This is a genomic window from Oceanobacter sp. 3_MG-2023 (assembly GCF_030688925.1).
In the GTDB taxonomy this organism is placed as follows: Bacteria; Pseudomonadota; Gammaproteobacteria; order Pseudomonadales; family Oceanobacteraceae; genus Oceanobacter.
This window is the reverse complement of the sequence record NZ_JAUYVX010000011.1, coordinates 1-57,671: the sequence shown is the minus strand read 5'-3', so window position 1 is coordinate 57,671 and position 57,671 is coordinate 1. Positions and strand designations below refer to the sequence as shown.

At 52.8% G+C, this 57,671-nt stretch carries 52 protein-coding genes and 1 pseudogene (1 of these 53 running past the window's edge); 25 read left to right on the top strand and 28 right to left on the bottom strand.

From position 1 onward, the window contains the following. Positions 1-3,177, bottom strand: the 5' portion of a protein-coding gene (locus Q8W32_RS11095; RefSeq protein ID WP_305414955.1) for an ATP-binding protein. It extends 426 nt beyond the left edge of the window; only the first 3,177 of its 3,603 coding nucleotides appear in the window; it begins with the start codon at positions 3,175-3,177; the stop codon falls past the left edge of the window. A gap of 206 nt (positions 3,178-3,383) precedes the next feature. On the opposite strand from Q8W32_RS11095, the gene Q8W32_RS11090 reads away from it, so the two are divergent. Next, positions 3,384-3,824: a group II truncated hemoglobin gene (locus Q8W32_RS11090; protein WP_305414954.1), complete on the top strand. Its 441-nt coding sequence runs from the start codon at positions 3,384-3,386 to the stop codon at positions 3,822-3,824. Between the two features lie 55 nt (positions 3,825-3,879). Here Q8W32_RS11090 and Q8W32_RS11085 read toward each other — a convergent pair whose 3' ends face one another. Together Q8W32_RS11085 and Q8W32_RS11080 are read right to left on the bottom strand one after the other, a co-directional pair. Further along, a complete protein-coding gene (locus Q8W32_RS11085) occupies positions 3,880-4,269 on the bottom strand; it encodes a hypothetical protein (RefSeq protein ID WP_303434866.1) in 390 nt (129 codons plus the stop codon). A gap of 96 nt (positions 4,270-4,365) precedes the next feature. Next, on the bottom strand, positions 4,366-5,283 hold the full coding sequence (locus tag Q8W32_RS11080; RefSeq protein ID WP_305414953.1) for a glutaminase: 918 nt from the start codon (positions 5,281-5,283) through the stop codon (positions 4,366-4,368). 346 nt (positions 5,284-5,629) lie between these two features. Between Q8W32_RS11080 and Q8W32_RS11075 the strand changes: the two genes are divergently transcribed. Next, positions 5,630-7,351, top strand: a complete 1,722-nt coding sequence (locus tag Q8W32_RS11075) for a sensor domain-containing diguanylate cyclase (RefSeq protein WP_303434868.1) — start codon at positions 5,630-5,632, stop codon at positions 7,349-7,351. Positions 7,352-7,514: 163 nt separating this feature from the next. Beyond that, the gene (locus Q8W32_RS11070; protein WP_305414951.1) at positions 7,515-8,153 is read left to right on the top strand and encodes an NAD(P)H-dependent oxidoreductase; all 639 of its coding nucleotides are present in this window, start codon (positions 7,515-7,517) and stop codon (positions 8,151-8,153) included. A gap of 52 nt (positions 8,154-8,205) precedes the next feature. Here the strand turns inward: Q8W32_RS11070 and Q8W32_RS11065 are convergent, their stop codons facing one another. From Q8W32_RS11065 to Q8W32_RS11040, 6 genes are all read right to left on the bottom strand, one after another. Further along, the gene (locus Q8W32_RS11065) at positions 8,206-8,994 is read right to left on the bottom strand and encodes a hypothetical protein (protein ID WP_305414950.1); all 789 of its coding nucleotides are present in this window, start codon (positions 8,992-8,994) and stop codon (positions 8,206-8,208) included. 41 nt (positions 8,995-9,035) lie between these two features. Further along, the gene (locus tag Q8W32_RS11060; RefSeq protein ID WP_305414949.1) at positions 9,036-9,425 is read right to left on the bottom strand and encodes a GFA family protein; all 390 of its coding nucleotides are present in this window, start codon (positions 9,423-9,425) and stop codon (positions 9,036-9,038) included. A 220-nt stretch (positions 9,426-9,645) separates the two neighbouring features. Next, positions 9,646-10,014, bottom strand: a complete 369-nt coding sequence (locus tag Q8W32_RS11055) for a NirD/YgiW/YdeI family stress tolerance protein (protein WP_305414948.1) — start codon at positions 10,012-10,014, stop codon at positions 9,646-9,648. A gap of 443 nt (positions 10,015-10,457) precedes the next feature. After that, positions 10,458-12,098 carry a chaperonin GroEL gene (gene groL / locus Q8W32_RS11050; RefSeq protein WP_303434759.1) on the bottom strand — a complete coding sequence of 547 codons (1,641 nt, stop codon included), beginning with the start codon at positions 12,096-12,098 and terminating at the stop codon, positions 10,458-10,460. 57 nt (positions 12,099-12,155) lie between these two features. Further along, complete coding sequence (locus Q8W32_RS11045) at positions 12,156-12,449, bottom strand: co-chaperone GroES (RefSeq protein WP_303434760.1); 294 nt, start codon at positions 12,447-12,449, stop codon at positions 12,156-12,158. Between the two features lie 165 nt (positions 12,450-12,614). Beyond that, positions 12,615-13,094, bottom strand: a complete 480-nt coding sequence (locus Q8W32_RS11040) for an FxsA family protein (RefSeq protein WP_303434762.1) — start codon at positions 13,092-13,094, stop codon at positions 12,615-12,617. Positions 13,095-13,433: 339 nt separating this feature from the next. On the opposite strand from Q8W32_RS11040, the gene Q8W32_RS11035 reads away from it, so the two are divergent. From Q8W32_RS11035 to Q8W32_RS11025, 3 genes are all read left to right on the top strand, one after another. Then, the gene (locus tag Q8W32_RS11035; RefSeq protein ID WP_303434763.1) at positions 13,434-13,769 is read left to right on the top strand and encodes an MGMT family protein; all 336 of its coding nucleotides are present in this window, start codon (positions 13,434-13,436) and stop codon (positions 13,767-13,769) included. Between the two features lie 82 nt (positions 13,770-13,851). Then, positions 13,852-14,421 (top strand): NUDIX hydrolase, encoded by a 570-nt coding sequence (locus Q8W32_RS11030; RefSeq protein WP_305414947.1) that lies wholly within the window; start codon positions 13,852-13,854, stop codon positions 14,419-14,421. 250 nt (positions 14,422-14,671) lie between these two features. Continuing rightward, positions 14,672-15,487 (top strand): hypothetical protein, encoded by an 816-nt coding sequence (locus Q8W32_RS11025; RefSeq protein ID WP_303434765.1) that lies wholly within the window; start codon positions 14,672-14,674, stop codon positions 15,485-15,487. Between the two features lie 54 nt (positions 15,488-15,541). Here Q8W32_RS11025 and Q8W32_RS11020 read toward each other — a convergent pair whose 3' ends face one another. The 6 genes from Q8W32_RS11020 to Q8W32_RS10995 all read right to left on the bottom strand — a co-directional run bounded on the left by Q8W32_RS11020 (position 15,542) and on the right by Q8W32_RS10995 (position 26,300). Then, positions 15,542-16,996, bottom strand: a complete 1,455-nt coding sequence (locus Q8W32_RS11020) for a sigma-54 dependent transcriptional regulator (protein ID WP_303434767.1) — start codon at positions 16,994-16,996, stop codon at positions 15,542-15,544. 374 nt (positions 16,997-17,370) lie between these two features. Then, positions 17,371-19,926, bottom strand: a complete 2,556-nt coding sequence (locus Q8W32_RS11015) for a cellulose synthase subunit BcsC-related outer membrane protein (protein WP_305414946.1) — start codon at positions 19,924-19,926, stop codon at positions 17,371-17,373. Next, positions 19,923-20,984, bottom strand: coding sequence for a glycosyl hydrolase family 8 (locus Q8W32_RS11010; RefSeq protein ID WP_305414945.1), 1,062 nt, complete (start codon positions 20,982-20,984; stop codon positions 19,923-19,925). The genes Q8W32_RS11015 and Q8W32_RS11010 overlap by 4 nt, the downstream gene beginning before the upstream one ends. Next, entirely contained in the window at positions 20,984-23,245 is a 2,262-nt protein-coding gene (locus tag Q8W32_RS11005; protein ID WP_305414944.1) for a cellulose biosynthesis cyclic di-GMP-binding regulatory protein BcsB, read from the bottom strand. The genes Q8W32_RS11010 and Q8W32_RS11005 overlap by 1 nt, the downstream gene beginning before the upstream one ends. A 101-nt stretch (positions 23,246-23,346) precedes the next feature. Continuing rightward, positions 23,347-25,593 carry a UDP-forming cellulose synthase catalytic subunit gene (gene bcsA / locus Q8W32_RS11000; protein WP_303434774.1) on the bottom strand — a complete coding sequence of 749 codons (2,247 nt, stop codon included), beginning with the start codon at positions 25,591-25,593 and terminating at the stop codon, positions 23,347-23,349. Between the two features lie 350 nt (positions 25,594-25,943). After that, complete coding sequence (locus tag Q8W32_RS10995; RefSeq protein WP_305414942.1) at positions 25,944-26,300, bottom strand: hypothetical protein; 357 nt, start codon at positions 26,298-26,300, stop codon at positions 25,944-25,946. A 586-nt stretch (positions 26,301-26,886) separates the two neighbouring features. Between Q8W32_RS10995 and mqo the strand changes: the two genes are divergently transcribed. From mqo to Q8W32_RS10960, 8 genes and pseudogenes are all read left to right on the top strand, one after another. Next, positions 26,887-28,371 carry a malate dehydrogenase (quinone) gene (gene mqo / locus Q8W32_RS10990; RefSeq protein ID WP_305414941.1) on the top strand — a complete coding sequence of 495 codons (1,485 nt, stop codon included), beginning with the start codon at positions 26,887-26,889 and terminating at the stop codon, positions 28,369-28,371. A gap of 551 nt (positions 28,372-28,922) precedes the next feature. Continuing rightward, on the top strand, positions 28,923-29,492 hold the full coding sequence (locus Q8W32_RS10985; RefSeq protein ID WP_303434823.1) for a GspH/FimT family pseudopilin: 570 nt from the start codon (positions 28,923-28,925) through the stop codon (positions 29,490-29,492). Between the two features lie 11 nt (positions 29,493-29,503). After that, a complete protein-coding gene (gene pilV, locus Q8W32_RS10980; protein WP_303434824.1) occupies positions 29,504-29,998 on the top strand; it encodes a type IV pilus modification protein PilV in 495 nt (164 codons plus the stop codon). Further along, positions 29,995-30,087 (top strand): annotated as a pseudogene (locus Q8W32_RS16620) (prepilin-type N-terminal cleavage/methylation domain-containing protein); the annotation flags it as partial. The gene pilV and the pseudogene Q8W32_RS16620, both read left to right, overlap by 4 nt. Positions 30,088-30,141: 54 nt before the next feature. Beyond that, positions 30,142-31,047 (top strand): PilW family protein, encoded by a 906-nt coding sequence (locus tag Q8W32_RS10975; protein ID WP_305414939.1) that lies wholly within the window; start codon positions 30,142-30,144, stop codon positions 31,045-31,047. 37 nt (positions 31,048-31,084) lie between these two features. Beyond that, positions 31,085-31,750: a PilX N-terminal domain-containing pilus assembly protein gene (locus tag Q8W32_RS10970; protein ID WP_305414937.1), complete on the top strand. Its 666-nt coding sequence runs from the start codon at positions 31,085-31,087 to the stop codon at positions 31,748-31,750. A gap of 11 nt (positions 31,751-31,761) precedes the next feature. Continuing rightward, entirely contained in the window at positions 31,762-34,539 is a 2,778-nt protein-coding gene (locus Q8W32_RS10965) for a hypothetical protein (protein WP_305414935.1), read from the top strand. Continuing rightward, the gene (locus Q8W32_RS10960; protein WP_305414934.1) at positions 34,532-34,948 is read left to right on the top strand and encodes a type IV pilin protein; all 417 of its coding nucleotides are present in this window, start codon (positions 34,532-34,534) and stop codon (positions 34,946-34,948) included. The genes Q8W32_RS10965 and Q8W32_RS10960 overlap by 8 nt, the downstream gene beginning before the upstream one ends. A 74-nt stretch (positions 34,949-35,022) precedes the next feature. On the opposite strand, the gene Q8W32_RS10955 is transcribed toward Q8W32_RS10960, so the two are convergent. From Q8W32_RS10955 to Q8W32_RS10945, 3 genes are read right to left on the bottom strand one after another with little or no spacing between them, the layout of a single operon-like run. Then, a complete protein-coding gene (locus Q8W32_RS10955) occupies positions 35,023-36,198 on the bottom strand; it encodes a sodium ion-translocating decarboxylase subunit beta (protein ID WP_303434830.1) in 1,176 nt (391 codons plus the stop codon). Between the two features lie 11 nt (positions 36,199-36,209). Beyond that, positions 36,210-37,976, bottom strand: coding sequence for a sodium-extruding oxaloacetate decarboxylase subunit alpha (gene oadA, locus Q8W32_RS10950; RefSeq protein WP_305414933.1), 1,767 nt, complete (start codon positions 37,974-37,976; stop codon positions 36,210-36,212). A 59-nt stretch (positions 37,977-38,035) separates the two neighbouring features. Further along, the gene (locus Q8W32_RS10945) at positions 38,036-38,284 is read right to left on the bottom strand and encodes an OadG family protein (protein WP_305414932.1); all 249 of its coding nucleotides are present in this window, start codon (positions 38,282-38,284) and stop codon (positions 38,036-38,038) included. 366 nt (positions 38,285-38,650) lie between these two features. On the opposite strand from Q8W32_RS10945, the gene Q8W32_RS10940 reads away from it, so the two are divergent. From Q8W32_RS10940 to Q8W32_RS16615, 4 genes are all read left to right on the top strand, one after another. Next, a complete protein-coding gene (locus tag Q8W32_RS10940; RefSeq protein WP_370693681.1) occupies positions 38,651-39,628 on the top strand; it encodes a tRNA dihydrouridine synthase in 978 nt (325 codons plus the stop codon). A 311-nt stretch (positions 39,629-39,939) separates the two neighbouring features. Next, a complete protein-coding gene (locus Q8W32_RS10935) occupies positions 39,940-40,413 on the top strand; it encodes a Dps family protein (protein WP_303434834.1) in 474 nt (157 codons plus the stop codon). Positions 40,414-40,936: 523 nt separating this feature from the next. Then, positions 40,937-41,329, top strand: coding sequence for a globin (locus Q8W32_RS10930; RefSeq protein WP_305414929.1), 393 nt, complete (start codon positions 40,937-40,939; stop codon positions 41,327-41,329). A 378-nt stretch (positions 41,330-41,707) separates the two neighbouring features. Next, positions 41,708-42,067 (top strand): PilZ domain-containing protein, encoded by a 360-nt coding sequence (locus Q8W32_RS16615; protein WP_303432355.1) that lies wholly within the window; start codon positions 41,708-41,710, stop codon positions 42,065-42,067. A 78-nt stretch (positions 42,068-42,145) separates the two neighbouring features. On the opposite strand, the gene ampE is transcribed toward Q8W32_RS16615, so the two are convergent. Together ampE and ampD are read right to left on the bottom strand one after the other, a co-directional pair. Then, positions 42,146-43,105: a regulatory signaling modulator protein AmpE gene (ampE, locus tag Q8W32_RS10925; RefSeq protein WP_303432356.1), complete on the bottom strand. Its 960-nt coding sequence runs from the start codon at positions 43,103-43,105 to the stop codon at positions 42,146-42,148. Then, positions 43,102-43,665: a 1,6-anhydro-N-acetylmuramyl-L-alanine amidase AmpD gene (gene ampD / locus Q8W32_RS10920; RefSeq protein WP_370693293.1), complete on the bottom strand. Its 564-nt coding sequence runs from the start codon at positions 43,663-43,665 to the stop codon at positions 43,102-43,104. The genes ampE and ampD overlap by 4 nt, the downstream gene beginning before the upstream one ends. A gap of 308 nt (positions 43,666-43,973) precedes the next feature. Here ampD and nadC point away from each other — a divergent pair, with 308 nt between their 5' ends. After that, positions 43,974-44,837, top strand: a complete 864-nt coding sequence (nadC, locus tag Q8W32_RS10915; RefSeq protein WP_305414928.1) for a carboxylating nicotinate-nucleotide diphosphorylase — start codon at positions 43,974-43,976, stop codon at positions 44,835-44,837. Between the two features lie 68 nt (positions 44,838-44,905). Further along, positions 44,906-45,625: a hypothetical protein gene (locus Q8W32_RS10910; RefSeq protein ID WP_303432359.1), complete on the top strand. Its 720-nt coding sequence runs from the start codon at positions 44,906-44,908 to the stop codon at positions 45,623-45,625. 145 nt (positions 45,626-45,770) lie between these two features. Here Q8W32_RS10910 and cmoB read toward each other — a convergent pair whose 3' ends face one another. The 6 genes from cmoB to rpe all read right to left on the bottom strand — a co-directional run bounded on the left by cmoB (position 45,771) and on the right by rpe (position 51,456). Beyond that, a complete protein-coding gene (cmoB, locus tag Q8W32_RS10905) occupies positions 45,771-46,820 on the bottom strand; it encodes a tRNA 5-methoxyuridine(34)/uridine 5-oxyacetic acid(34) synthase CmoB (RefSeq protein ID WP_305414926.1) in 1,050 nt (349 codons plus the stop codon). Positions 46,821-46,870: 50 nt separating this feature from the next. Next, positions 46,871-47,611 carry a carboxy-S-adenosyl-L-methionine synthase CmoA gene (gene cmoA, locus Q8W32_RS10900; RefSeq protein WP_303432362.1) on the bottom strand — a complete coding sequence of 247 codons (741 nt, stop codon included), beginning with the start codon at positions 47,609-47,611 and terminating at the stop codon, positions 46,871-46,873. Positions 47,612-47,822: 211 nt separating this feature from the next. Next, positions 47,823-49,322, bottom strand: coding sequence for a DNA recombination protein RmuC (rmuC, locus tag Q8W32_RS10895; protein WP_305414923.1), 1,500 nt, complete (start codon positions 49,320-49,322; stop codon positions 47,823-47,825). Then, positions 49,322-49,960: a hypothetical protein gene (locus tag Q8W32_RS10890; RefSeq protein ID WP_305414921.1), complete on the bottom strand. Its 639-nt coding sequence runs from the start codon at positions 49,958-49,960 to the stop codon at positions 49,322-49,324. The genes rmuC and Q8W32_RS10890 overlap by 1 nt, the downstream gene beginning before the upstream one ends. A 47-nt stretch (positions 49,961-50,007) precedes the next feature. Further along, complete coding sequence (locus Q8W32_RS10885) at positions 50,008-50,727, bottom strand: phosphoglycolate phosphatase (RefSeq protein WP_303432368.1); 720 nt, start codon at positions 50,725-50,727, stop codon at positions 50,008-50,010. Between the two features lie 24 nt (positions 50,728-50,751). Continuing rightward, positions 50,752-51,456, bottom strand: coding sequence for a ribulose-phosphate 3-epimerase (gene rpe / locus Q8W32_RS10880; RefSeq protein WP_305415013.1), 705 nt, complete (start codon positions 51,454-51,456; stop codon positions 50,752-50,754). A 187-nt stretch (positions 51,457-51,643) separates the two neighbouring features. Between rpe and Q8W32_RS10875 the strand changes: the two genes are divergently transcribed. The 5 genes from Q8W32_RS10875 (at position 51,644) to Q8W32_RS10855 (ending at position 55,785) form a co-directional block, all read left to right on the top strand. After that, the gene (locus Q8W32_RS10875; RefSeq protein WP_303432370.1) at positions 51,644-52,840 is read left to right on the top strand and encodes an MFS transporter; all 1,197 of its coding nucleotides are present in this window, start codon (positions 51,644-51,646) and stop codon (positions 52,838-52,840) included. A 187-nt stretch (positions 52,841-53,027) separates the two neighbouring features. Then, positions 53,028-54,065 (top strand): dihydroorotase, encoded by a 1,038-nt coding sequence (pyrC, locus tag Q8W32_RS10870; protein ID WP_305414919.1) that lies wholly within the window; start codon positions 53,028-53,030, stop codon positions 54,063-54,065. A 14-nt stretch (positions 54,066-54,079) separates the two neighbouring features. Beyond that, positions 54,080-54,760, top strand: coding sequence for a ribonuclease T (gene rnt / locus Q8W32_RS10865; protein WP_303432375.1), 681 nt, complete (start codon positions 54,080-54,082; stop codon positions 54,758-54,760). A 123-nt stretch (positions 54,761-54,883) separates the two neighbouring features. Further along, positions 54,884-55,246: a YacL family protein gene (locus Q8W32_RS10860; RefSeq protein WP_303432377.1), complete on the top strand. Its 363-nt coding sequence runs from the start codon at positions 54,884-54,886 to the stop codon at positions 55,244-55,246. 29 nt (positions 55,247-55,275) lie between these two features. Then, complete coding sequence (locus Q8W32_RS10855) at positions 55,276-55,785, top strand: GNAT family N-acetyltransferase (RefSeq protein WP_303432379.1); 510 nt, start codon at positions 55,276-55,278, stop codon at positions 55,783-55,785. Between the two features lie 8 nt (positions 55,786-55,793). On the opposite strand, the gene Q8W32_RS10850 is transcribed toward Q8W32_RS10855, so the two are convergent. Together Q8W32_RS10850 and Q8W32_RS10845 are read right to left on the bottom strand one after the other, a co-directional pair. After that, positions 55,794-56,615 carry a protein-glutamate O-methyltransferase CheR gene (locus Q8W32_RS10850; protein WP_305414917.1) on the bottom strand — a complete coding sequence of 274 codons (822 nt, stop codon included), beginning with the start codon at positions 56,613-56,615 and terminating at the stop codon, positions 55,794-55,796. A 232-nt stretch (positions 56,616-56,847) separates the two neighbouring features. Further along, a partial coding sequence (locus tag Q8W32_RS10845) for a copper resistance protein B (RefSeq protein WP_305414916.1) occupies positions 56,848-57,671 on the bottom strand: 824 nt, incomplete at its 5' end.

The window sequence follows — 57,671 nt, the reverse complement described above, 5'->3', positions numbered from 1 at the left end:
GTCGTATTCGCTGCGGTCTCCTTCCTGGGCATCGGCAGAGAGCATCACAATCGGTACCGAGATGCCACGTGTACGCAACCGATGAGCAACTTCAAGGCCGGTGATGCCCGGCATGGAAACGTCCATCAGGAACAAGTCCGGCCCCCGTTCTCCGGCCTGTTCCAGTTCGTCCAGCATGGCCAGGCAGTGCTCTCCATCGTGGGCTTCGAGTGTCAAAAAGCCGAGCGGTACCAGTACGTCGGCCAACAATCCCCGTACGACCGGGTCATCATCCACCAGCAGTATGGTGCGTTGGAAACCTTCATAACCAATGATGCGTTTGTGCTCCAGCAATTCGGCCTGTTGCCGTTGCTGGTCGGAATGCAGGTTCACCCAGGGCAGCATCAGTGCCACGGTAAAGCAGCTCCCCTGGCCGGGGGTGCTGTCGACCTTGAGGTCGCCGCCCATGATCTCGGTCAGCAGCTTGACGATCGTCAGCCCCAACCCGGTACCCGGCAAGTTGGCGGTGGCGCGATTGCGTACCCGTTCAAAGGGGTCAAAAATCCGCTCTAGCGACTCGTCGTCGATTCCGGGGCCGGTATCCCGGATGCGGAACTCGGCCACCTGGTTGCGGTATCGAATATCAAAATCGACGCGGCCACAGACGGTGTATTTGACGGCATTGGAAAGCAGGTTGATCAGAATCTGGCGCAGGCGCTTTTCATCCGTCATGGTCCATTGCGGCAGGGTTCCCTTTACGCTGACATGGAACTGCACGCCTTTCTGTTCTGCCTGCATGGCAAACATGGCGTTCAGCTGTTCCAGCAATACGGGTAATTCCACACGGGAGCGGTACAGATCCAGCTTGCCAGCTTCAATCCGGGAAATATCCAGCAAGCCGTCAATCAGGTCGGTCAGGTACTGGCCGCTGCGCTGGATAATCGCCAGGCCGTTCTTGTGCCCCGGTGGCGTATCGTCCTTGTTGGTTAATAACTGGGCGTAACCAATCACCGCTTGCAACGGCGTGCGTAATTCGTGGCTGATACCGGTCAGGTAGCGGCTTTTGGCTGCGTTGGCCGACTCTGCCAGTTCCTTGGCTTGCTGTAATGCCAGGTCGGTTTCCTGGTGCGCCTCAATCTCGGTGATCAGTTTGCGCGTCTGGCGGTTGGACTCTTTCTGTGCCACCAAACGGCTTTCATGGGCCAGCAAAAACAGCCAGGCCAGTACCCCGGAAGCAATCATCAGGGCAAAAAACAGCGTCCACATGGTTTGTTGCAACAGCTCGACTTCTGTCGCCGTCACCGGTGCCATTTGCCGGTAGACCACGGCCAGCAGCACGGCAATCAGCAAGTTCACAATAAACAGCAGGCTGACAAAATGACCCAGGCGGGAATTCACCACCCGCACCACCCGGGGCGGTACAAACTTGGACAAAAAATAAGCCAGCTGACGGGTTACATGCGCGTGCGGCTTGCAGATATCCATACAGCGCACATCCAGCGTGCAGCAGAGTGAACAGATCGGCAGGCCATAGGCCGGGCAGAAACTCATGTCTTCCTGCTCAAAATGATTTTCACACACGCCGCACTGGATCGTCGGCACATGCTGATGCCGCACATCCTCCGGCAAGCGCGACAAATCGGTCGGGGCAATATCCGTGACCAGCAGATCCAGCTCCGGAGAGGTACGGGCAATGTAGTAACGGCCGCCAGTCCACCAGGCAATCAGGGGAACGGTAACAAAACAGATGCCGAGACTGACAAAGTGGCTCAAGGTCGCCGTGACTTCGCCAAACAACCCCAGATAGCTGAGCATACCGGCAGTGGTGGCCAGCAGCATTGAACCCGTCCCGACCGGGTTGATGTCGTATAAATGCGCCCGTTTGAATTCCACAATATCCGGGCTTAGCCCCAGCGGCTTGTTGATCAACAGGTCGGCGGCCAGCGATCCCAGCCAGCTTACCGCCACAATCGCAAACACCCCGAGTACCGCCTCCAATGCCTGATAGATACCCAATTCCATCAGCAGCAGGGCGATGGTGACATTAAACACCAGCCACACCACCCGACCGGGGTGAGAATGCGTCAGCCGCGAGAAGAAATTCGACCAGGCAATCGATCCGGCATAGGCATTGGTGACGTTGATTTTCATCTGCGACACAATCACCATGGTCGCCGCCAGCAACAGCGCCAGCCCTTCGGAATGGGTCAGATAGAAAAACACGCGCTGATACATATGGGTCGGGTCGGTGGCCAGCTCATACGCAACCCCCTGGGTAATGGCCAGATACGCCAGAAACGATCCCAGCAGCATTTTGACAATACCGATCGATACCCAGCCTGGCCCCGCCAGCATCAACCAGAACCACCAGCGGCGCGCATTGTGTGGGGTTTTTGGGGGCATAAACCGCAGGTAATCCACCTGCTCGCCGATCTGTGGTACCAGAGCAAAAAACACCGACGCGGCCGCGCCAAATAACAGGATATTAAAGCTGCCAGCCCCTACCCCGGGAATCAGGGTATCGTTCCCCGGCCCCGGTACGGTTGCGCCGGGCAATTGATCAATCGCCAGGCCATGGAAGTGCGTCCAGGCGTCCAGCTGGCCGGATTCATTCACCACCACCACCGCCAGTGCCAGACACTGCAACACCACCCAGACCAGTTGCGTGGCAGCCTGGAACCGGCTGATGGCAGAAATACCGTGGATCACAATCGGAATGACCGCCGCCGCACACAGAAAATACCCCACCGCCAGCGGCACACCGAGTAACGCCTGTAAGGCACCCGCCAGAATCACCGCCTCGATGGCAAAAAAGATAAAGGTAAACATCGCATAAATCAGCGACGTCACCGTTGACCCCAGATACCCAAATCCGGCCCCGCGAGTCAGCAGATCGATATCCAGCCCGTGTTTGGCGGCGTAGTAGGTAATTGGCACACCGGTAATAAAAAACAGCAGACACACCACCAGCATGGCGTACACGGTGTTGGTAAAGCCGTAATTCAACGTCACTGCCGCGGCCAATCCTTCCAGCGCCAGAAACGCCGTGGCCCCCAACGCGGTTTGTGCAACCCGTTCGATCGACATGCGGCGGCCGCTGCGAGCGGTAAAACGCAGGGCAAAATCTTCCAGCGTCTGATCCGCTACCCAGCGGTTGTAGTGGCGTCGAACCTTGAAAATCTTTTGAGAGGCAGGCATAGGCTAGTCAAATACACAAACGGTCAGCGCGCAGCATACCCAAACCGCCGCCAGAAGACTGCAATTGCGCCACACCACAACAGGATACAACCGACGCACTGGCCAAAGGTCAGCAACCGCCATACTGTTACAGATCAGTCGATCGGCTGTTCGGGCTGCTACTATGATCTTTTTATCGCTTCCCGACCGACATGCAGGCAATGACTATGACTTCAAACCTCCCGATTTATGGACAAGCCGACGCCACTTACCAGGCAGCTGGCGGCCTGGAAGGCATCACCGCTCTGGTTGACCGCTTTTATCAACGGATGGATACCCTGCCAGCCGCCAGAATCCTCCGTGATATGCATCCCGCCGACCTGACCACCTCGCGGCAACGACTGACCTGGTTCCTGTCGGGCTGGACTGGTGGCCCCAAGCTATATGCCGAACACGTTGGTGCCATCAACATCCCCATGGCGCATGCCCACCTGCCCGCCGACGCCAGCAGCGTCCAGGCCTGGTTGACCTGTATGGATCTGGCGTTACAAGACCTCGGCTACCCGGATGATTTTCGCCATTATCTGATGCAGCAACTGGCCCGACCGGCCGAAAGCATTCGCTTGATGTGCCAATTCCACGCTGACAAACATACGACAGGTTCATAGAGACGTCCCAACGGAGCCGGACTGGGCCGGACAGAGTCGGCCGGCCCTGCGCTGATCAGGCAGATAACATCGACAGTTGTTCTTTCAGGGCACGTATTTCCTTGAAGCGTGCCTGCGCGGTGGGCAGCATGCCGGTTTCGTAAAACGTCAGGGTCGGCAAGTCGGCCGGGTTAATACCGTGAATATCGGCAAAATGCTGGATCAGGGCATCGGTATCGCGCATGAACTGACCCGGTGACAATTCAACCGTCGGAAAAGACGCCACTTCGCCGGTCAGGCGCTGCAATTCTGCCCGTTTGGTATTCAGCTGGTCTTCATCATCGGCATCCACCCGAATCACTTCGATCTCGTCCAGCAAGCCTGCTTCCGTGATAAACAGTAAAAAACGAAAGCAGTAGGGGCAGGAACTTTTTAACCAGGCTTTGGCTTTAAACTCACTTGTCATGGTGATCTCCGCAGTGCAGATTGAAAAATTGCGCCATCCTGCCAGTATCCCGCGGCGACTTCCAGCCTCGATTATCCAATACAGAAACTCCCCCGATCAGGCAAATACTGACCAGCCTGTATGCTGTACCAGTCTTTCCAGGGCCTCAGTGCCCAGCTTGCTATTGCCAACGTCATCCAGCCCCGGCGACCAGACAGCAATCGATGCATGCCCAGGGGCAACGGCCAGAATGCCGCCGCCAACGCCGCTTTTACCGGGTAATCCGACCCGGTAGGCAAATTCTCCCGAGCCATCGTAGTGGCCGCACATCATCATCAGGGAGTTGATCCGCCGCGCCCGGCGCGCCGATACCACGCGTGTTCCGGTCACCGGGTTTTCGCCATCACCGGCCAGAAACAAGCCTGATCTGGCCAGCTGCTCACACGTCATGGCAATCGAGCACTGGTGAAAATAGGTGCCCAACACATAATCAACCGGGTTTTTCATGCGTCCAAACGAAGCCATAAAGTGCGCCAGTGATGCATTGCGATCAGCGGTTTTCAGCTCGGATTCTGCCACTTTGTGATCTATACAAATGCTTTCGTCGTCGGCAATAAAACGTACAAATTGCAGGATTTCTGCCAACGTCTCTTTCGGCTGGTGCCCTACCATAATGGCATCCGCAATAGCGATGGCACCGGCGTTGATAAACGGGTTTCTTGGCTTGCCGTTCTCATGCTCCAGCTGCACGATGGAGTTAAACGGATCACCGGATGGCTCACGTCCGACCTTGGCCCAAACTCCATCACCCAATTTGCCCAGGGCAATGGTCAGGGTAAATACCTTGGAAATGCTCTGAATCGAAAACAGCTGTTGATAGTCTCCCGAGCTGAACACCCGTCCATCCGCCAGCACCACCGAAATGGCAAACTGGTTCGGGTCGATACAAGCCAGTTGCGGAATATAATCCGCCACCTTGCCACGATCGTCACTGGCCCCAATGGTGGCAACGATGTCATCCAGTATTTCTTGCACAAATAAGCTCCACAGACGGTCTCAGGAGGGATTGTAGCCAGTTGGCAGGCGGGATGGTGATTTTCTTCCGGCAGTGATACTCGATGCATCCTGCCGTACGCACCACATGTGGCGAGAATGTAAAGCCGGTTGTCTCTGACACACGATGGCTCTACCATCAAAGCGGACTGAATAATATGCCTGTTGTGCCAAAGCGTGATAGGCTTACCAGTCGCCTGACAATTAACCAGGTTGTTCCCGGGTACGCGTGTTCAATCAGCACATGAGCGCAGATTACTGTGGCAATTTGTCGTACAGAACCGGTACAACGTCAATCGAAACTGGCCAATCGACTCGGGAAGCTGAAATGAACCTCAAGCCACGTTTTCTGCTTCTTACTGCATTACTGATGCTGTTATCTGGCTTGGCCATCTGGTTTTTCAGCCAGCAAATTGCACTCAATGTGCTCAAAACCTCTGCACTCAGTCACTTCGAAACCCAGGTCAAGCTGGAAAAAGAGCGCTCGCTGCAACCCATCATCCGGGAAGTCGCTCTGGCCCGCCAACTGTCTGATTCACAAATATTACGGCGCTGGGCCAAGGACGAACATAATGCAGAAAAAAAGCAGCAAGCCATGGCGGAGCTGGAATCCTATCGCAACAATTTTTCCGACCACAGCTACTTTGTTGCTTTGCCGGAATCCGGTAACTATTACCACAACAACGCCAGCAACGAATTCGCCAACGACCAATACCGTTACACCCTGTCTGCCGACAACCCGGACGATCGCTGGTTTTACAGCATCATCGAACAAAATCGTGATATTCATCTGAACGTTAACCCGGATATCCCTCTCAAGGTGACCAAACTCTGGATCGATGTGCTGATGCGCGACGGCGACAAGATTATTGGTGTCGTCGGTACCGGTCTTGACCTCACCACGTTTATTCGCCAGTTCACCACGACGCCACAACCCGGCGTCAGTAATCTGTTTTTTGATCACGAAGGGGCCATCCAGGTATCTGAAGATATTTCCCAGATCGACTTTGCCAGCATCACCAAAGAAGCCAGCGAGCGTAAAACCATCTGGAAGCAGCTCGACAACGACAGTCAGCGGGCCAGGCTGGTGAACATACTGGATACCGCCCGAGCCAGCCCCGGGCTTGTGGTCAGCACCCACGTTAGCAGCCACGGCCGAGAACATCAGGCCGGGGTTATCTATTTGCCAGAGGTGGACTGGTTTGTCATGACCCTGCTGGATCTCGATACCTTGCTGCCGCTCAGCACCTTCAACAATCTGTTTTTACTGGCGGGAGCCAGCATTTTTATCGCCCTGCTGCTGTTTAATCTGGCCCTCAATTGCTACGTTTCAAAACCACTGCGCCAGCTGGAAAACAATATTGAGCACCTGCGCGATGGCAGGCAGATACAGATAGAAGACGACGCTCCCCACTACCGGCATGGTGAAATTGGCCGTCTCATGAGCCACTTCAAGCGTATGGCCGACGAGGTACTGAAATCACAAGAACGGCTGGAGATCCGGGTTCGGCAGCGTACCGAAGAACTGGAAAGACTGACCTATACCGACCCGGTCACCGGCTTGCTCAACCGCCGCGGCATGATGGAAGAGCTGCAGCAACATATGAGGCGGCTACAGCAAGATCAAGAAACCTTTGGCGTACTCTGGCTCGATCTCGACCGTTTCAAGAACATCAATGACCAATACGGTCACGCCACAGGTGACCTGGCGCTGAAAACCACCGCCCAGATCATTCAGGATCATATCCGCCAGGGAGACTTTGCCTGTCGCTGGGGTGGCGATGAATTTTTGCTGTTGATCAACACCGACCAACAACTCTTGCTTGATCAGCTCGGTCTGCGTCTCTGTAGCGCAATCCAGCAATACGAACTGCTCAGTGAGCTGAAAGAAGTGCTGCCCCTCACCATCAGCGCTGGCAGCAGCCTGGCAACCCCAGGACGAACACTCACCGATATATTGGCCACCGCCGACCAGGCTCTATACGAAGCCAAATCCAGCGGCCGCCACCGCTATTGCCCCGGGCTGATCCCCTCATCAACACACGACTGACCTGGCCCGGCGAGCGTCATCATGACGCTCCACCCCAACATCGTTATTACCCGGCTGCACTGAATAAATTGTTCGCCAAAGGCCCATCTATCGGGTATCAGGAATCTGTCACTATAGCCACTAAGACACACACCGTTCCGGTCGACTATTCTGGAGATCCATCATGACTGACGTCATCGACTTATTAAACTGGCGCTATGCCACCAAAAAAATGAACCCAACCCAAGCCGTCCCGGAAGACAAGGTCGAACGCATACTGGAAGCCATTCGCCTGACCGCTACCTCCAGTGGCTTGCAGCCTTATGAAGTGCTGGTCGTCACCAACCCCGACATTCGCCAGCAAATCCAGACCATCGCCTGGAATCAGGCACAAATTACCGACTGCTCACACCTGCTGGTTTTTGCCGCCTGGGACAACTACACCCCGGAACGCATCAACATGATGTTCGACCTCACCAACGAAGAGCGTGCCATCACCAATGAAGGCTGGGAACGTTATCGGCAAATGCTGTTACAGATGTACCCTGCCCGTGATGCGGAAGACAATTTCCAGCATGCCGCCCGTCAGGCCTACATCGGCCTCGGCAGTGCCTTGATTGCCGCAGCGGCAGAAGAAGTGGATTGCACACCGATGGAAGGTTTTACCCCGGACGACCTCGACACTATCCTCAACCTGCGGGAACGCGGCCTGCGCAGTGTGTTACTGCTGCCGCTGGGTTATCGGGCCGAAGAAGGCGACTGGCTGGTCGATTTGAAAAAAGTACGCCGCCCAAAAGAACAGTTTATTACCGAAGTTAAATAGCCCGATAACGAATGTTCAGGCTTTTGGGTACAGAGATAACGGTTACACACCGTTATCTTGCTTGTTTCAATAACGCACTCATCACATTCTGATCTACCTGAATCAATCCTCGCTTGGGCCGGTCAAGATCAATAATGGTGAACACAATCAGCGTAATCAACAAAGATACCAGCACAATAGGCACCACCATGCGCTTGCCACTCAAACCGGCTGAATACCCCATAATGCTGCCGCTGGCGATAAAGACCACGAACAACAGCAGTAAAATGCTCTCCGGCACATGCAATTGCAGCAGTGCGTTCCGTTTGCCCTGGGCATCGATCATCGCATTCAGGGATTGCAAGAATGAGCCGGTTGTCACCGGTCTGGGGTCTGTTTCCGTTGCTGCCAGGGTAATCCCCCATAGCTGATTCTGTAACGCCACGATTTGGCGCTGGTAATCGCTACGCACATCGACATGAGTAAGATCAACCTGCCCCATCTCTACCCGCAAACGAATATAGTCCCGTAATGTATTATCGGCTTTGGTTTGGTACTCGCCGGGTAACAACTGCGCCCGCAACATCGCGGTTCCCATGGTATTGGCTTCATCAATCAACGCCATGGTGCGGTTATCGTAGCGCTGCATCGCCATGCTGAAGGTAAAACCCAGCAGCAAAGCCAATAAACCCAGAATACTGGCCTGGATAGAACCGGTCAGGGTTTTGACTTCATCATCAGTACGGGACTGTACATAACGACCAGAAACAAAACCGACTTCGTTAAAAACAATAATCACCAGAAACAACACAACGGCGATTAATACGCTGCTATAGCCATATAAAAATTCATTATCTACCATAACAACGACTCATCTACCCAGGTTGACCCAAAAAACCGCCATTATTCCGATTGAGGATATACCGGCAAGGTGCTGTTAATATCATACCATTCGGCTTTTTCTGATACCCAGATATGACATTTTTCATCCACGCCCGGGTGATCGTCCAAAGAACCAAGGCGTAACACCAGGTGTTTGGTGTTGTCTCGCTTGGCATAAATCTGACAACCACAGCGTGAACAAAAATAGCGCTGCTTGCCAGGTGATGATTCATACGCCGTCAACGATTCACGCCCCGACACCACAAAATCCGCATCGGCAACCGCCGCTACACTGGAAAAAGCCGCCGCATGTGCCTTGCGGCATGTAACACAATGACAATGAACGATGTCCCCGACCTTGCCAGTAATGGTGTACGTTACTGCGCCACAAAGGCAGCTCCCTGTGATCATTACGATTCCTTCTGTTGATTGATCAGAGATGCCCCACAACACCCCGGCAACACCCCGGAGATGGGGACACGATAAGGCAGGCGCCAGCCTTGTGATGTGAGCGTAAAAAGACCCGTCAAAGCCAAAAACGAGGTTAGTCATCATTGACCAACCATCGTTAGCTACAACCAACGGCTCGCCCTGTCGACGCCCTTCATCAGTCTTTTATACCGGCTTCAGGTCAGCCTGGCACAACATTAATGATATCCACATCCACTTCCGGTGACTCAAGAAAATCTTTTTCCACCTCACCAATAAGCTCAACCTGAGTTTTTTCATTCACCGTTTGGCCACGAAAATCTTCAGCATCAATTTCTACCCGAATATCGCCGCTACCGTCAGAAAACAGATATTTCTCTGAGCTGACTTGTTTGATCAAATAACCACGTAATATAACGCGTTGATCATCCGATGCATGTTTAAATATGTCTGCGACCGATGAAACAGACTGCTGAGCCGAAGGGCCAACATATTGAGCTTGCACCCATTGGCTCGTCCCCAATAAAGTTACACTGGCCAATGCAAGCGTTTTCAATTTCAATCCTGGCATAATAATCTCCTTTAAAATCACATCATGTACCAAATATGAATCCATGTACCTGCCCGGATTCAACGCCCCTGGATAAACAAGCTGACAGCCATGGTGCCTTTTATTGCGCAGTCCTTGTCCTGTAACCGTTTATACCCCAAGGTAATAAACGCCAACCCGCAGGTAGGGGACCTATTTTCTACCGCTGCCATGGTCACGACAACGTAGTGACCATGATCTTTACATTTTCAAGACAAAAGCAACGAAGAAAATCCACCGATAGAAGCTTGGGTGATGCAAAGTGTCGTTGAAGACACCGCCAGAAATCCTGTGTTATTAGCGTACAGCAAGGCTCGACAGGTGGCAGCCCCCATACAACCTGGCCAATAAAAAACCCGCGCTGATTACTCAGCGCGGGTTTTTTATCAAGCGTGGTAGCCGGAAGCTAATGGAGGTTATTTACCTCACATCATGCCGCCCATGCCTCCCATTCCGCCCATGCCGCCCATATCAGGCATTGCTGGAGTTTCTTTAGGGATCTCGGCAACCATGGCTTCAGTGGTGATCATCAGGCCAGCAACAGAGGCTGCTGCTTGCAGGGATGAACGAGTCACTTTGGCAGGGTCAAGGATACCCAGGTCGATCATGTCGCCGTATTCGCCAGAGGCGGCGTTAAAGCCAAATGCGCCTTCGCCAGCTTTGACTTTGTCGACCACTACGGAACCTTCGGCACCGGCGTTGGCGGCGATTTGACGGATAGGTGCTTCCATCGCACGCAGGGCCAGGGCAATACCGACGTTTTGGTCTTCGTTGTCACCCACGACGGTTACGTTGCTCAGGGCACGTACCAGGGCAACACCACCACCAGCAACCACGCCTTCTTCTACCGCAGCACGGGTAGCGTTCAGGGCGTCGTCAACGCGGTCTTTTTTCTCTTTCATTTCAACTTCAGAACCAGCACCCACTTTGATCACGGCGACGCCGCCGGCCAGTTTGGCAACACGTTCCTGCAGTTTTTCTTTGTCGTAGTCAGAAGTCGATGCGGCCATTTCGGCACGGATCTGTTCAACACGGGCAGAGACTTCGGTGCCAGAACCAGCGCCATCAACCACCACGGTGTTTTCTTTGCTGATAACCACTTTCTTAGCGGTACCCAGCATTTCAATGCCGACGGTTTCCAGTGACATGCCCACTTCTTCGCTGATCACTTGACCACCGGTCAGGATGGCGATGTCTTGCAGCATGGCTTTACGACGATCGCCGAAGCCTGGAGCTTTAACCGCAGCCACTTTGAATGTGCCACGCAGGTTGTTGACAACCAGTGTTGCCAGCGCTTGTCCTTCTACGTCTTCTGCCACGATCAGCAGTGGACGGCCGGACTTGGCAACGTTTTCCAGTACTGGAATCAGCTCTTGCAGGTTGTCGACTTTTTTGTCAACCAGCAGGATCAGTGGGTTTTCCAGTTCGGCGGTCATTTTTTCCTGGTTGTTGACGAAGTAAGGTGACAGGTAGCCACGGTCAAACTGCATACCTTCAACAACTTCCAGCTCGTCTTCGAAGCCTTTGCCTTCTTCAACGGTGATAACGCCTTCTTTGCCTACTTTTGCCATGGCTTCTGCAATCAGAGTACCAACCGTGGAATCTGAGTTGGCAGAGATGGTGCCAACCTGGGCAATGGCTTTGCTGTCTTCACATGGTTTGGCCTGGGCTTTCAGCTGTTCAACAACGGCAGAGGTTGCCTTGTCGATACCGCGTTTCAGGTCCATTGGGTTCATGCCTGCAGCGACGGCTTTCAGGCCTTCGTTGACAATGGCTTGTGCCAGTACTGTTGCAGTGGTGGTGCCGTCACCGGCTTTGTCGTTGGTCTGGGAAGCAACTTCCTTGACCATTTGTGCGCCCATGTTTTCGAACTTGTCTTCCAGTTCGATTTCACGTGCAACCGAGACACCATCTTTGGTGATGGTGGGTGCGCCAAATGATTTTTCCAGTACAACGTTGCGGCCTTTGGGACCCAGAGTCACTTTGACGGCGTTTGCCAGGACGTTAACGCCTGCCAGCATTTTTTGACGAGCATCGTTGCCAAATTTAACTTCTTTAGCGGACATAATGTTTTTTCCTCAAAATTTATTCAGTTACAAACGGGGATCAACAGGAAGCGTGAATCAGGCTTCCAATACGCCGTAGATGTCGCTTTCATTCAGAATCAGCAGTTCTTCACCATCGATGTCGATGGTGTTGGAACCGGAGTACTTGCCGAAGACCACGGTGTCGCCCACTGCAACTGCCAGAGCCTGTACATCACCATTGGTCAAAACGCGACCCGTACCAACAGCAACCACTTCTCCTTGATTCGGTTTTTCAGCAACAGAACCTGGAAGCAAGATACCGCCAGCGGTGGTTTGCTCTTCTTCCTTGCGACGAACAACAACACGATCGTGTAAAGGACGGATTTTCATTTGAGGTTATCTCCAATGTATAAAGCAATGTTTGCGGTGTGCGGGGCAGATGGTGTCATACACCCGCCCCAAATCTGTGTGTTTCGATAATTGGGACGCTGCGATGGTTTTCAACACCCGATGTGAAAAAAAATTGCATTTGGTGCTATTTGAACCCTGCACCACTCAGTCTTCGCGGCGATATTCACCTTCGATCACATCCGGACGGTGGCGATGCGGCTCGGGTCGGTCTGCAAACGGCGACGGGCGCTCTCCCATTGGCCGACTGGCAAAGCCACCACTTTCCATGACGACCCGTGGCTTGATCAGTTTGAGCACATGGCTGACCAATGCCAGACGGGTGGCCGGTACCAGCAAGGCACAGCCAACAGCATCGGTCAGGAAACCGGGGGTCAGCAGTAAGGCACCGGCCAGGGCCAGCAAAAATCCTTCTGCCAGCTCACGCGCTGGCAAGGTACCTTCCTGCATTTTCTGGCTGGCACGCATCAGTACATCCATGCCCTGTTTTTTAAGGATGTTGACACCAATAATGGCGGTCAAAAAGATGATCACCAGCGTCCAGATAACGCCGATATAACCACCCACCTTGATTAAAACGGCCAGTTCCAACAGTGGTACTACGATAAACAATACTAAAAACGGCACAATTGCCTCCTGGTCTGTACTTTATATTCTGTAGGGTTGGATACTCCCACGCCCAAAAATTCCACCCAATCGGATACGCAGAAGGCAACCAGAGCGCCTCGTTCTATGGTTAATCGGGGCGTAGTGGGCAAAAAGCAAGGGCTGGCAAGCAACAGATTACAATCCAGTGTAACCACTGTGACTACTCGTGGTGGTGAAAGCCGATCCAGCGTTGAATCTGCCGGCATTATTGCAGCATGAGGCATGGCTAACATTGATTGCAGTTTTAGGCCGGGGTGTCCAGCTCCCTGCCATTGTGGTTACACTGTCGGCCCAAAAACTTCCATAACAGGCCGTCTCATGGTCCGTGTGCCCCGGTTTGTGGCTCCGGTCACGCCCAACGATATCCGTTTGTTTACCCTGCTTGCCAGCGTTCCTGCTGGCCGCGTCGTTACCTATGGCCAGCTGGCCGAGATGATCGGTGCACCACGGCGTGCACGCTGGGTGGGTCAGATCCTGAAGCAATTACCCCAAGACAGTAGCTTGCCCTGGCATCGGGTAATCAATGCCCAGGGGCGCATCAGTCTGTCGATGCTGGAAGGCGGCCGCAGGCAGGCCGAACGCTTACGGGCGGAAGGTGTGGTGGTGTCGGCGGAGGGACGTATCAGTTTGCGGCTGTACCGCTGGATGCCATAATCAGGTACGACATTCAGGGCCATCCGGGTAACTGCTTGTCGAATCCTTGTTGGTTGTCGCCGTCTGGTTATGGAGCCATTGTATGCTGACGTCTGTTTTGATTGGTTTTGTGCTATTGCCCTTACTGGTAACCGCGTCCATCGCGGTCGTTGCCGAGCCACCGGCGGGGGTGATTGCCTACGCTTGCGTTGATTCCCGGGCTCAGGTGCTGCTGGCATATGATAACGGCAAGGATCGTAATGGCTGGGCCGCTTTTGGTGGCCATGGTGCCAAAGGGGAAAGTATCGCGGATACGGCTGCCCGTGAGTTCCGTGAAGAAACCAGCTGTATGTTTGCGACTCCGCAGCCAGCAGATCTTGAAGGACGTGAACGCTCACGGGTTGGCCCTTTTTATACCTATGTTGCTGAGGTTGAATATGTCGACCCCGCGGCGATTGCGGCGTCTTCCTGCGGCACAATCGGAGAACGCAAGGACTGGATCTGGGTCAATCTGGAAGATCTGGTCAGCGCCTTGCGCAGTGGTGATGACGTTGCCGATGCCCAGGTGGCGACTAAATCATATCCGTTGTGGTTTGCGGGTCGCTTGTCGTTACAACAAGCGTTACGTGATGGCTTGTTACCGGAATCCAGTGCAGTGTGTCTGCCGAAATAGTCCAATCCGACAGCAGAAACCAGTCAATCCAAAGCTCCCTCGCGCCGCTGAGATGCGGTAATTTCTGGCGGCTGCCTGTTGCTCTGTTTTTATTAGCCGGATATTGTCTGCCGCGTTGCTGCCCGCGGCACATAAGCTGCCATGTCGGATGCGGATAAAGCAGCCAAACAATAACAATCAATATCCTTGTTTACCGTTCAGGCCATCGCCGCCAAGCCAGCCTGTACTCTCATTATGCTGAGGTTTTTGCATGTTGGTGCTGGCCAAGATCCTGATTACTTTTTTAAGCGTTGTATTACTGGTGCGGGTAGCCGAAAAAATGAGCCCCCGGCACGCTGGCTTGTTGGCGGGCTTTCCACTGGGAACCGGTATCGCTCTGTATTTTTTTGGCTGGCAACAAGGGGCTGATTTTGCCGCCACCAGCGCGGTATTTACCTTGTCGGGGCTAACTTCGGCCGTTTGCCTGGCCTGGGGCTATTGGCGGGTGATCCACTGGCGTTCCGGCTTGGGCTGGGTGCCGGTGGCTATTGCCGCTGGCTTGTTGTGCTTTTTTACCAGCAGCTGGTTGTTGCAGCAATTGCCGCCACATCGTGGTGTAGGGCTATTGGTGGTTGTCTTGGCAATTTTGCTGTTTCGTACGCTGTTTGGCGTCATTCACGACACGGCGCCGACACGGCACGATCCTCATATTCACGCCACCTGGTTCCATCAGCCTCTGGTGAAACTGGTATTTCGTGCCGCCATGGCGACATTGACCATCTTGCTGATTACCGGGTTGGCGGATGTGCTTGGCCCGCAGCGCGCCGGGCTGCTGGCGGCATTTCCGGTGAGTTTTTTCCCGTTGCTGCTGATTTTGCACCTGGGCCAGGGGGCAAATGTGGTGGCGCGTACCATTCGTTCTTACCCGGATGGTTTGGGCGCTCTGGTGGTCTACGCCTTGTGTGTCAGCTACAGCTATCCACTGCTCGGGCTACACTGGGGCACGGTCGTCAGCTTGCTGGCTGCGACCCTGTATCTGGTTGTTTATGGAGCAATACGACAGCGCCTGCTGCGCCCTGCCCGATAGCTGGCTCACCATGATCCGGTGCAACGCTCTGTTTGCGTTGGCACCGGACAAGCGTCAGACACATTCTTTTTCTTTGCGCTGCAGGTGGTACTTGCGCATTTTTTCAACCAGTGTGGTGCGACGAATATTCAATTTTTCTGCCGCTCTGGCAACAACGCCATTGGCATCATCCAGCGCCTGTTGGATCAGCGACGATTCCAGCTCTGACAGATATTCCCGCAGATCCAGTCCATCCTCGGGCAGCACTGCAGTACTCTCCATCGATGCCTCTGCTTGAGCCGGGTCGGTATCGGCGGTTGTGGCCAGGGATGCCACTTCTTCGTCATCCAGATGGCGGAGTTTTTTCGGCAGTTCGTTTACCCCGATCACACCATATGGAAAAAGAATCGCCAGCCGCTCGACCAGGTTGGCCAGCTCCCGGACGTTGCCGTGCCATTCATGGCGGCACAACGACATAATGGCGGCGGAATTAAAACGAATGGATCCTCGCTTTTCATTTTCCAACCGTACAATCAGCTCATTCAGCAACAGCGGTAAGTCTTCAACACGTTCACGCAAGGAAGGCATTTCAATGGGGAAGACATTCAGGCGATAGTACAAGTCTTCCCGAAAATCGCCTTCTTCGATCATGTGTTCGAGGTTTTTGTGAGTGGCGGCAATAATACGAACGTTGGTTTCCAGGGTTTTATTGCTGCCAACCCGCTCGTAAGTGTGTTCTTGCAAGACCCTCAGCATTTTGACTTGCATGCTCAGCGGCATATCGCCGATTTCATCGAGAAACAGGGTGCCGCCTTCGGCCATTTCAAAGCGCCCGATCCGGTTGGCAATGGCCCCTGTAAAGGAGCCTTTTTCATGGCCAAACAATTCGCTTTCCAGTAGTTCAGCCGGAATGGCACCACAGTTAACCGGCACAAATGGCTTGTTACGTCGGCTGGAATGGTAGTGCAGGTTACGGGCTACGACTTCTTTGCCGGTACCGGATTCTCCCAGAATCAACACACTGACGTCTTTATCGGCCACTTGCATAATCAGCTCACGGACCTGCTGAATCGAGCGGCTGGTTCCCACCAGACTACGGAACAGCTGGATATCACGGCGTTCGCGGCGGCCTTCTTCCTGGGAATATTGTTCACGGTACAGCTGGCAGCGATGCAGGCTGTCCAGCAGGCTGTTGTAGCTGGGTGGCGATTCTACGGTGGCAATCACGGAACGGCGCACGGCATCCGGCAGGCTGTCCAGGCCATGATCTCGGCCAAGGCACAGAATTGGCGCGGCCTTGTCCCACTGATGCACGGCGGTTATAACGGTACGAAACAGCCCCTGGCTATCGTCCCCGATCAGCACAGCCGATATACGATGACTGTCGTCGGTGCGCTGCGTGACTTCTTGTTGCCAATGCTGGCTATCACTGACAATGACTTCTTCTCCAAGAAAGTCCAGAATCACCCGCATGTCATGACGACGCTGTTGATCATCGTCGATAAGCAGGATTTTTATATCTCTCCACATACGCAATCTTCCTTTATGTCAGGCATTGCCTCATTCTACTGCTGCTTCCAGAGCTACGGCATAACAACGCATTGTGTTACCGCTTGATCACTTCGGTAAAGCCAGCGATCGACGGATGCTGCGATATTATTCCAAAGCACGGCACGATCATGACGTCTGTTGAGGTATTCATAGACTGATGACCTTTCAAGAAGTGCGTATTTTGACTATATCAAATAATCAGAGCAGCCATTCAGCAGAAATGTCACGGCTGGTACTTTGGTTTTGTCTTGTTTTTAACGACAGGGCAGCGGCAGGCTGATGATGTGATGAAGTTGGCAGAAAAGCAGGCGTTGCAACCATGCAACGCCTGTTGCAACACCCATTGTTGGGTACTAGCGGATACTGCTGGACCAGTTTGGCAGGTCGGACGCCAGAACAAAGCGGCGGGAATCCAGTGTCAGGCGAACTGCCAGCATAAAGCCGAATTCGTTGAAGTCGGGAGACAGGCCATAAAAGACCCCTCCACCCAGCTGCGCACGCGGGTCGGCTTGCACCATTCCCACCAGTTCAAATCCCATATACATGCCACTGGCTTCGTTATCGGTATAGAACTCCGAGCACAGGCTACTCTCCAGCGGTAACAGAGGGGCGCAGTCTTCCTGGTGCTGCTGATAGCCGAAGCTGATCTTGCCTCTGGCGACAAAGTTGCGTTGTTCCCGTGTCTGGGCAGAGAGTTCACCGCCGTATTTGAACAACTGTTGTGGGCTGAAATAGCCACCATGGCCAATGGTGTATTTGCTCAGGTTTTGATCGAACCGTTGGAAGGTAAAGGTAGGTCCCAGTGTGATCCGTTCCCAGCTATCCCCAGTCCACTGTTTCTGGGCCCTGAGTGAGAATTCCATTTCATCGTTGGAAGCTACCTGTGTACCTGTCAGTGATGCGCTTTTCAGTCCCAGCGCCGCGCCATAATTATTGCTCAGATCCAGAAAAACCCCTGCCCGGACGCCCTTGCTGCTGACCGCTCCCCAGGCCTCGCCATCGTAGGGGTCATACATTCCGACATAGGAAAGAATTGATTCTTTCACCGAGCGAGAAAACAGTTCGAGATTGATATTGCCGCGCTGCATCTGGAAATCCACCCCCAATGCACCTTCTGTACGGGCGGAGATAGGCGCATTGCTCGGCGTCAGTCCAATGGAGAAATAGGGCGAGACTTTCCCTTCATAGCGGTAATCGAATTTCACATCAACCGCATTGCTGATTTCTGTTGTGGGGGTGTAGCCGTAGTCTTCTTCCTGGCCAGGGTAGTTACCCACCAGAGAATAGTCTTCCAGAGAACCACTGCTCAAATTAACCCCGGAAAGCTGCAAATCAAACATATGGCGGCGATAGCTGAACTCTCCGCTAAGCAACGGCAAACGCTGGGTATCCAATTGACTGGTCCCACTATCGCCGGAGCGGAAATAAAACAGCATGCCCCCCATCAAGCCTGGCGAGCTGACGCCTTTCAGTTCGGGGTATTTGTCCGGCGCTTCATCATAGGCGGTCAGGTAGCGTCCGGTGTTATAGGCTTCTTCACTGTTTTTGACCGTCAGCAACTCCTGCAAAGGGCCGGACTGGTCTTCCGCGGTTTTTTCCAGTTGTACCCGATCGGTATCATACAGGCTGTAATACAGCCCCTGGGCAACGTCTTCAGTCGGGTTCTCACGATAGGCTTTTTCGAACGCCAGGGCGGCGCTGTCCTTGTCACCCATATGGTAGGATGCCCAGCCATACATGGCCTCATCATCCAGACTGCGAGGGGCGTATTGCTCGGCTTCTTTCAGGTAGGCAATGGTGCTTTCATAATCCTCTTCATTAAAGGCCGCACTCGCCCGCTGTGACAGGATACTGCCCAGCATTTCGCTCATCAATGGGTCGCTGATGTTGTTACGCGCCAGTAATTCGGCTTCATCCAGATTCCCGAGACGCCCCTGGATCGTTGCCATGGCACGGGTGGTCTGTTCGGAAGGTGTCCAGTCGTGTGCTCGCTGGAACCATTCTTCTGCCTGAATCAGTTGCTCATCCCGGTACAGTGCCCAGCCAAACATCAGTGCAAAGCCACTGTCGCGCTGCGACATGACTTCTTCTTCAAAGTCTGGAATAGCATCAATGACAACACCGTCATCGCCATCCCGAGCCGCATTCAGAACCCGCGTACGCATCAGTTCCCGCTTCATCAGGGTCAGGTTGCTCTGGCTGATGCGATTACTCGTTCGGGTGTCTTCCTGTTCGTACATGGCATCAATTTCTGCCGCTGTCAGCTGCTGTTGCGCCCGGCGGAATGTATTAACACGGGTTTCATCTTCGCGGCAGTCTTTCATCATTGAAAGGTAAATCTGGCGGGTACTGTCCGGATCATCCAGCTCGTAGTAGGCGTCGGCCAGCGTCCAAAGATTGTAGTATTGCTCGCAGGTAAACAAGCCGGGGTCACGCTGGGACAGGTAGACAATACTACGCCAGTCTCCGTTCGCCATGGCCTGATCCAGTTCTTTTTTATTTTTGCCCGCTTCCAGCAATTCCATCATTTTGTCTGGCGGGTTCCATTCTGGCGATATTCTTTTCAGCTCGGTAATCTTGCTATCCATGCGCTGATATTCTTCCATTTGCAGCCATTGCCACAAACGCATTTCTTCCCGCCGTTGCGCTTCAAGTACAGGGTCGGGTGCGGCCTGAACCGGCGTCGTGCGTCGAGGTGCCTGGGGGGCAACCTGGGGCTTGGCCGCTTCAAGTGTTGGCAGATCGTCTTCCAGGATATTGGCTTGTCCGGAAGTACCAATCGCCAGAAACAGAGGTGCTCCATGGGCGGCAGTAAACGGATCTGCTCCTATTTCTGCCCCCTGCACTAGCTGAGTTGATGAAACTATCAGGCCACCCAGTAGCCAGAAACGAGGTGTCGATAATATCATTTAAGAAATTGCTCCTTATAGGCCACCCGGCTGAGTAACAGCAGGCTGGCGGAATAATAATCCTGACCGTGAATATCTTTGGTAATTGCTGTATTCGGAGCAGCAATCTGACCTTTACTCTGGCCGTTATCAATTGCCCTGTCGGTCAGCTGCCAGATTGCCCGAAAGCCATCCGGGGCGGGATATTCCGCTTCTTCTCCAGACAGGATATCAACCCAGGCCGGCATATATTTGCGTTGACTGGTTTGCTGCCAAAAGGTACGGCTGTTGTGTAACACGTCCGCGTCTTTTTCCCCTGACCACACCAGATACAACGGCAGGCGTATTGCCTCATAACCAAAACGTGGTGGGCGTTTCATGGCAGGAACCGGTGGCGTAATAGCAGTCATTTCAATCCAGTCTGGCGGCAGTTGCCAGCGGCCTCGTGACGCTATCTCGGTTAATTTCTTGCCATCATCAATCAAAGCTTGCCAGCGGCGGTCTGGCACCAGTTGCGCCAGCTCCTGTAAGGCCGGGTACACCCAGTACGACAGGTTAATCTGCCAGCGATTACCATGCTGAAAACCGTATTCGGCGGGCATCAATATTGTGTAGGCCCCCAGCTTCAGGATCAGCTTATCGAGAATATCTACCGTAATCCGTCGCGCCGCTTCATGATAGTCGGGATTATTCCAGCGCTCCGATCCACGCAGCAAAGCCCAGGCAATCAGTAGATCACCATCGGTGGCATTGTTTTTGTCTTGTACTCCATGGGTAGCAGACCAGTTCCAGGCAAATAGCCGGTCATCCCGTACTTGCAAGTGTGTGCGGGTCCAGCTCCACAGTTTGCGAAAGCCGGACCGATCACCATAGGCAGCAGCCAGCAACATCGCATAGCCCTGCCCTTCCGAGTGACTGATGCCTTTGTTACCGCTATCCATTACCGCTCCACTGGTTTGTACAAACGCCTGTTTGTACTGTTCCCAGCCATTATCCATCATGGCGACCGATTGACTGGCACCACACACTGCAGCGATTGCTACACTCAGGTAGCAAAACGCATGTACCAGTCGATGCATTAGTGATGGGTTTCCCTGAAGCGTGTCAGCAACCAACGGATAAACAGGGCAAGCAGCAGCAGGAACAGCAGCAATACGCCGATAAACATCCATGGGTCAGCGGACAAGTGATAGATCAGCCAGTTTGAAAATCTTGGTTGACCGATATGATAGCTCTCTCCCAGAGAGCGGGCGTAAACCTCTTCTTCTCCTGCCTTCCAGGCCGTTACATCCCCTTGCACGTTACTCCAGATTTCCGGGGTAATCAGCTCTCGCGAAGTTGCCAACAAATTCTTGCCGGAGCCAGCGGTGAACAAGGTAACGGTATTGGCGTAGTCGCCCCCCTGGAATTGCATCAGCAAACCGAAATCACCCAGGCCATTCCCCTGCAGGGATGGATTGACATAGTTAAATTCGCGAGCACCGTACTCATCCGCGTTTATCCACAAACGCGAGCCTTCGTAACGCGGCTGCTGACCGGCTTCGGCGGCACGGGCGTATTGCAGCAGGCTTTCTTCACCCAGCTTGATGGGTGCCAGTTTCAACAGATTGGCATCCAGACCTTGTACCGTACCCACAACAATCAGATTGTCGCTATCCAGACCACTGAGGTCACCAAGGCGGTATTGCAAGTCGGTCGATACATGCCGCATGACTTCTGCCAGCTTGCCCATCAAGGTCCAGGAAGCGGCCAAAACATCAGAATCATTACTGCTCAAACCCACTACGGTCGTTTCACCATCATCGTTATAGCTGTAAGGGTAACCAGTGGTGGCCAGCAATTTCATGTTCGGCATTTCGACATAGCTGTCCAGCCCACTGAATTCAATGGTGGTATCGTCGTACAGGGTAAAGAGCAAGTTGGCATCATTACGCAGTTGGCACTCGGCCGAGCTGTCGGTCATCATCCGAGCCGCAAACGTCAGGGTATTCATACCTGGCTTGAGCGACCGGGTCGGAATCGTAATCGTGTGACGACGAACCGCTTCGCCTTCAATTTCGCTGAGGCGAACCACGTTTTCAAAACGACCGTTAATAAAGATATTGAATACCGAATCACCCCGCATGCCAGCGCCATAAGCAAAATGCAGGTTCAGATCCACACTGCTGGTCTCTGCCACATAGGTGTCTGGTGGCAGCATGATCCCTACATCAACACTACCGCCTCCAGCACCACTCATGGTGGTGGTTTCGTAACCAAAATCATAGAGCCGGTAGGTCGTATTCTGGGACACCATATTGGAGGCCGCAAAACGTGGCAGGTGATCCATTTTCAAACCATTGAAATTGGCTACGGCCTGGTCGGGCAGAGGAAAATTCATATAACCAAGAATACGTGCGGCAATCGCCACGTCTTCTGCCTGGATGCCGGAAACCACCATAATAAAGTGCTGGGGGTCTTCATCCATGGGGAACACGCCGAGGTAAGGGCCAGAAACTGTGCTCGACCAGCGGCTACCCAACATTTGCTGCAAGTCGGCCTGGGTTCCGATGATGATGGCATCACGTCCACGTAACGGTTTCTGATCAAGGTATGGGAACTGGTAATTTTTCAGACGCTTTTGGTCGGAGGTATTTTTATACTGTAATACTTCATGGAAGATTTGTGGCGTTTTATATTCCAGATGCACCGCCGCAGCCTGAGATACCATGGCCCCCCAGGTTGCGTAGTCAGACGTCGGGAATACCGGTGTAGCCACGGTCAGTTGGTAATCACCCAGCCAGCGTTGATCAAACAGCGAGTCAATCTCTGACAGTTTCGGGTTTACCTTGGCCAGCTCACCTTCAAACTTTACATAAGAATTCTGGGTATCCAGCTGTGACCACAGCTCTGGAGCGTCCGGGTCTTCACAGTTGGATTCGTAATGCTGAACGATATTAAAAGAGATCAGGTTATACCCCGATTTGAAACGCTTGCTGGGCAGACGAATATCAGCGATCCCTTCCGGGCGAGCCGGGTTCAGCGGTATTTGGGCAACCACACTTTCATTCAGTTTGACAACCAGTTGTGAGCGCTCACCAACCAGGGCGATCGAGTTGACGTATTCCAGATGCAGTACCACCTTGTCTGGCACCATCCGTTCAGACAAAGGAATGTAGACCGGGAAAATTGTTTGGGTACCACGCAAGTCAATAGGGTTGGTTTGCCCAACCAGCTTGGCCAGTGTCATGGTATTCGGCGGCAATGCCGCATTACTGGCCCCCAGAGCCAGGGTTGTCCAGCTCAGTAAACCAGCCCCTAGAAGCGTCATTAACCAAGCGCGAAATAAAGACTGAATCATGTTGTCACTTTTCCCGTTACTTAAATGGTACGAAACACAGCATTCACAGCGCTGCCTGTGGTTCCGTTCGATTTTTCTGTTAGCCATGCACTGGCCAGATATCAAGCGCCACGCAACTTGCGCCGCATGGCCGCCATGGTATCAATCCATAGTTGCCGAAAATGTGCCGCGGAACTGCGTGCCCCGGAACTGAACAGAAACCAGAGAGTTTCTCTGACGGTACATGTTGGCATCCGCGCTGCCCGTTCCTTGACCCATAATTCACTGTCACCGTAAACAAGCGCCACCAACTGACGCTTGTGATCCAACTCATGCAGATCCACCTTGATACCAATAACAACACTGTCATCAGGTTTATGGACCGTAGCGATAACTGAGCCTGGCAAATTCACTTCTGCTTCCATGGCGGCACTGTAAGCACGCACCACCAGCTCTTGCCCGGTCAAATCCATATTCAGTTTCTGGAATACACTGCCCTTGATGCGAACACCCAGGCCACCGGAAGACATATCAACAATAGTAGCAGGGACTGACTTGCCATTCACAATCACGCGAGCAGCAATATCGGCATTAACCCTGGGTTCCTGACGCCGCTGCTTCAATTCATACAGGGCTCCGATTGCACACACCATCAGTGACAGGTTAAAAGCCTCCCAGAACATGGTGATCAGAATCACATCGCTGTCTTGTGGAATCACCTGCAAACGGATAAATCCAGCCGTTAACGAGGCCAGGTTAAAGGCCAGCAACCAGTAAAACGGCCCGGCAAGCGAGGTAATAAAGTTCTCATCCATGAACTCCCCTTTTGGCGTTACCGCAAACTCCGGTGAACGAGGGCTTTTGATTACTTCAAGAATCGCGGGCAGGGAATACAGGGACTGCATCAACTCATACAATTCCGACACCAGGGCCCAACGGTATCGACCAAACAGGAAGTCGGTCACGATCAGGGCACCCATCAAGTGCGGCAAGGCATAGGAGAAGAACTCGGTCATGTTGGCGTCGTAGATTTTCAGGCCAAAAAACAGGTACGCCGATGGTGCAACCAAAAAGGTAGCCCGCGCAAACGGGAAGAACCAGAACCCGGAGCTACTGGTGTAACACAGCCTTTGCCAGGGTTTTAATCCTTTAAAAAACAAAGGGTTTTTCAGCATGAAGATCTGCACCATGCCTTGCGCCCAACGCATCCGCTGCACCACAAACCCGGAATAGGTTTCAGGCTGCAAGCCAGCAATCATAGGGCGGTTGACATAAGCACTACGGTAACCTTTGGCATGCAGCAAAAACGCGGTTTCTGCATCCTCGGTAATGGAATCCCCGGAAATACCACCCACTTCCAGCAGGTATTTTCGACGAATAAGTGCGGCAGAGCCGCAGAAGAAAGAGGAGTCCCAAAAATCCAGACCTTCCTGGATAACCCCGTAAAACATCTCGTTTTCCCCCGGCATTTTACCGTAGGTCTGGAGGTTTTTTTCCACCGGGTCAGGGTTGATAAAAAAGTGGGGGCTTTGCACCAAAAACATCTTGGGATCATTGATCATAATACCGACCATGCGCTCAAGAATATCTCGGGTCGGTACGTGGTCGGCATCCAGAATCAGAATGTGTTCGCCGTTGGTTTTTTCCAGGGCCGCGTTAATATTACCGGCCTTGGCATGGTTGTTCTTTTCCCGGGTCAGGTAGGTCGCGCCGATACGCTCGCACATGGCCTTCAGAGTGTCGTAACGTTCCTGGGAGCTGCTAGCACGCTCAGGGTCTTCAGAATTCCGGCGGCCGACGGTACCACCATCATCCAGCAAGCAAACGTTCAACTTGTCTGCGGGATATCTGACTTGCAAGGCAGCCAGCAGGGTAATTTCCAGCATTTCCTGGGGTTCGTTATAGCTGGGAATAAAGATATCGACGGATGGTATTTTATCCGGGTCGTCCGGCAGAGGAATATGCTCGCGTTTCCTGCCTTGTATATTTACAAAACTCCCCAGGAAGGAAATAATAATGCCGTATATCTCAGCCATAAACAGAATAAGCATACAAATAAAGCTGAGCAAATCGTAATAGGTGATTGTTTCCTGCTGGCGCCAGGCAAAATAGCGCATGGAAACAAAAAAAGCAGTAATAAGAATAAGAATCCGGAGCAATCGTTGCACTTCAATCGAGCCATTGTTTCTTATGACCCGGCTTTCAAAAAAGCGCAAGAGAATAACGACGCCCACCATGCTGTAGGCCAGGACCGCTTGAGACGCAACATCCACGCGCAGCTGGGAGATGTACAGGCTGAGGAGGATAACGAGCACCCCTCCTCCGCCCATCAACCAGCCTCGTGCACGATCCGACAAATCAATCTTCATGAAATCCCCGAATAATCGTTGACGGGCAGCTGCTGCCAGGCCAACGAGACAATATTTACATCATGACCATGCACTGTCATTTTTTTGTACACATATGAGTTAAAATAGATCAGAGACATGACAATTGCAAAGCAACAATAGACGAAATGGCCACATCCCCTGTTTTTTTATATATGCATTGACGAAGTACAATTTATCAGATTGGCATGTAATCACAAATATTTATGACGCCACTCTGGCTATCTGCATTCGTAACCCTGTGTTTTATCACAGCCCACCAGGCAAACCGTGCCTGAACCACCGCCTTGCCTGACAGAATACCGCCCGGAACAACAACCAGCGCTGCCCTGTTACGGTAAAATCAGACTCACCATGCTGGCGTATTTGGACGGCACAGGAAAGCTCATGCCTTGTCCATATTCATGCAACAGCATTGAGAGCCAGCGACGTGATGTGATGATCCGTTCAAATGCAATGCGGGTACGGCCATCTTTTGTCTCCAGTCGATACCCTTCCAGGCAGATCCGTACGGATTCTGTTTCGCCTTCCAGTAACAGCGTCACCTGGATATTGCGCTGCTGTTTGTCCAGTTCGATATGCTCTACCGCTCCGGCACCGACCAGTTTTTTCTCGATCAGGGCCGTTAGTCCCTTGTTAATCATGCTGCCCAACACGCTGATACCACTCTGCTGAAAAACGCCCATCATACCTGATGCTGCCACGATTGGCAGATGCCTGATGACGTTATTCAACCTCTGTAAATGCTACTTCCGACCAACCTCCAGCCCGGATAATCCCGCAGCCATCACAACCTCATGGCTCGCTACCGGGTTTGAAAACCCTGGTTTCCCAGTGTGCAGTCTTTGACAACTGTCAACTTCAAACGAAAATTTCAAGTGCACAGCCAACACGACAGAAACATTTGTCTCGTTTAGATGTATAATTTCAGCAATTAACATCCAATGCCGGAGTTTCCCAGAACGAACCGTGCACCATGCTGTCAGCTCTAATACAACGTTTGATAGCTGGGTGCAACTGGTGTTTATCCCCGCTGGCTTGAGCGAGTGGTAACAATATACATTAGTAGCAGTCCTTGAGAGGACAGTTGTACGGATTCCGCAGTCTGTGTATAAAGCCCCGGCTCTGCATCAACTTACCCGACCACCTGTCTAACTGTAATATCTATATGGTTTTGGGGCGGCAGGCCAAAAGCCTGGGAGTTGATCGCAACAGGAATACCGGCATTCCCGGATTCCTGATAAAACGACTTTCTGATCAAAAGGCGAAATCGTAATGACTACACAACAGGTCGATGTACTCCTGGTTGGCGGAGGAGTGATGAGTGCGACCCTGGGTACGCTGCTAAGCAAGCTCGATCCAACGCTCAAACTCATGATGGTAGAACGTTTGGATCATGTCGCTCATGAGAGTACCGATGGATGGAACAACGCAGGTACCGGTCACGCTGGTTACTGTGAACTCAACTACACCGCAGAAGATGCCAACGGTAATGTGAGCATCGATCGGGCATTAACCATCAATGCCAATTTCGAACTGTCGCTCCAGCTCTGGAGCTACCTGGTCGAAACGGGAGGTCTCCCACAACCCACGCAATTCATCAACACCACGCCCCACATCAGCTTTGTATGGGGTGAAAAAAACGTTGCATTCCTGCGTCAGCGTGCAGAAAAACTGTCCGCTCACCACTTGTTCAAAGACATGGAATACAGCGAAGACCCAGAAGTACTGAAGCAGTGGATACCACTGGTGATGAACGGCCGCGATGCCAATGAGAAAGTTGCGGCGACCCGTATTGCCTACGGTTCTGACGTTGATTTCGGCTCCCTGACTCGCAACCTGGTTCAGCAGCTGGAGCAACAGGACAACTTCAATCTGCTAGTGAACCATGAAGTGGTTGATTTCGAACGTCACCAGCAAGAAAAACGCTGGACGGTGGCACTGCGAGACCGTCAGTCTGGCAAAACCAAAACCGTCAATACCGGTTTTGTTTTTCTTGGCGCCGGTGGTGGTTCCCTGCCACTGCTGCAGGCTTCAGGTATCGAAGAAGCAGAAGGTTATGGCGGCTTCCCGGTCAGTGGTCAGTGGCTGGTCTGCAAAGACAAGAAAATTGTCTCGCAGCATCATGCCAAAGTGTATGGCAAAGCAGCCATCGGTGCTCCTCCGATGTCGGTTCCCCACCTGGATACCCGAATTATCAACGGTGAACCCGCCTTGTTGTTCGGTCCTTATGCCGGGTTCACTACCAAATTCCTGAAAGCTGGCTCCAAGCTCGACCTGATCAAATCCGTTAGTACCAACAATCTGTTTCCAATGATGTCGGTTGGTATCCATAACATGGATCTGACCAAGTACCTGATCAGTGAAGTGATGCAATCCCACGATAACCGGGTAGAAACATTACGCGGCTACTTCCCTGAGTGCCAATCCAGCGACTGGACACTCGCCCACGCAGGACAACGTGTGCAAGTCATCAAGAAAGACGCCAATGGCAAAGGGAAACTGGAGTTTGGTACCGAACTGGTATCTGCTGCGGATGGCTCTCTGGCGGCCCTGCTGGGAGCATCTCCAGGTGCATCGGTTGCAGCTTATGCCATGCTGGAAGTTCTGGAAAAATGTTTTGCCGACAAAATGACCGGCGCCTGGCAGGACAGGTTAAAAACCATGATTCCATCCTATGGCCAGTCTCTGATCGAAGACAGCGAACTGCTGGAGCGTGTACGCCAACGCACATTAAGTACGCTTGAACTGAAGCCATAAATACAGCATCAGCATCATCACGTCACAAAAAAGCCCCTCGCCTGAAGGGGCTTTTTTTGTGACTCTCCCCTTTTCTACTCCCTCTTCATACCCGATGGACCATATTGCAATAACAGGCAATGGAATCTGCACAACCACCGCATCAAACCACCAGGCTAAAAACTCCAGTAAACCGCCCTTTTATTCACAACCACTTATCTTTTATTTACAGCCGCTTGTCTTCTTTTTAAGCATTTTCCACGTTATCCCTAAAAACAAGCCTCAGCCAGGATCGACATAAGATAAATAAACAAAGTGACAGTTCTAACAAAACCTACACCCAACCCAACATTTTAGGACCAGATAAAACAAATCCTTGAATTACTGTCACCAGAATAATCACCGCTCGTCATGCCTGCCCTGGATATAGGGTCAACTTGTGTCATCAAGCCCACGAACAATACCTATCTTTATATTTGGGAGTGAGTTTGCCAGCCATACAGAGACATGGCATATTCGCCGCCATCAGCCACCTACGGCTGGAGTGAATGGTTTGAAAAGGAGTATGAACCATGATTATGTCTTCACATGCCCTCCCGGCTACATACACGTCTGGCCACCATTCATCAGGCTTCACCCTGATTGAGTTGATGATCACCCTTGCTGTATTTGCCATCGTTATGTTCGCCGCGGTGCCATCCCTCACCAGCTTTATGAGCCGCTCAGAACTGACAGCCGAGACCAATCGGTTTATGGGAGCTCTGGTTCTTGCCCGCACTGAAGCGGTCAAACGTAATACCCATGTCGCACTATGCCCCAGTAACGACCAGACCAGTTGTAACTCCACCTCCTGGAGCGATGGCTGGATCACCTTCCAGGATACCAATGGCGACGGTACGCTGGCGTCAGACAATAGCGAAGAAATCATCAAATACGCCGACGCGGCTTCCAACGTCAAGATCTATCCGGATACAAGCTTCAGCAAGGTCATTCGCTACAAGGCTGATGGAAATATCAACAATACCCCCGGCGAGATTGTTATTTGTTCCGAGCAAGCACCTGCCGAAGTCAATGCCCGCGAAATCGAAATATCCTCCGGTGGCCGCCCCAGTATTACTGCCACCCAAAAAACCAACTGCTGATGGAGACAGGTATGTTTTCAACACTGCATTCCGTCGAACCCGTACCTTACCGACAGTCCGGCTTTGGACTGATTGAAGTACTGGTATCTATCGTGATTGTGTCCATTGGCCTGCTCGGACTGGCCGGACTACAAACCCGGGCCTTACAAGAAAACAACGCTGCCTATCTGCGTTCCCAAGCCGGCATTCTGGTCTACGACATGTTCGAGCGCCTGCGTTCAAACAGCCAGGGAGCGGCCAGTGACAACTACAACACCGCAACAACCAGTACGACCGATGACACCCTGGCGGCTACAGACCTGCTGGACTGGAAAAGTGAAATCAGCCGTACCTTGCCCAATGGAGCCGGGGTTGTTTCTTGCACCACTGACAGCACGGTAGCGACCACGACCTGCAACGTCAGTATCAGCTGGGATGACGTTTCGGTCATCAGCGATAACAGCGGTGACGATGACGACAAAGACGATGGCCGCACACTCACCATCAATATGGTCGCAGTATTATGAGATTTGAAACGGTAACAGTCGGAAAAACACACGGCTTTTCTCTTGTTGAGCTGATGATTGTCCTGGTATTGGACGCAGTCATAATCGCTGGGGTTTTTTCAGTATTCCAGAGTAATCAGGCGGTCTACCGGACCAACGATGCCATGTCGCGCTTACAAGAGAATGTCCGCATTTCCTACGACTACTTGTCCAGGGAAATCCGCATGGCGGGTTCAGGTTATTCCTGTCTCAGCAGTATCGATGCGGTCAACAACGTATTGAACAATGCCACTGATTTTGACCAACAGTTCGACACTATTGTCCGGGGTTATGACAACACCGAAGACAACCTCCCAAGCGAATTTTCGAGCAAGGTCAAAGATGGAACCGACGTACTGGTAGTACGAGGCTCCTACGGTACAGGTGCCAAGCTGGAAAGTGCCATGGACAGTAGCACTGCAGTCCTCAGCACCACTGTCATGGACCCAACTCCTTTTGGTACCGGGGATATTGTCGTTATTACCGACTGCCGAACCGCATCGATTTTCCAGGTCACCAGTTATACCGACAGTACCGGCGAAACCGTACATGATGCCGGTGGCAGTACAACACCAGGCAATGCAACCAGTAGCTTCCCTTATGCTTATCCGGTCGGCTCATCGGTTATCAAGGTCCGTACCACCAGTTATTACGTCGGCACCAACGAAGACGGTAACAGCGCCCTGTTTGTACGCAATACAGATGAAGGCAGCGCGGAAACCTATGAAATAGTCGAAGGGATTGCTGATATGCAACTGGAATATGCCGTAGACACCAATAGTGACGGATATCCGGACGGTTATAAAACCGCCGCCGATATCTCAACCAGCCAATGGGATCAGGTTATCAGTGTACGGGTCAGCCTGTTAGCAGAAAGTCTGGAAGATAACGTCACCGAAACGCCAACACCGTATCAGTTTTACCAGCGCGATAAAGACGATCTCCTGGAAGACATAACGCCAACAGATCGAAAAATTCGCCGTAGCAGTAATTTTGTTGTCGCGATTCGCAGTCGCGTCAGTAATACATAAAGTCATTCATCTGACAGAGCAATAAAGGTATAGCAAGATGTTATTCCACAAGGCAGTGGCCCTTCGGCAGCAAACAGCAGCGATATCCCCCCGACCCCACCAATCCGGGTCCGCGCTTATTATCAGTATTGTTCTCCTGTTAATACTGACCATTACGGGTATTTCAGCGGTGCAATCCACCACATTGGAAATCCGTATGGCATCCAATAACGAAGACCGCAATCGGGCATTCCAGGCAGCAGAATATACCCTGACCCAGGCCAAGCAATACGTCACCACACTGGTTGAGAACGGAGAAATCGACACAACGTTTGGTGTAAAAAACGGCCTGTATCAAACCCTCACCATTTCCGATGACGGTGCAGGCAGCGCCGATTGTGATACCTCCACCCCTTGGCTGACTCAAAGTGCCCAGTGGGATGACGATGATTCGGTCAGCCTGTATGAATATGACAGCAGCACAAAAACAGCACTGTCTGCCCTGAATTTATCCCAATCACCACGTTTTATGATCGGCTTCGACAACGATACCGATACATCCAGCCCTTGCTACTCCAGCACCGATGCCGAGGGTTACTCCAACAGCATAGGCAGTACTGGGGCTGCTTATCAGGCTGACCGTTTTACCATCACTGTTGCAGGCTACGGTTCTCAACCATCCACTCGTGTGCGGTTACAAGCCGTTTACAGCATCCTGCACTAGGAGCCTTACCGATGAAATCACTCCAATATCTTGCTCATTTGTGTGTACTTGCTTCTTTTACTCATCAGTCACTGGCCGGAGCCTGCTATCCGACGACCTCAACCTCCGTCGGAGGCGCTGCCTTTTCTGTGCTGGAAGATGGCACCATCAGCATTGGCTCAGAGGGAGATTCTAAAACCTGTCAGGTCACCTTTTCAGGCAGTTCCAATGTTAACGTTGTCAGCGACGATCTTTACCAGGCAGATCCGAGTAAAACGGATTGTGGCCTGACTGCCAGCGATACAACACTGGATCATCTGACCCTGCCCACTTTTTTAACCACCAGTAGTTCTTCTATTTTCAGATACAAAAATAGTGGTGATACCTTTCAATACCCGAGCAACTGGTATCGTCTTGATAACAGCAAAACCCAGTTTTGCGTCAATGGTACTTCGCCTTGCACCACAGATATTGGTTATAACACCCCAGACGATGAGGTAGCCAGTTATCTCCTTAGCATTCAAAACAGCGGCAGTACCTATACCGCTGTATTTGATAACCGACAGGGTAGTGAATGGCAGGAAATAGAAGGAGGTACTGGTAGCCAGGGAGAAATTTATTTTAACTATGCCGTCACAACACCCGAGACTCCTTACCGTATCAACTACCTGAATATATCCAACACCGATGTTATCTATTTTGAACCTGGTAGCTACTATATTAACAAGATGTACTTGGCCGACCGAGTAACCATCGAGGTCGCCATGACAGAAGAGGATGGCAGTGCAGCAGGTGATGGCAGCGGCGTTGTAAAACTGTACTTGTATGATGGCACATCCATCATAGGTAACGGCGCTTGTATCAATGTCGCCGGTTGTGAACCTGGTAATCCAGATGAGCGTGATGACATACAATACCCAGAACGCCTATATATATCCGTATACACCGGTGATTTTACAATTAATGACCAGGCTCAGGTTGCTGCGGGTATCTATGTTGATGACGGCACTCTTGAAATAAAAGCCAACTCTGGAACCTATTTTGTCGGAGAAGCCTTGGCATCCGATATCCAGGTAGGAAACAATTCGGGCGTGGAATATGCCTACCAAAATACCGGTATGTTTACGGAACTGTATATTGATTCGGCAGCTGAATCGGTAACACCAAATGACGGCATCTACAGTCTCGCATCTCCTGCGGTCAACCCGTCCTCCAATATTGGTGATCTGTCGTATATTCCTTATCAGACCGATGATACAACCGATGTCTCCTCGACAGACAGCCTGACAATGGACACAACATCAGACTATTACGGTACCGGTATTACCGGCCACCTGATGGCCTTTCCGCTTACTTCCAGTGGCACCAGCAGCACCGCAAGCTGGGATGCCAACGACCAAATGACCACCGACCTGCGTGAAGAACGTCTCTGGTCAACGGATGCTTCTGGCAACCTGGTGAAATTTGCCAACCTGGACGATGCTGCCTTTGGGACTCTGTCGGATTTGGCCACAGAAACAATCATAAATTACACCATCACCCCCAATTATGCAGATGGCAATTATCTGGGCGACCGGGATTCAGGTTCATGGATCGGAGCCCCCTATACCACTCAGCCTGTGATACTCGGTGATCTGGTTATTTTTCATACCGATGATGGTTTTGTCTACGCCATTAACAGTAGTAGCGGCGAACTCCAGTGGGGCTTTATGCCTCGACCTCTGGTTTCCTACCTGGATGATTACAGCAGTTTTTACACCCAGCACTATATGGAAGGTCAAATTGCCACGATTGGTGATGATATTGTGGTTGGGTCAGCCAAAGGTGGAGCCCTTCACTATGCCCTCAAGCTGAGCTCCAGTGGCGGGCTCAGCAGCGTACTCTGGGTTGAAGAAAGCGGCGGCGACAACCCTCACCGCCCCATCACATTTACCAATAATGATAAACAATATGCCCTCTATGTCACCAACAGTACCGACATAGTCGTGCAAGAACTGACTTCAGGCGCCTCTCAAAAAGTGTACGACGTATCATCCAAAACCAGCCAGATCACCTCTATGCCTCTGGCTTACCAGTACTACAGCAGTGATGGCAGCAGCAACAAACAAAATATTGAAGTCTCGTTTGGTGATAACGAAGGTAATGTCTACAGCGCTTTGGTCGTTAATAATGGCTCACTGAAAAACAGCCCATCCTGGTCCAAGGTAGGTAACGTGGGCACCTCATCCACGGTGGCAAAAAGTGTGCTCTGGTTACAATCTGCCACGTTAGCCGGAGATGATTATCTGGTGGCCCAAACCACAGAACGTATGAAAGTCTTCCGCTTGCCCGCCGCAGAAAACAGCTGGCAATCCGACTGGATCAGCATGGTAGGTGAGTCTGGCTACTGGAATGACAGCGGTGCCAGCTACACCAAGGAAACCGATCACAGCAACAACTATGAGCATATCCAGCTACTGGAAGACGACGTTACCATTACCGACCAGGTTGAAATTGCAGCCAGTGTGATTTTCCTCCCTCTGCAACGGGATACCGAAGAGAGCTGTGATGCTTATTACTACTTGTATGATCTCGACACTGGCCTGTTTCCAAGCAATGTATTGCATAACGATGCCACCGTGGATGGTAGCAATGTCAATATAGGAACAGGGAAGGCATACACACCGACTGTTGTGGTGATTGGCGACACCATCACATTACAGGGGCACAGTAGCGAAAACACCACTACCGATCTGGGGATAGACAATGCATTTACATTCACCACTGGTAACCAAGGCTGGTCTGGCTGGAGGGAGCTGCTTGATGAATAACGCCCAATACGCCGCTAGCCGCGGCGTTACTCTGATCGAACTAATGGTCACCATAACGATTATTGGTATTTTGTTTGTTGTTGGTATTCCCAGCTACAACAACTATGTCGTCAAAACCAACCGTAACGCGGCGGCTTCCTGCTTACTGGAAGTATCCCAGTCGCTGGAAAAACGTTATGCCGCAGCAACGGCCTATACGGGTGATACACCAAGCAACAGCTGTATCAGTGGTGTCAGCGACAGTTACACCATCAGCTCTAGTCTTGAAACCCATGCTTTCACGCTCAAGGCAACACCAACCGCCAATCAGGAAGACTGGGCCTGTGGCATCCTGACCTACAACCAGGCAGGAAACAAAGGCCTGGAAGCCCATAACGGAGTAACCGGTACGACTGACCTCTGCTGGTAATTGCGATGCACAAAAAACGGCGCCGAAGCGCCGTTTTTTGTGGGTACTCAACCGAGCAACATCATACTGACCGGTTATGCACCAAAGTAGCTGATCATCACACCAGCAGCCACCGCCGAGCCGATCACACCAGCAACGTTCGGACCCATGGCATGCATCAACAGAAAGTTCTGGGGATTAGCTTCCAGTCCTACCTTGTTGGAGACTCGCGCCGCCATCGGTACTGCTGATACCCCTGCAGAACCAATCAGTGGATTGATTGGATCCTTGGATACCTTGTTCATGATTTTGGCCATCACAACACCGGTAGCGGTACCAACACAGAATGCCAGCATGCCCAATACCAGAATGCTCAGGGTATCCAGATTCAGGAACTTGTCTGCGCTCATCTTTGAGCCGACACCCAACCCCAAAAAGATAGTCACCACGTTGATCAAGGCATTCTGGGCAGTATCACTGAGACGATCCACCACACCAGACTCCTTCATCAGATTACCGAAGCAGAACATACCCAGTAAAGGAGCTGCAGAAGGAAGCAACAAGGCAACCAGAACCAACAAGGTAATAGGGAAGATAATCTTCTCGGCCTTGCTGACCGTGCGTAATTGCACCATCTGGATTTTACGCTCTTCCACTGAGGTCAGTGCCTTCATGATCGGTGGCTGGATCATCGGAACCAGAGCCATATAAGAATACGCTGCCACGGCAATCGCACCCAATAACTCAGGTGCCAGCTTCGATGCAATAAAGATCGAGGTTGGCCCATCCGCACCACCAATAATACCGATCGCAGAAGCCTGCTGCATGGTGAAGTCCATCACCCCGATATCCGTAAAGAAGGCAGCCCCAAACAGGGTACCAAAAATACCAAACTGGGCCGCAGCACCAAGCAACAGGGTTTTCGGGTTAGCCAGCAACGGACCAAAATCCGTCATTGCCCCGACACCCATAAAGATCAGTAGCGGAAACAGCCCGGTTTCAATACCGGCATGGTAGATGTAGTACAACAGACCTGCCGGAGCATCCAGGTGACCATGCGCATCAAATACCGGCGGCGCATAAAAACCAGCCCCGGGAATATTGACAAAAATGGTCCCCACCGCGATTGGTAGCAGTAGTAATGGCTCAAACTGAAACTTTGGATGTATGGCCAAAAACAGCAGCAAGCAACCAATCAGGATCATGGCACCCTGGCCAAGCTCCATCTGATACAAGCCGCTGTCATGCCACAGGTTAATCAAGCTTTCCATTCAGGCACTCCTTACGCGAGGTTGTACAGAGTGTCGCCCACTTTCACTGACACACCTTCTTTGGCTGAAACACCGGTCACCGTACCTGCTCGAGGAGCGCGCACTTCGGTTTCCATCTTCATGGCTTCCAGAATCACGACAACATCGCCTTCTTCCACCTGATCGCCAGTATCAACCAACACCTTCCAGACATTGCCAGACAAAGGCGCACAGACAGGATCACCGTCACCGGATGCCGCAACCTCACCCGCTGTTGATGCAGCACCACCCATACTCAGCGGCGCTCCATTAACAGCGGCCAGATGCGTAACATCGCCACCATCATCCACTTTCACCACATAATCGTTACCATCAACGGAAATGGTGAAGGTATCTTCTGCATCACCTTTTGGAACCGGTTCAAATGCATCCGGATTGCCACGATTTTCGAGGAATTTCGGCGCAATCTGAGGGAACATGGCATAAGTCAGCGCGTCATCAATCTTGTCGGCTGCCAAGGTAATACCCTTGTCAGCGGCCAGCTTGTCGACGTTGGCGATCACCTTGTCCATCTCGTTTTCAATCAGGTCTGCAGGGCGACAGGTAATCACTTCCTTGCCATCCAGTACCTTGGCCTGCAACTCGGCATTCATCGGTGCCGGAGCTGCACCATATTCCCCTTTCAGAATACCTTGGGTTTCTTTTGAAATGGACTTGTAACGCTCACCCGTCAGTACATTCAAAACCGCCTGCGTCCCGACAATCTGGGATGTCGGTGTTACCAGAGGAATAAAGCCCAAATCCTCACGCACTCGTGGAATTTCGGCCAATACCTCGTCAAACTTGTCCGCAGCACCCTGTTCGCGCAACTGGTTTTCCATATTGGTCAGCATGCCACCGGGCACCTGAGCAACCAGAATCCGGCTGTCGGTGCCTTTGAGAGCGCCTTCGAACCTGGCGTATTTTTTACGCACAGCACGAAAGTACGCGGCAATTTCTTCCAGCAACAACAGGTCGATACCGGTATCACGCTCAGTGCCAGCCAATGCCGCTACAACGGATTCTGTCGCGGTATGACCATAGGTCATGGACATGGAAGAGATGGCGGTATCCACGCGGTCAATACCGGCTTCCACGGCTTTCAGGATCGTCATATCCGACAAACCGGAGGTTGCATGGGCATGCAGCTGAACTTCCAGATCCGTCTGGGCTTTCAGCTTGCTCACCAATTCAAAGGCAGTATAGGGCGTCAGTACCCCGGCCATATCCTTGATCGCAATGGAATCGGCGCCCATGTCTTCGATTTGCTTGGCAAGACTGACCCATGATTCCATGGTATGGACGGGGCTGGTTGTATAGGACAAGGTTCCCTGCGCATGTTTGCCTTGCTTTTTGACTGCCTTGAGAGCGGTTTCCAGGTTACGTGGATCGTTCATCGCGTCAAAGACGCGGAACACATCCACTCCGTTGGTCGCTGCCCGCTCAACAAATTTTTCGACCACATCATCAGCGTAGTGGCGATAGCCCAGCAGGTTTTGCCCCCGTAGCAGCATTTGATGCGGCGTTTTGGGCATGGCTTTCTTGAATTCGCGAATGCGATCCCAGGGGTCTTCTCCCAGAAAACGAATACAAGAGTCAAATGTTGCACCCCCCCAGGATTCCAGCGACCAGTAACCGACCTGATCGAGTTTTTCAGCAATCGGCAGCATATCGTCGATACGCATGCGAGTCGCCAGAATGGATTGGTGCGCGTCGCGTAACACGACGTCGGTGATTCCGAGTCTTTTAGAATCGGTCATGGATGATGGCCTTTTCTTCCGATAACGTTGTTAACGTTTTGGTTATTATGATTCGTGCACTACTTTTGGCGTGCACGATGTTCCTTGACCGCTGCTGACAGTACTTTCAGCAATTGCGGATCCACTCCCTGAGACTGGGGTCGTTTTTTTGCCGGTGTCGGCACAACCACTTCCTCGGGAGCATATTTATTTACCAGCTTGGACATGAATCCGGTAACAAATACCAGCATTGTCAAAAAGACAAATACCGTACCCATACCAAAAAACATCAATTCCAAACCTTGCGTGACGAGTCCTGGCTCAGACATGCAAGCGGCTCCTATTTAGTAATAATTTTTACGGACAGCGACGTGTTTTCCCATAAATTCTCACCAGAATAACCCGTGTTTATAGTGGGAATAACCGAATAAGACTACTTTAAAAGGACTAACGCTTTCAACTGCGCCAGATTGCGCAAAACGGCAGACAACCTCCAAATTGAGGCTCCAAGCTACTGATATCAGTAGTATTTCTGAAATCTATATCGACTATAGCCTGGACAAATAGTCAAATTGACACATTCCACCGTGATATACGGCCAAAGTAGAGGGCAAAAAACTTGACGCTAACACCAGACAATGATCAATTCGCGTCCAATTTCTAGCCAATGCCCTTCCTCTCCAGCGAGTTCCGCCATGTTGCCATTTGACCCCGACAGTTCCCTTTATATTGCGTTAGCACCCATGGAGGGATTAATGGATTTCCATTTACGGGAAATATTAACGGCCGTAGGAGGCATTGATCACTGCGTAACGGAATTTATTCGCGTTAGCCAAACGGTATTACCCAATCGAGTCTTTTTGAAATATTGTCCGGAACTGGCCCAAGGTGGAAAAACACTGGCAGGTACACCGGTACATATTCAACTATTGGGTAGTGACCCTGAGTTGATGGCCGCCAATGCGGCACGGGTCGCTGCACTTGGAGCACCCGCTATTGACCTTAACTTTGGCTGTCCAGCCAAAACTGTCAACCGCAGTCAGGGAGGTGCCGTGTTGCTGCAGTATACTGAACGCCTGTATGCCATCACCCGGGCCGTACGCGACGCAGTACCGGATCATATCCCCGTCAGTGCCAAGATGCGCCTGGGTTATACCGACAAGACCCTGGCCGTTGACAATGCCCAGGCATTGGCCTCAGCCGGTATCCAATGGCTCACCGTTCATGCCCGCACCAAAACCGAAGGCTACAGGCCACCAGCGTGGTGGCAATGGATTGCGGAGATCAAGCAAGCCCTCGACATTCCAGTATTAGCCAATGGCGAGATCTGGACACCCGACCAGGCACAAGCCTGCCAACAACAGAGCCAGTCACGGCTATTAATGATTGGTCGAGGTCTGGTCGCAAAGCCGGATCTGGGCCTGCAAATCAGGGCACAACAGCAGGGAATTCCCTATCAGGCAATGAAGTGGCAAGACTATCTGACGCTGTGCTATCAGCTGGCAGCACGACTTGAACATCTGGAAGACAAGCAACTCACCGACCGAATGAAACAGTGGCTACATTATTATTCACTGCAATCAGCCGAAATGAGCGCTGTTTTTCAAGCCGTCAGACGTCATCGTAGCCGCCGTGATTTTTTTGCCGCGATGGCATCCTGGCAGCCGGCCTGATTCTGATAGTGCCCAGGTATTGCTCCGATACAAACAATCAAATGCTCAGCCAGGCGGCAGAATGGTTATGATGGTGGTACAGAAATGATCAGACACTCAGGTATTGATGGCAAAAGCTGCTGCAGACCAGATAAGCTTTCACCTGAAGCAGGTCATGTACTCAATAGTTGAACCAATTTGGTAGCTTGATCAATATTTTGAACGGGTCACTCTGTCATACTCATGATTATTGAGCTGTCAGTCAGGCAACAATGACTGTAACTGAACTTGTTGTACCCACTTATTTTACCGTTTGCACCAGGGAGAACATTATGAGCATCAATATTGGCATCAGTGACAGCGATCGTCAGGCCATTTCAGAAGGTTTGGGACGATTACTGGCTGACACGTACACTCTGTACTTGACCACTCACAACTTTCACTGGAATGTCACCGGGCCAATGTTCAACAGCCTGCATGTGATGTTCATGACGCAATACACCGAACTCTGGAATGCCGTTGATCCTATCGCGGAGCGTATCCGCTCTCTCGGTCATGCGGCTCCAGGGTCTTATGCCCAGTTTGCCGAACTGGCCTCACTGCCGGACGCTCCGGCTGTTCCACCCAAAGCGATGGAGATGGTAGCCATTCTGGCTCAGGGTCATGAATCTGCTGCCCGTACCGCCAGAAGCCTGTATGAACTGGTTGGTGCCGCCAACGATGAGCCAACAGCTGATCTGTTAACCCAACGTCTGACCGTGCATGAACAAACGGCCTGGATGTTACGTTCACTGCTGGAAGACTGATACTCTGATCAGGTGTTTCAAACGATACGGCCTGCTGGTGTGTACCGGCGGGCCACTTTCCAGACAACAAACACATCGGTATACCAATCAAAACATTGTCATTTTTAATCCAGAGTCACAATTGTCACGTAATACCTACCAAACAACACCCCCTGCTTATTTCAACTTGAAAAACAAGTTGTTTGTGGAAATTATTTGTTACTTTATCCATTCTAAAAGTTCTTTTATGATCCCGGCTTCGGATTTAGTCTTGCGGTCTGTAAGACGATTTATCGACGCAACTATTGATTTGTCAGCAGCGCGGGCCACTGCCTGACAAGCGCCAGCGGAGTCTGGTGGCCTCAATACTGATAATAAGATCAAAGGAATGCTATCAGGAGAAAGCGTTAAGTAGTCGTTTCGAGTGTCGCCGTTCCTATACAGACCCCAAAAGCTTCCACATAGAGAAGCATCTCAACAGAAAACCTGCACTCGAATCCGAGTGCGGGCAGCCAGGTAGCGCAGACACCTAGGAGTTTTATATATGAGCGATGCGGACATCGTGTTTCAAAGCTACGGCCGTAGCTGCAACAACATTATCTTCTTTGAAGACTTTTATGACATATTCATTGGCAAGTCACACGACATTCGGGAGATCTTCAAAAACACCAACATGGAAGCCCAACGCGCCTTGCTGCGTAGTGGCATCTTGTGGCTGGTGATGCATTCCCGTGGCATGTCAGACACCAAAATCCGGGCGCTGGGAAAGAGCCACAGCCGTGCTGAAATGAATATCAACCCGATGTATTACAGCCTCTGGCTGGATGCCTTGATGGAAACCCTGGCTCGTCATGACCCTCAGTTTTCACCAGAGCTGGAAGCAACCTGGCGTCGTACTCTCAAACCCAGTATTGATATGATCAAGAGCATGTACTAATCAAAAACGTATCTGATATATCTTATTGATCCAACTGTTAGTCTTGACCTCCTCACAGGTTTAAAAGCAGTCTTTAGGGGACATCTATTTAATCCGGTGCTCACTCTGGGCTACCGGATGGTTTCGAATCACGAAGCCGACTTGCAGGCCTGACGGGTCAAGTCAAACGTCGGCGACACCGAGTCGAGATCATCCGGCAGCCCCCGAAGGGCGCGGGTTGCCGCCATCCAGTGCGGTGTTGACGAATTTGAAAAGGACTCGTCATTTCGCTGCATTCGTCGCCTTGCTCTGAACAACGGCAACACTCGCGCAGAGCCGTGCAGGATTAAATAGATGTCCCCTTTAGGCTGTTATATCACTCTGTGAAGGAGGTTTTGCATGAACGGACCAGCCGAACAACGTCATACCCCAAGAGTCGACGTATCATCCAGCGTCAGCGTTTTTCAACAAAACGACCTGTCTTATCTTGGCTTACTGCTGAACTGCTCTGATAACGGGTTGATGATCTCAACCTACGAACCCATTCCCCCCGGTACCGAACTGAGCTTGGAGCTTGTCGATATCCGGCCAGACCTCGATCTACACCGCACCGGCTTTTGCCAGGCTGAAGTTGTCTGGAGCAGGCCTCTCACACCCAGTCTGTACCGCGCCGGATGTCGGATAAAAGCCCCTTGTACCACCCTGGACAATATGATCAGAAGCTATCAAACCACTACTTCCAAACCAATGGGATCATAAACCCGTCACTCGTCAGGGCAACTTGCCAAGCCACCGACAATAAGCTTAGGCACTTGTTCTGACGATACGATGACATCGTCAAAGTAACCAGCCTCCGATCGTTGCCACGGCAATCCCCACCATCCAGACAGACATGCTACGAAAATGCAGCCGTTGCCATTCGTCCACTTCTGCAGCTGCCGCAGCACAATCCGCTGCGGCGCTGTGCCAGCAACGCTTCCCATCATGACTGAAAGACAACGCTGCGCTCGCCACATCCGCCAGCACTTGCTGACTGTCGATAGCCGTTTTCCACAACAGTTGTCGCCATACCGGTAATGCCACGGTCATATTACCGGCCAGACAATACGTTAGTCCCAGCAACCGGGCAGGCGCCCACTCCAGCCAATGCAAGCACCAGCGCGCAATACAAGCAGTCTGCCCCTCTGATTCCTCACCTTGCTGACAATCCGCTGCCGTCGTTTGAGGTACGTCATCCTCCGCCATGAGTGCGGCGGCTTCCTGGGCACGAACAAAATGCAGTGTCAGCCAGGCCAGCACCACGCCTCCTACATCGGCGAACATGTACCAGAAAACCATCAGAAAAAAATACTCGAACCAACGGTATTGCACAGTATGCAACACCTGGGCATTCAGACTTTCTGCATCCGCTGATAAACCGACCCCAGGCACGGAAACCGTTTCTTCCGCACAGAGAAACGCACCCTGCACATCACCATGAGCCAGATGTTCGCGGTAGCGTTTCAGGCCACCGCCAACATTGGCCTGAAACAAGACCAGTAATAACAAGCCGATTTCTGCAATCGCTGCCAGCAACCCCCAGGCAAACGACTCCAGCCAGATAAACAACAAGGTCACCAGAATACTGGGCAGAATGACCAATAGCAGAAACCGCGTGCGAGCACCCTGACGTTCAAACCCCGCCCAACGTTGCCACAGCCCCAACCAGCGACCATACAGGTCTCCCTGCCCCCAGCGACGAGCCCGAGGCAACTGTTGCTGCAGCAACAGCGCAATAAACAAAATCAGAAATTTCATAAGACATACTCATCTGGTTTCAGGGAATTCAGGTAGCGCGGCCAGTCAAATGCCGCACCCGGGTCCGTCTTGCGACCTGGTGCAATCTCGTTATGACCTGCTATACGGTTGCCAATCATGGGGTAATAGCGACGCAGAGCCATCGTTACCTGCGCCAGTACCTGATATTGCATATCAGAGTACGGTGTGTCATCACAGCCTTCCAGCTCGATACCAACAGAATAATCATTACAGTCTGGTCGACCTTTGTAACATGAAGCGCCAGCGTGCCAGGCACGGTCATTACCATTCACAAACTGGTAAAGCGTACCGTCCCGCTCGATCAGAAAATGACTGGAGACCTTCAAATCGGCAATGCCCGCAAAATAGGGATGCTCATCCGCAGCCAGCTGATTAGTGAAAAATCGCGGCACACACCCCGTGCCAAACTGACCTGGAGGCAAACTGATGTTATGAATCACCAGCAAAGACACAACCGCCTCTGGCGGACGCGGGCCAAAGTTGGGGGATGGCACCCAAAGCGCATCGGGCAAACGCCCGTCTTGTACATCCAGAATCAACGGTTTTCCCCGCTTTTTATGTTTATTCAGCGTTTATAATACACCGTATCTGTTATACAACCCCGTTAGACAGAGTCAGCATTCTTGCAGATACCCTTGCCAGCGTCGTGGCTGGCACTGTTGCAGCCAGAACTGCTGCTGGTCCCGGTGTTGCGAGTCGCCATGCACCAACGCCGCGTTCCGTGTAATATTCACCGCCACCGTGACCTGCCATCATGACCCGCGACCCAGAGACGACCCGGTCGCCCGGAGGGGCACAACACCTTGTATCTGTTATCCGTCCTACAATTCGTATCAAGAGCCATACCATGAACCTGAGCCTACACGCTGCCGATATTGCCACCGCCGTTGCCACCGCCCTCGCCGAAGATGTCGGCAGTGGGGATATTACGGCCCGCCTGATCCCGGTACAGCAACGCTCCCACGCCCGTATTATCAGCCGCGAACGAGCCATCATCGCCGGCAAAGCCTGGGTTGATGAAGTCTTCCGTCAACTGGATCCAAACGTTCAGGTTATCTGGCGTGTATCCGAAGGTGAATGGGTACGGCCTGATCAGGTACTGTTTGAATTGTCGGGATCATCCCGCAGCCTGTTGACCGGCGAGCGCTGTGCGCTGAATTTTCTGCAAACCCTGTCCGCTACCGCCACATTGTGTCGACAGTATGCCGATCGGGTCACGGGCACCCAGGTCAAATTGCTCGACACACGGAAAACCCTGCCCGGCTTGCGTATCGCACAGAAATACGCTGTCAGCGTCGGTGGCTGTTTTAACCACCGTACAGGCTTGTACGATGCCTTTCTGATCAAGGAAAATCATATAATGGCTTGCGGTGGTATTGCTCAGGCCGTTGCCGCAGCCCGTGACATTGCCCCGGGTAAACCCGTCGAGGTAGAAGTGGAATCCATGACCCAACTGGATGAAGCCATCAACGCCGATGCCGACATCATCATGCTGGATAATTTCACTCCTGCAGAAATGACCATCGCCGTACAACACGCCCGTGCTGCCACCACTCACCGTCCTGCTGGCCCGGTCAAACTGGAGGCGTCAGGCGGCATTACCGATGCCACCCTGCTGCCTTACGCACGCACCGGTGTCGATTATATTTCTATCGGTGCACTGACCAAGGATTGTAAAGCGATTGACTTATCCATGCGTATTACACTCTGACATGGCATTGGTCACAGACGGTTGATCACAAAAAATCTATAACGAATCTTTATATAAAGGGGACTTTTATGCATCTGACCTCATGGAATCGTTATCAGGCCTTTGCTGCCCACTTTGGCATTAGCCTGGTGTTGTTTTTTATTCTGGTGGCACTGGTATTTGGTGTCTGGTATCCCGGCATTCTCAGCGAAGCCGATCAAGGCTGGCATCAGGCACTGCTGATGATTGCCGGGGTTGATCTGGTACTGGGGCCGACACTGACCTTGCTGGTATTCAATCCAGCGAAAAAAAGTTTGAAGATGGATCTCAGTATCATTGCTGTGGTGCAACTGGCTGCACTGATTGCGGGCGTCTATACCGTCCACACAACCCGTCCGGTAGCGCTGTACGTTGCCTTCCCGCCGCAAGGTTATGAAATACTCTATGCCCAGACCCTGAACAGCGACACGTTAAAAGCCATTCAGACCAGTGATAACCAGGTATTTTATTATTTGCCCAACAGCGGTGGCTCGATCTTTGGCCCTGAAAATTACCAGCATCTGACGGCCGAAGAACTGCATCCCATCACCGATGGCGGTTTTATGGATTTTCTCCACAGCCGGGCACCGGCAGGCCTGTTCGAGTTTAACGACACCGTGAGACTGACCATCGGATTAACCGGCAACTGGCTGATCACCGATACCGAAGGCAAGGTGCTGGGCGTAAAATCCGGGCAGCAAATGCAAGAAGCGGCCACCGCAGAACGGGACCCTGTCAGCCCTGCGGTCAACCCGCCAGCGGAGCAGTAAATACGTCGTTGCTTACTGTACTTCCCCCGATAGGACTTCCCGATAAGTCTGGAGAGTAGCTTGGGCGTGAGCATGGAGTATGGGCCTGGAGTGCGGGATACTGTCGGCAATCGATATCACTCACCTCGTCCCCAGCCCCAGCCTTTTATGCTTCAGCGATAATCACCGCCCGCAACGGAGCGGGATACCCCTCAGCGGTTTTTGATATATCTTCCGGGTCCAGAAAATCCACCAGCGAGTTATAGCGCATCCAATCGGTCGTGCGCTGCTCATCCAGCGAGGTCCGGTTCAGATCCACCACGCGAGCATTACGGAAACCCGTACGCCGACACCACAACAACAAGGTCTCAACCGTTGGAATAAACCAGACATTCCGCATCATGGCGTAGCGATCTTCCGGCATCAGCACTTCCCCCTGAACACCATCAATCACCAGCGTTTCCAGCACCAGCTCACCACCGGGTTTTAATGCCCCGCGCAGCTCTTCCAGATGTTCAATCGGCGATTTGCGGTGATACAACACCCCCATCGAAAACACAGTATCAAAGGCTTTCAGGTTAGCAGGGACATCTTCCATTTTGAACGGCAACAGGTCTGCGCGGGGAGCCACGCCCTGTGCTGCGGCGACATAGCGCTTGATGGCCTGGAACTGCATCAGAAACAGCCGCGAAGGATCCACTCCCAGCACCCGGAACGCACCGGCACCCAGCATGCGCCAGAGGTGATAGCCCGAGCCGCAGCCAACATCCAGAACCGTACGCCCGGTCAGATCCGACAGGTGAGGCGCCAACCGTTGCCACTTCCAGTCGGAGCGCCATTCAGTATCAATATGGCTATCAACAATCCGAAACGGCCCTTTGCGCCACGGCATCAGCCCCCTCAGCCCGGCTTCAATCGCTTGCGCCTGTGTCGCAGTACAAGCAGCACTGGTAATCGCCAGATCATCGGCATTGAGATCACAATCAAGCGCCGTCAGTGATGGCAACAAACGCAAGGCGTCCACCCAACGGGACTGATCGCCATGTTCCCGAGTAACCAGCAAATCCTGTAACTGACCGGGCAAGACATCGGCCCAGCGGCCCATCCGGCTGCCCTCCTCGCGCATCGCCTTCAGCACGTCATCAAACAGCGGCAACAGGGTCGCTGCGTCAGCAGCATCCAGATCAGCAAACAGAGGAGAAACATCAACGGGCATGAAGCAGACTCAAAAAAGAAGGGAACAAAAACCAACGTGCGTTAACGGTATTAGCGCACCGCCAGAAATGAAACAAAATTAAAACATTGATACCAGCGGGTTACCTGACGGAATCCAGCCGCCAACAGGCGCTGGCGGTGCACCTCTTCGCGTTCTGGAATCAGATAATTCTCAATCGCCGTACGTTTGCGTGCGATTTCCATTTCACTGTAGCCATTGGCGCGCTTGAAATCCCAGTGCAAGGCATCCTGCACCGGCTGTTCAGCCTCATCAAAGCAGATTTTTTCCGACAGGATCAGCGCCCCACCCGGCACAGTGGCTTCTGCAATACGGGTCAGCAAATCGAGACGCTGATCGAGGGCGATAAACTGCAACACATAATTCAGCGCCGTCACCGATGTTGTTTCCAGCGCCAATGAACAGATATCAGCCTGCAATAATTCCACCGCCGCCGAATCACCCGCCAGGGAGTGATCATCGAGAGCGATATAGTGAGCAGCGCGTTCCAGCATCGCCGCCGAGTTATCCACCCCGATAATCTGGCACCCCTGGGCACGGACCCCGTGACGCATCGCCAGTGTCACCGCACCCAGCGAGCACCCAAGGTCATACAGATGCGTATTATCCTGAGCGTAACGTCCGGCAATAATGCCAGACATGGCAACCGTCTCGGCATAGCCGGGGACGGAACGCTTGATCATATCGGGGAATATCCGTGCAACGGCGTCATCAAAACGGAAATCGGCACTGCGGGATTCACGAGTCTGGTAGAGGTCGTCACGCTCGTTCATACGGCTGTCTCTGGTCACTTATCAGGGCCAGTTCGTCTTGGCAGACGCTGGCAATCACAAATCGCCATGGTATCACAGCGACAACCGGGGCGGAGAAACCAGCCAATAATCAGCCGTTTATCAACAGGAGCAGGGACGCAACGGCACGGACAAAAAACCGGGGCAGCGGCCGCAGAAAAGCAGGATCAACGGCCGAGGACACAGCCAGGCCCTACGGTGGTGTTGCCAGTGATTCGTGTAATTCCGCTTCGGCATTGGCATCATCCACCAGGTTTTTGGCCAGGGCCTTTTTGACCCGCACCCCCTGCTTGCGGAAGCTGTCGGCCTGACTGAGCAAATTGCCCCGGCCAGATTTCAGCGAGTTCCAGGCCTCATCGTAACTCTTGTTTACCGTTGTCAGCTGGCTGCCGACTTTCTCGAATTTCTCGACCACCACCACCAACTTGTCGTACAGTTTGCCAGCCTGATCGGCCAGTTTTTCCGTGCTCTGGTTACGTCGCTCAATCGCCCACAAACTGGCAACGGTACGTAACGTCGCCAGTAAGGTTGTTGGCGTTACCACCACGATTTTTTGTTCAAAGGCAGTATTAAACAGGCTTTCGTCGTGCTGAAAAGCCAGCATGAATGCGGGTTCAACCGGCATAAACAGAAACACAAAATCCGGCGAATTCAATCCGTTCAGATTCTGGTAAGCCTTGTCACTGAGGCTGCGAACGTGATTACGCACCGATTCGATATGCCGCTTCAATGCCGCGGCCTGCTCCAGCTCGGAGTCGGCATTGATATAATCGGTATAGGCATTCAGCGATACCTTGGAATCCACCACGATATGCTTGCCTTCCGGCAAGCGGATAATCACATCCGGCCGATAACGCTGGCCGCTGTCGTCCTGATGGCTTTCTTCACGGACATATTCAGCGCCCTTGCGCAACCCGGAGCGTTCAAGCACGGTTTCCAGCACCATCTCTCCCCAGTTGCCCTGGGTTTTGGTTTCACCCCGCAAGGCCGTCGTCAGTGCATGCGCTTCCGCTGACATATGCTGGTTGAGCTTGTGCAACTCCACAATCTGCGCCTGCAGAGAAGCCCGGTCACGGGTGTCACTGATGTGCACATCCTCGACTTTTTTGCGCAAGCCATCGAGCTGCTCCCGAAACGGTGTCAGCAAGCTGGTCAGCCCTTGCTGGCTCTGACGCGTAAACTGCTGCTGTTTCTGTTCGAAGATCTTTTGCGACAACTGTTCAAACTCCTGCAACAGCTGCTCCTTGTTCTGCTGCAGCAAGGCCAGTTTTTCATCGGCATGCTGTTGCTGCATTTTCCGCCCCTGACGCTCGCTGGCCAACTCTGTCTGGCATTCACTCAAACGCTGCTGCAAATCGGCCAAGCGGTTTTGCCACAATGACTGGGCCGCCTTGCGTTCACTTTCCAGCGCCTGCTTTTGCATCACCGCAGCATTACCACGCTCCTGCCAGCGAGCGGCTTCTGTGCGGGATGCATGCAATGCCACACCGGTTTCTTTCAGCTCGGTTTCCAGCAAGGAAATACGCTGTTCATACTGCTGTTGCATCAAGCTCGCCGCAGTTCTGGAGCGATGTCGCATGATCAGTGCCGTTACCAGCACACCGGAGATCAAACCAGACAGCGCCAACAAGACGTAACTGCCCACCATCTGGGACTCAAACGGAAACAACGCAGCCAGGGTCAATCGATCCATCAGAACATTCCTCTCAATCCGGCGCTGATGACATAGCTCTGCACATCATCAATATCTGCCCGGCCGTATTCCAGATTCAACGCCACAGGATACCCCTGCGACCCCGCCGACAAGGTCAATCCGGCTTGCCACATTGGCGTACAGCCCGATACCCGGTGAACCGCCTCCAGCCGTACAGCCCGGGTACGCAAACAGATGTTGCCATACCCCAGCCAGGGGCCAGACCCGGACCCGATCGGCAACATCGCCCGCACATCCCAACTGAATGCCACGCCGTGTTGTTGATAGACCGGATTCATGCTCTCGTCGTCCGGATCATCGTCATCCCCCATCCAAAGCCAGGCAGCCGCGCCAACCGACAGTATCGAATGCCAGCTGTAACCACCGCCTACCCGCAAAAAACGCCCTAACACCGCCCCCTGACCGTCATCATCCGGTTGGTCTTTATCATCAGGCCAATCGAATGCACTGATGCCATAGGCAGCATCCAGATAGGGATGCAATCCATCCTCAAACGCGTGGTTAGAAGCCGCCACCGGGATACTGGACCAGTCCGGTTGCGGCAAACGGATACTGACCTCAGCCAGGGTGGCTCCACTCAGCAGAACCAGACTGATCACCCATGCCATCCAATGCATACTGCGTCCCCCTGTTGCGGCCGATGCGGCGGTATATTCCGTGCGGTTTATGCCGGTTCGATCAGTTCAGCCAGAGAATGGATCAGCAGGTTGGGCTGACAGGTGGCAATATTTTCGCCGTGGTTATAGCCATAGGGTACCGCCACCGTGACACAACCGGCGGCTTTGCCAGCGTACATATCGTTGCGGGAATCTCCCACCATCATGGTTTGCTGTGGCTCGACTGCCATCAACTCACAGGCGTACAACAACTGCGCCGGATCGGGTTTGCGCTGCGGCAAGTCATCACCACACACCACAGCATCAAAGTACGGCTGCCAGCCGAGAGAATCCAGTATCACTTCGGTAAAAGCTCGGGGCTTGTTGGTCACCAGCGCCATACGAATCCCCAGTACCGCCAGGGTGGTCAGAGTCTTGGTAACGCCGGGATAAACGCCAGTGGCGTCATTCAGGTGAGCCAGATAAAACGGATCAAACAAGGCCTGGGCAGCAGCAACATCGGCGTCATCCAGTGCCAGAGCCTGCAGGTCATTCCCCTGGCACAAGGCCCGGCGTACCAGCATATCGACACCATTACCGACCCACTCTGCCACCAGTGTCTCCCCGGCGGGAGCCTGGCCCAGTTGCACCAGCATTTGATCAATCGCCGCCGCAAGATCCGGTACGCTATCGATCAAGGTGCCATCCAGATCAAACAGCAGCGCTTGCGGAACCGCTTTTTCACGGGCCGAAAAACAGGTTAATACCGGTTCACTCCAGATCGACATATCAGCAATACCTTTTGATGGATTTTAATCGTTGCGAGAAGGCGAAACAGCACTGGCCGCCAGCTGTGCACGCATCTGGTCAATCACGGCTTGGTAATCCGGCTGGTTGAAAATCGCCGACCCGGCAACAAACATATCGGCCCCGGCTTCGGCAATCTCCTGAATATTATCAACCTTGACGCCGCCATCGATTTCCAGACGAATATCCAGCCCGGACGCATCGATGCGCTGACGTACCTGGCGCAGCTTATCCAGTGTACCCGAAATAAACGACTGGCCACCAAACCCCGGGTTGACTGACATCAGCAGGATCACATCAAGCTTGTCCATCACATAATCGAGGTAATGTAATGGCGTAGCCGGGTTAAACACCAGACCAGCCTTACAGCCCAACGACTGGATCAACTGCAGGCTGCGGTCGATATGTTCCGACGCTTCCGGATGAAACGTAATATAAGTGGCTCCGGCATCAGCAAAATCCGCGATCAGGCTATCCACTGGCGACACCATCAAATGAACGTCTATCGGTGCCTTATAGCCATGGTTATCAAGATATTTTTTTAATGCCTTGCATACCATCGGCCCAATCGTCAGATTCGGTACGTAATGGTTATCCATCACATCAAAGTGAACCACGTCGGCACCGGCGTCCAGCACAGCGGCAACATCCTCTCCCAGACGGGCAAAATCAGCAGAAAGAATTGAAGGGGCAATCAGAAAATCACGCATGGTCAGGATAAACACCGGATAATGAACAAGCAGCCATTGTAAGCGGTGGGAAGCGCTTTTGCAGCCTGTCTCGGTGACCACATCATTCACCGGCTGTGCGGTGAGCAACAAGCCGTTGCCCAATCAGCGGTTTATACTTTAGTAGCGCGCCGTTAGACTCTCGAGCGATTTTCAACGAGAGCTTTTTGTGACAACACCCGCCCCCTCACTGCGCCTGCTACTTACCAGCCTGTTCTGGCCGGTTTATCTGCCGGGTTTTTTAACCGCCACGGCACAAACCGCCATTCTGGTGCTGTTACCGCTGTACGTGCTGGAGCTGGGTTACAGTCCAGCCATCGCCGCCCTGATGATGGCCACTCGCGGCATTGGCCAGCTGGCAGGCGATATTCCTGCCGGTATCGTCGCCGGGCGCTGGGGTGACAAAACCTGCCTGATGCTCGGGGCCGCTGGCTACGTCATCGGCTACAGCCTGATGACACTGACCGAAACACCTCTGCTGCTGGGACTGGGCGGTGTTATCGCTGGCATCGGCATGTCGTTTTCTTTAATCGGGCGACAATCGTACGTCACCAGCCGCGCACCGGTGCACCAGCGGGGCCGGGCAATTTCACTGATGGCCGGCGCCATGCGGATTGGCTCCCTGCTCGGCCCGGCATTGGGCGGCCTGGCCGCCGTGCAGTTTGGTTATCAGGCTACCTTTGTGGTGCTGGTACTGCTGTGCCTGCTGTCATTACTGGTGGTGCTGGTATCCGCCGACCGTGGCGAACCCGAGGTAAACCGTACCCCCCATAGCCTGGTCGCCATCATGCACGTACTGACCGATCACCGTCAGGCGTTTCTCAGTGCCGGCCTGGCAATGATTTCACTGCAATTCATGCGTGCTGGCCGAGTGGTGTTATTACCCCTGGCGGGTAACGCCATTGGGCTGTCGGTGGCCGAAATCGGTCTGGTGGTGGCCGCCGCTGCACTGATGGACAGCCTGATGTTTATTCCGGCAGGCATCATTATGGATCGCTGGGGACGCAAGGCCGCTGCTGCCCCCAGTCTGCTGCTGTTTGCCTGTGGTCTCGCCGCTCTCGGCTGGGCCGACAGCTACCTTGGCCTGTTGCTCAGTGCCCTGCTGATCGGTTTTGCCAACGGCGTCAGTGCCGGGCTGGTGATGGTACTTGGCTCCGACTTCGCCCCCACCACCGGCCGCGCCCGCTTTATGGGCGTCTGGAAACTGGTGTCCGATTCCGGCCAGGCAGCGGCACCACTGGCTATCAGCGCCATCCTCACCGTTGGCAGCCTGTTATTGTGCTCACAGCTGATTGCCGCCACCGGGTTGATTGGGCTGTATGTGATGGCATCACGGATGAATGAAACCTTGATAAAAAAACACTGACTCTCTACACAACCCGGCAGGATGTTGAACCCACAAAGCCAAGCAGTAAAAAAACGGTTGCGTTACAATGCCGGGCTAATATTTATGTCTGCCGGATTCGTTTGTCAGCCTGGCTTCTGCCAATCCGGAATTCGGTTGCCAGCCGTTACGCTGGGCAACATCACCAAGATGCACAGAAGGAAACCTCATGACCGACCGCTTGACGATCACTCGCCCAGACGACTGGCATTTGCACGTTCGCGATGGTGAGGTACTGCAACACACGGTACCGGCTACCGCCCGGGTGATGAAACGAGCGATCATCATGCCGAATCTGCAACCGCCCGTCATGGATGCTGAACAGGCACTGGCGTACCGTGCGCGTATTCTGGCCCAGGCCGGGGATTCCCACTTTGACCCTCTGATGGTGCTTTACCTGACCGATAACACCACCCCCGACATGATCAGCGCCGCCAAAGCCGCAGGTCATATTGTCGCGGCCAAACTGTATCCGGCAGGTGCAACCACCAACTCGGCTTCCGGTGTGACCGATCTGGGCAAGCTCGACGAGGTCTGTGCGGCACTGGCTGAAAACGATATGAAGCTGCTGGTACACGGCGAAGTCACCCACAGCGATGTGGATATATTTGACCGCGAAAAAGCCTTTCTCGACACCGTATTGGCCCCACTGGCCAGCAAGCACAGCGCCCTGAGTCTGGTGGTGGAACATATCACCACCAAAGAAGCGGCTGAGTTTGTGCAAAGCCAGGGCGATAACGTCGCCGCAACCATTACCGTGCAGCATCTGGCCTATAATCGTAATCACATGCTGGTTGGTGGCATCAAGCCGCATTTTTATTGTTTGCCGATACTGAAACGCAATATCCACCAGCAAGCGCTGCAAGACGCCGTGGTTTCTGGCAACCCGCAGTTTTTTCTCGGCACCGACAGTGCTCCCCATGCCAGAGGCGCCAAAGAAAGTGCCTGTGGTTGCGCCGGTTGCTATAGCGCTTATGCTGCGATTGAACTGTACGCCGAAATTTTTGAAGACCTCGGTGTGCTGGAAAACCTGGAAGGCTTTGCCAGCCATCACGGCCCCGATTTTTACAATCTGCCACGCAACGAAGACACCATCACCCTGGTGAAATCCGAGTGGCAGGTACCTGGCGAGATGCCATTTGGCAACGATATCATTGTGCCATTGCGTGCGGGTGAAACCCTGCGCTGGCAACTGCAAAACTCCTGAAGATAAGGCTTAGGATGAGTACAACTCCCGCTGGAAACGGCGACAAGCAGGAAAAAACCCCAATGGCCCAACGCTTCCGCGGCTTTTTGCCCGTGGTCGTGGATGTGGAAACCGGGGGATTTAATTCCGATACCGACGCCCTGCTCGAAATTGCCATGGTCACCCTGCGCATGGACGACGAAGGCTATATTCACCCCGACCAGACGCTGGCAGCGGAAGTGCATCCGTTCGACGGTGCCAACCTGGAAAAGGAAGCCCTCGATTTTACCGGCATCGATCCGTTCGACCCTGAACGTGATGCCGAATTTGAAATCGACGTACTGACCAATATGTTCCAGGTGATTCGTCGTGAGATCAAACACTACGGCTGCAATCGAGCGGTACTGGTGGGCCATAACGCGCACTTTGATCACGCCTTTTTGCGTGCTGCAATTGAGCGTAACGACATCAAGCGAGACCCGTTTCATCCGTTTTCGTCCTTTGATACCGCTTCGATTGCGGCTATCTCACTCGGACAAACCGTACTGGCCAAAAGCTGCCTGACCGCCGGGCTCGATTTTGACAACAGCGCCGCCCACAGTGCCGCCTACGACACCTGGAAAACCGCTGAGCTGTTCTGTTTTATCGTCAATCGCTACAAGGATCTGGGCGGTTGGCCCTTGGACATTAAACCCGGTACCGAGTTGTCAGACTGATACCAAACGCCGCTGATCATGACCAGCGGCGTTTTTGGTGAAGCCCGATGGGTTGCGACCATCACGCTGCAGCAACCTGAATGTGTTGATGTTTCACTCTTGCACGCAATATGAGATTTCCCCTTGGACTACGAATTCTGGTTTGAAGGCAACAAGCCTGTCGCCCGTCTTGATGAAGAACATTCTTTGCTTAGCCACTGGCTAACCGACGAAATAGGCGACGATCTGAAACACCTGCGCGCACTGATCACCACTGCAGAATTACTGCAATCCGGTGGTTTGCGGGATTATCGCTGGCAGGGCAAAGAAACCATTCTGAAAATGACCCAACATGAAGTCGATCTGGCCTCCAACACGCTGCTGTACGACGAAGACCTGGATCTGGAAGAGGACCTGATCCTGCATGATTACGACCTGACCACAGGCTGCGGGCTGGAAGACTTTATTGAGCTGCTGCAAGCCTGGAAAGAATTTATCGCCAGCTGAGCTGACCATTGTCGATTTCTGGAGTCACCATGTACGTCCATACCGATTACCGTATACGACTGGCACAAGCGGCCGATGCCAGCGCCTGTTTTGCCATTGAACACAGCGCTTACGAAGGGGATGAAGCCGCCACTCTGGAGACCATCCAGCGGCGCATTGAGCAGTATCCGCAAGGATTTCTGGTACTGGAGCTGGCTGGCGCCATCATTGGCTTTGTAAACTCCGGTTGCTGCTTCAAGGTAGCCATGGACGACGAACACTTCAAGCAGTTGCTTGGCCACGACCCGGAAGGCCCGGAGAACGTTGTGATGTCGGTGGTGATTCACCCGGTCTGGCAACGCCATGGCTGGGGCCGCACCTTGCTCCTCAATTACATTGAGCATATGCGCCGTCTCCACAAGCAACGGATTCACCTGATGTGCCGCAGCCATCACATCCGTTTTTACCAGCGTTGCGGGTTTATCTACCAGTCAGAGTCCGCCTCCAACCACGGTGGCTTGCACTGGCATGATATGACCTTGTCATTGCCTAACCCCTGACCAACCGATTAACGTGCCCGATAGATCACCCCCGGGTGGCAGGGCACCGTCTCGAAATACTCCCTCAGATTCTGCACCTGCTCGGACACCCCAAGCACCAGATAACCCTGCGGGTTCAGGCTGCCATGCAGGCGTTTGATCAAATCCAGCTGCAACTTCGCTGCAAAATAAATCAGCACATTGCGGCAATAAATCACATCGAAGCGGCCCAGCCCGTCAAAACCATGCTGCAAATTGTGTTGGCGAAACTCGACCCGCTGCTTGATACGCGAATCCAGCCGCCAGCGCCCTTCTGCCAGAGGCTGAAAATACTGGCGCCAGTATGGCTCCGGCATGCCGCGAGTCATGGCCAATGACGGATAAACGCCGTCCTTCGCCTGCGTCAGCACCGCCTGGGAAATATCCGTCGCCAGAATCTGCTCCCCGACCGCCAGACGGCCCGGTGAACGCTGGCGAAATTCCTCGATTTCGATACTCAATGAATAAGGTTCCTGCCCCGACGAACAGGCCGCAGACCACAACCTCAGCGGCCGACGTAACGCCGCCAGTTCTGGCAACAAACGTTCGCGGAATACCCGATAAGGGGAATCATCCCGAAACCACTGTGTTTCGTGGGTGGCCATGGCTTCGATGACTTTTTCCTGCAAACGCTGGTCGCCGTCGAGGCTATCCAGCAACGCAGTAATCGAGCCCAATTGCTGCTGGGCCAGTAATTGCTTCAGGCGACTGCTGAGTAAATAATCCTTGCCGTCTCCCAGCACAATGCCACTGTACTGCTCCAGCATATCTTGAAACCGTCGGTATTCATTCGCTGTGATCTGGAATGTCATAGTCAATCCTGAAAAATCCGGCGCCAACCAGAGGTCTGAAATCTACATCGGCTATTTATCAGCATAGCCGTAAACCGAGAAACAGCCGTAAACAGGAAAACACCGCAAGCAGTATTTGTTACCAGACCACAGCCACACCAAAGATCATCCTACATTGCGCCAATGACGTTCAAAGGTCATCGGTGGACTATTCACAAACCAGCACAGACACAGGCAAACCAGCCAGACACATTTAAAACCAGGCTTTCACACCCAGCAGCCACTTTGTGGCCGCAGACTCACCCAGTATATCTGCCGTTGCACCATAAACATGGCGACGTTCAACCCCGACATACGGTGCGAACTGACGGCTGAATTCATAACGAAAGCGGCCACTGAACTGTGTGTCATTCAGGCCTTGGGCAAACGTATCTTGTGGATCTCGTTTGCCAGCGGCTGTTAATTTCCCTTCCAGTCCGAGAATCCAGCGCTGGGTCAGCAGCAGATCGTATTCGGTCTCCAGCTCCAACCGGGTAATGCCCTGCTCGCCCACAAACACCATCGCCTGGCTCTCCAGCCAGTAAGGAGCCAACCCTTGAAACCCGGCACCGACCCAGTACCGAGACCGCTCTGGCGTAGTGTCATACCGCACACCAAGCTGGGTATTCCAGAAAGCGGTCACCGCATGACGCCAATACAAGCCTAACTCGGCCTCGGTGTCACCTTGCTGGTGTTCGCCATCGAGTTGTACCACAGCCCGATCCCATGTGGTGCCATACCAGTATTCGCCACCCAATCGTGAGGAGGTTGAACCATCGTGCTGCGCCCATTCGAACTGGTCGATGATCAATGCCGAGAAGTGATGCTCGTCGGCCAGACGTAGCTGCCGATCCCCTGACCTCGCGTAAGGACCTGAGGTCAACGTGTAGCCGCCCGAGTAGGCATGAGGATCACGTGCATCAGCAGGGGCTGTTCCACCTTGCATATTCATCTCACCATGATTCATCTCACCATGATTCATCTCACCATGATTCATCTCACCATGATTCATCTCACCATGATTCATCTCACCATGAT

Bases quoted from the DNA above. Each gene is read 5' to 3' on its own strand.
- Q8W32_RS11055 (WP_305414948.1), bottom strand. From the start codon at position 10,014: ATGCCAGGATTGAAATTGAAAACGCTTGCATTGGCCAGTGTAACTTTA.
- Q8W32_RS10935 (WP_303434834.1), top strand. From the start codon at position 39,940: ATGAGCATCAATATTGGCATCAGTGACAGCGATCGTCAGGCCATTTCA.
- Q8W32_RS10850 (WP_305414917.1), bottom strand. From the start codon at position 56,615: ATGACATTCCAGATCACAGCGAATGAATACCGACGGTTTCAAGATATG.
- Q8W32_RS10970 (WP_305414937.1), top strand. From the start codon at position 31,085: ATGTTATTCCACAAGGCAGTGGCCCTTCGGCAGCAAACAGCAGCGATA.
- Q8W32_RS10945 (WP_305414932.1), bottom strand. From the start codon at position 38,284: ATGTCTGAGCCAGGACTCGTCACGCAAGGTTTGGAATTGATGTTTTTT.
- Q8W32_RS11030 (WP_305414947.1), top strand. From the start codon at position 13,852: ATGCTGACGTCTGTTTTGATTGGTTTTGTGCTATTGCCCTTACTGGTA.
- Q8W32_RS10940 (WP_370693681.1), top strand. From the start codon at position 38,651: ATGTTGCCATTTGACCCCGACAGTTCCCTTTATATTGCGTTAGCACCC.
- Q8W32_RS11065 (WP_305414950.1), bottom strand. From the start codon at position 8,994: ATGGTAGATAATGAATTTTTATATGGCTATAGCAGCGTATTAATCGCC.
- Q8W32_RS11035 (WP_303434763.1), top strand. From the start codon at position 13,434: ATGGTCCGTGTGCCCCGGTTTGTGGCTCCGGTCACGCCCAACGATATC.
- pyrC (WP_305414919.1), top strand. From the start codon at position 53,028: ATGACCGACCGCTTGACGATCACTCGCCCAGACGACTGGCATTTGCAC.
- Q8W32_RS11070 (WP_305414951.1), top strand. From the start codon at position 7,515: ATGACTGACGTCATCGACTTATTAAACTGGCGCTATGCCACCAAAAAA.
- Q8W32_RS11025 (WP_303434765.1), top strand. From the start codon at position 14,672: ATGTTGGTGCTGGCCAAGATCCTGATTACTTTTTTAAGCGTTGTATTA.
- Q8W32_RS11015 (WP_305414946.1), bottom strand. From the start codon at position 19,926: ATGATATTATCGACACCTCGTTTCTGGCTACTGGGTGGCCTGATAGTT.
- Q8W32_RS11020 (WP_303434767.1), bottom strand. From the start codon at position 16,996: ATGTGGAGAGATATAAAAATCCTGCTTATCGACGATGATCAACAGCGT.
- groL (WP_303434759.1), bottom strand. From the start codon at position 12,098: ATGTCCGCTAAAGAAGTTAAATTTGGCAACGATGCTCGTCAAAAAATG.
- Q8W32_RS11045 (WP_303434760.1), bottom strand. From the start codon at position 12,449: ATGAAAATCCGTCCTTTACACGATCGTGTTGTTGTTCGTCGCAAGGAA.
- nadC (WP_305414928.1), top strand. From the start codon at position 43,974: ATGAACCTGAGCCTACACGCTGCCGATATTGCCACCGCCGTTGCCACC.
- mqo (WP_305414941.1), top strand. From the start codon at position 26,887: ATGACTACACAACAGGTCGATGTACTCCTGGTTGGCGGAGGAGTGATG.
- Q8W32_RS10890 (WP_305414921.1), bottom strand. From the start codon at position 49,960: ATGCATTGGATGGCATGGGTGATCAGTCTGGTTCTGCTGAGTGGAGCC.
- Q8W32_RS11060 (WP_305414949.1), bottom strand. From the start codon at position 9,425: ATGATCACAGGGAGCTGCCTTTGTGGCGCAGTAACGTACACCATTACT.
- Q8W32_RS10855 (WP_303432379.1), top strand. From the start codon at position 55,276: ATGTACGTCCATACCGATTACCGTATACGACTGGCACAAGCGGCCGAT.
- rnt (WP_303432375.1), top strand. From the start codon at position 54,080: ATGAGTACAACTCCCGCTGGAAACGGCGACAAGCAGGAAAAAACCCCA.
- Q8W32_RS10960 (WP_305414934.1), top strand. From the start codon at position 34,532: ATGAATAACGCCCAATACGCCGCTAGCCGCGGCGTTACTCTGATCGAA.
- Q8W32_RS10955 (WP_303434830.1), bottom strand. From the start codon at position 36,198: ATGGAAAGCTTGATTAACCTGTGGCATGACAGCGGCTTGTATCAGATG.
- Q8W32_RS10885 (WP_303432368.1), bottom strand. From the start codon at position 50,727: ATGTCGATCTGGAGTGAACCGGTATTAACCTGTTTTTCGGCCCGTGAA.
- Q8W32_RS10995 (WP_305414942.1), bottom strand. From the start codon at position 26,300: ATGATGGGCGTTTTTCAGCAGAGTGGTATCAGCGTGTTGGGCAGCATG.
- cmoB (WP_305414926.1), bottom strand. From the start codon at position 46,820: ATGCCCGTTGATGTTTCTCCTCTGTTTGCTGATCTGGATGCTGCTGAC.
- Q8W32_RS11085 (WP_303434866.1), bottom strand. From the start codon at position 4,269: ATGACAAGTGAGTTTAAAGCCAAAGCCTGGTTAAAAAGTTCCTGCCCC.
- cmoA (WP_303432362.1), bottom strand. From the start codon at position 47,611: ATGAACGAGCGTGACGACCTCTACCAGACTCGTGAATCCCGCAGTGCC.
- oadA (WP_305414933.1), bottom strand. From the start codon at position 37,976: ATGACCGATTCTAAAAGACTCGGAATCACCGACGTCGTGTTACGCGAC.
- Q8W32_RS10930 (WP_305414929.1), top strand. From the start codon at position 40,937: ATGAGCGATGCGGACATCGTGTTTCAAAGCTACGGCCGTAGCTGCAAC.
- Q8W32_RS16615 (WP_303432355.1), top strand. From the start codon at position 41,708: ATGAACGGACCAGCCGAACAACGTCATACCCCAAGAGTCGACGTATCA.
- Q8W32_RS10975 (WP_305414939.1), top strand. From the start codon at position 30,142: ATGTCGCGCTTACAAGAGAATGTCCGCATTTCCTACGACTACTTGTCC.
- pilV (WP_303434824.1), top strand. From the start codon at position 29,504: ATGTTTTCAACACTGCATTCCGTCGAACCCGTACCTTACCGACAGTCC.
- Q8W32_RS10965 (WP_305414935.1), top strand. From the start codon at position 31,762: ATGAAATCACTCCAATATCTTGCTCATTTGTGTGTACTTGCTTCTTTT.
- Q8W32_RS11090 (WP_305414954.1), top strand. From the start codon at position 3,384: ATGACTTCAAACCTCCCGATTTATGGACAAGCCGACGCCACTTACCAG.
- Q8W32_RS10910 (WP_303432359.1), top strand. From the start codon at position 44,906: ATGCATCTGACCTCATGGAATCGTTATCAGGCCTTTGCTGCCCACTTT.
- bcsA (WP_303434774.1), bottom strand. From the start codon at position 25,593: ATGAAGATTGATTTGTCGGATCGTGCACGAGGCTGGTTGATGGGCGGA.
- Q8W32_RS11005 (WP_305414944.1), bottom strand. From the start codon at position 23,245: ATGATTCAGTCTTTATTTCGCGCTTGGTTAATGACGCTTCTAGGGGCT.
- rpe (WP_305415013.1), bottom strand. From the start codon at position 51,456: ATGCGTGATTTTCTGATTGCCCCTTCAATTCTTTCTGCTGATTTTGCC.
- Q8W32_RS11075 (WP_303434868.1), top strand. From the start codon at position 5,630: ATGAACCTCAAGCCACGTTTTCTGCTTCTTACTGCATTACTGATGCTG.
- Q8W32_RS11010 (WP_305414945.1), bottom strand. From the start codon at position 20,984: ATGCATCGACTGGTACATGCGTTTTGCTACCTGAGTGTAGCAATCGCT.
- Q8W32_RS10985 (WP_303434823.1), top strand. From the start codon at position 28,923: ATGATTATGTCTTCACATGCCCTCCCGGCTACATACACGTCTGGCCAC.
- rmuC (WP_305414923.1), bottom strand. From the start codon at position 49,322: ATGGATCGATTGACCCTGGCTGCGTTGTTTCCGTTTGAGTCCCAGATG.
- ampE (WP_303432356.1), bottom strand. From the start codon at position 43,105: ATGAAATTTCTGATTTTGTTTATTGCGCTGTTGCTGCAGCAACAGTTG.